Origin of the sequence: Nocardia brasiliensis, from assembly GCF_011801125.1 — a bacterium.
Lineage (GTDB): Bacteria > Actinomycetota > Actinomycetes > Mycobacteriales > Mycobacteriaceae > Nocardia > Nocardia brasiliensis_C.
Genome location: NZ_CP046171.1, coordinates 7,782,073 through 7,839,743 on the forward strand (window position 1 = coordinate 7,782,073; position 57,671 = coordinate 7,839,743).

53 protein-coding genes (2 of these 53 only partly in view) are annotated in these 57,671 nt (G+C 67.3%); 39 read left to right on the forward strand and 14 right to left on the reverse strand.

Annotated features, from left to right (window positions below; genetic code table 11):
* Positions 1–629 carry the 3' portion of a DUF475 domain-containing protein gene (locus tag F5X71_RS35720; RefSeq protein WP_167465948.1) on the forward strand. 472 nt of this gene lie to the left of the window's left edge, so the window shows 629 of its 1,101 coding nt (coding positions 473–1,101); the start codon falls outside the window, past its left edge; it ends in the stop codon at positions 627–629.
* Between the two features lie 46 nt (positions 630–675).
* Entirely contained in the window at positions 676–1,296 is a 621-nt protein-coding gene (locus F5X71_RS35725; protein WP_167465949.1) for a TerD family protein, read from the forward strand.
* Between the two features lie 7 nt (positions 1,297–1,303).
* Here the strand turns inward: F5X71_RS35725 and F5X71_RS35730 are convergent, their stop codons facing one another.
* Complete coding sequence (locus F5X71_RS35730; protein ID WP_238815632.1) at positions 1,304–2,203, reverse strand: DMT family transporter; 900 nt, start codon at positions 2,201–2,203, stop codon at positions 1,304–1,306.
* Between the two features lie 83 nt (positions 2,204–2,286).
* Here F5X71_RS35730 and F5X71_RS35735 point away from each other — a divergent pair, with 83 nt between their 5' ends.
* Positions 2,287–2,817 (forward strand): CGNR zinc finger domain-containing protein, encoded by a 531-nt coding sequence (locus tag F5X71_RS35735; RefSeq protein WP_167465950.1) that lies wholly within the window; start codon positions 2,287–2,289, stop codon positions 2,815–2,817.
* A 61-nt stretch (positions 2,818–2,878) separates the two neighbouring features.
* Here the strand turns inward: F5X71_RS35735 and F5X71_RS35740 are convergent, their stop codons facing one another.
* Together F5X71_RS35740 and F5X71_RS35745 are read right to left on the reverse strand one after the other, a co-directional pair.
* On the reverse strand, positions 2,879–6,277 hold the full coding sequence (locus tag F5X71_RS35740; RefSeq protein ID WP_167465951.1) for a BTAD domain-containing putative transcriptional regulator: 3,399 nt from the start codon (positions 6,275–6,277) through the stop codon (positions 2,879–2,881).
* A gap of 211 nt (positions 6,278–6,488) precedes the next feature.
* On the reverse strand, positions 6,489–7,886 hold the full coding sequence (locus tag F5X71_RS35745) for a glycosyltransferase family 87 protein (RefSeq protein ID WP_167465952.1): 1,398 nt from the start codon (positions 7,884–7,886) through the stop codon (positions 6,489–6,491).
* A 170-nt stretch (positions 7,887–8,056) separates the two neighbouring features.
* Between F5X71_RS35745 and rpsF the strand changes: the two genes are divergently transcribed.
* From rpsF to F5X71_RS35795, 10 genes are all read left to right on the forward strand, one after another.
* Positions 8,057–8,344, forward strand: coding sequence for a 30S ribosomal protein S6 (gene rpsF, locus F5X71_RS35750; protein ID WP_014989072.1), 288 nt, complete (start codon positions 8,057–8,059; stop codon positions 8,342–8,344).
* A gap of 89 nt (positions 8,345–8,433) precedes the next feature.
* Complete coding sequence (locus tag F5X71_RS35755) at positions 8,434–8,979, forward strand: single-stranded DNA-binding protein (protein ID WP_014989073.1); 546 nt, start codon at positions 8,434–8,436, stop codon at positions 8,977–8,979.
* 57 nt (positions 8,980–9,036) lie between these two features.
* Positions 9,037–9,288 (forward strand): 30S ribosomal protein S18, encoded by a 252-nt coding sequence (gene rpsR, locus F5X71_RS35760; protein ID WP_014989074.1) that lies wholly within the window; start codon positions 9,037–9,039, stop codon positions 9,286–9,288.
* Positions 9,289–9,305: 17 nt separating this feature from the next.
* A complete protein-coding gene (gene rplI, locus F5X71_RS35765) occupies positions 9,306–9,758 on the forward strand; it encodes a 50S ribosomal protein L9 (RefSeq protein ID WP_167465953.1) in 453 nt (150 codons plus the stop codon).
* 645 nt (positions 9,759–10,403) lie between these two features.
* Positions 10,404–13,499: a replicative DNA helicase gene (locus F5X71_RS35770; RefSeq protein ID WP_167465954.1), complete on the forward strand. Its 3,096-nt coding sequence runs from the start codon at positions 10,404–10,406 to the stop codon at positions 13,497–13,499.
* A 149-nt stretch (positions 13,500–13,648) separates the two neighbouring features.
* Positions 13,649–14,410, forward strand: a complete 762-nt coding sequence (locus F5X71_RS35775; protein WP_238815633.1) for a TnsA-like heteromeric transposase endonuclease subunit — start codon at positions 13,649–13,651, stop codon at positions 14,408–14,410.
* Positions 14,410–16,581, forward strand: a complete 2,172-nt coding sequence (locus tag F5X71_RS35780; RefSeq protein WP_167465955.1) for a Mu transposase C-terminal domain-containing protein — start codon at positions 14,410–14,412, stop codon at positions 16,579–16,581. The genes F5X71_RS35775 and F5X71_RS35780 overlap by 1 nt, the downstream gene beginning before the upstream one ends.
* Positions 16,578–17,702, forward strand: coding sequence for an ATP-binding protein (locus F5X71_RS35785; RefSeq protein WP_167465956.1), 1,125 nt, complete (start codon positions 16,578–16,580; stop codon positions 17,700–17,702). Before F5X71_RS35780 ends, F5X71_RS35785 begins: the two co-directional genes overlap by 4 nt.
* Positions 17,699–20,317 carry a TniQ family protein gene (locus F5X71_RS35790; RefSeq protein ID WP_167465957.1) on the forward strand — a complete coding sequence of 873 codons (2,619 nt, stop codon included), beginning with the start codon at positions 17,699–17,701 and terminating at the stop codon, positions 20,315–20,317. The genes F5X71_RS35785 and F5X71_RS35790 overlap by 4 nt, the downstream gene beginning before the upstream one ends.
* Positions 20,318–20,474: 157 nt before the next feature.
* Positions 20,475–21,353 (forward strand): transglutaminase-like domain-containing protein, encoded by an 879-nt coding sequence (locus F5X71_RS35795; protein ID WP_167465958.1) that lies wholly within the window; start codon positions 20,475–20,477, stop codon positions 21,351–21,353.
* Positions 21,354–21,662: 309 nt separating this feature from the next.
* On the opposite strand, the gene F5X71_RS35800 is transcribed toward F5X71_RS35795, so the two are convergent.
* The 3 genes from F5X71_RS35800 to F5X71_RS35810 all read right to left on the reverse strand — a co-directional run bounded on the left by F5X71_RS35800 (position 21,663) and on the right by F5X71_RS35810 (position 23,898).
* Positions 21,663–22,892 carry an RNA polymerase sigma factor gene (locus tag F5X71_RS35800; protein WP_342803755.1) on the reverse strand — a complete coding sequence of 410 codons (1,230 nt, stop codon included), beginning with the start codon at positions 22,890–22,892 and terminating at the stop codon, positions 21,663–21,665.
* Positions 22,893–22,900: 8 nt separating this feature from the next.
* The gene (locus tag F5X71_RS35805) at positions 22,901–23,293 is read right to left on the reverse strand and encodes a YciI family protein (protein ID WP_167465960.1); all 393 of its coding nucleotides are present in this window, start codon (positions 23,291–23,293) and stop codon (positions 22,901–22,903) included.
* Between the two features lie 194 nt (positions 23,294–23,487).
* Entirely contained in the window at positions 23,488–23,898 is a 411-nt protein-coding gene (locus tag F5X71_RS35810) for a RidA family protein (RefSeq protein ID WP_167465961.1), read from the reverse strand.
* Between the two features lie 78 nt (positions 23,899–23,976).
* Between F5X71_RS35810 and F5X71_RS35815 the strand changes: the two genes are divergently transcribed.
* The 7 genes from F5X71_RS35815 (at position 23,977) to F5X71_RS35845 (ending at position 29,509) form a co-directional block, all read left to right on the forward strand.
* Positions 23,977–24,363: a winged helix-turn-helix transcriptional regulator gene (locus tag F5X71_RS35815; RefSeq protein WP_167465962.1), complete on the forward strand. Its 387-nt coding sequence runs from the start codon at positions 23,977–23,979 to the stop codon at positions 24,361–24,363.
* A 147-nt stretch (positions 24,364–24,510) separates the two neighbouring features.
* A complete protein-coding gene (locus F5X71_RS35820) occupies positions 24,511–25,185 on the forward strand; it encodes a DUF3558 domain-containing protein (protein ID WP_238816085.1) in 675 nt (224 codons plus the stop codon).
* Positions 25,186–25,273: 88 nt separating this feature from the next.
* The gene (locus tag F5X71_RS35825; RefSeq protein WP_167465964.1) at positions 25,274–26,536 is read left to right on the forward strand and encodes a hypothetical protein; all 1,263 of its coding nucleotides are present in this window, start codon (positions 25,274–25,276) and stop codon (positions 26,534–26,536) included.
* Positions 26,533–27,018 carry a hypothetical protein gene (locus tag F5X71_RS35830; protein WP_167465965.1) on the forward strand — a complete coding sequence of 162 codons (486 nt, stop codon included), beginning with the start codon at positions 26,533–26,535 and terminating at the stop codon, positions 27,016–27,018. The genes F5X71_RS35825 and F5X71_RS35830 overlap by 4 nt, the downstream gene beginning before the upstream one ends.
* Positions 27,019–27,098: 80 nt before the next feature.
* The gene (locus tag F5X71_RS35835) at positions 27,099–27,629 is read left to right on the forward strand and encodes a hypothetical protein (RefSeq protein ID WP_167465966.1); all 531 of its coding nucleotides are present in this window, start codon (positions 27,099–27,101) and stop codon (positions 27,627–27,629) included.
* A 92-nt stretch (positions 27,630–27,721) separates the two neighbouring features.
* Complete coding sequence (locus F5X71_RS35840) at positions 27,722–29,065, forward strand: family 1 glycosylhydrolase (RefSeq protein WP_167465967.1); 1,344 nt, start codon at positions 27,722–27,724, stop codon at positions 29,063–29,065.
* Positions 29,066–29,161: 96 nt separating this feature from the next.
* On the forward strand, positions 29,162–29,509 hold the full coding sequence (locus F5X71_RS35845) for a DUF1330 domain-containing protein (protein WP_167465968.1): 348 nt from the start codon (positions 29,162–29,164) through the stop codon (positions 29,507–29,509).
* 71 nt (positions 29,510–29,580) lie between these two features.
* Here the strand turns inward: F5X71_RS35845 and F5X71_RS35850 are convergent, their stop codons facing one another.
* Complete coding sequence (locus tag F5X71_RS35850; protein WP_167465969.1) at positions 29,581–30,567, reverse strand: SCO2521 family protein; 987 nt, start codon at positions 30,565–30,567, stop codon at positions 29,581–29,583.
* A gap of 1 nt (position 30,568) precedes the next feature.
* Complete coding sequence (locus tag F5X71_RS35855; protein WP_167465970.1) at positions 30,569–31,597, reverse strand: SCO2522 family protein; 1,029 nt, start codon at positions 31,595–31,597, stop codon at positions 30,569–30,571.
* Positions 31,598–32,123: 526 nt separating this feature from the next.
* On the opposite strand from F5X71_RS35855, the gene F5X71_RS35860 reads away from it, so the two are divergent.
* From F5X71_RS35860 to F5X71_RS35890, 7 genes are all read left to right on the forward strand, one after another.
* A complete protein-coding gene (locus tag F5X71_RS35860) occupies positions 32,124–32,426 on the forward strand; it encodes an FAD-dependent monooxygenase (protein ID WP_203218244.1) in 303 nt (100 codons plus the stop codon).
* A gap of 359 nt (positions 32,427–32,785) precedes the next feature.
* Positions 32,786–34,459 (forward strand): cutinase family protein, encoded by a 1,674-nt coding sequence (locus tag F5X71_RS35865; RefSeq protein WP_167465971.1) that lies wholly within the window; start codon positions 32,786–32,788, stop codon positions 34,457–34,459.
* 151 nt (positions 34,460–34,610) lie between these two features.
* Complete coding sequence (locus F5X71_RS35870; protein ID WP_203218245.1) at positions 34,611–35,342, forward strand: arginase family protein; 732 nt, start codon at positions 34,611–34,613, stop codon at positions 35,340–35,342.
* 193 nt (positions 35,343–35,535) lie between these two features.
* Positions 35,536–36,492, forward strand: a complete 957-nt coding sequence (locus F5X71_RS35875; RefSeq protein ID WP_167465972.1) for a DMT family transporter — start codon at positions 35,536–35,538, stop codon at positions 36,490–36,492.
* The gene (locus F5X71_RS35880) at positions 36,489–37,145 is read left to right on the forward strand and encodes a class I SAM-dependent methyltransferase (RefSeq protein WP_203218246.1); all 657 of its coding nucleotides are present in this window, start codon (positions 36,489–36,491) and stop codon (positions 37,143–37,145) included. The genes F5X71_RS35875 and F5X71_RS35880 overlap by 4 nt, the downstream gene beginning before the upstream one ends.
* Positions 37,146–37,274: 129 nt before the next feature.
* Positions 37,275–38,630, forward strand: coding sequence for a WS/DGAT/MGAT family O-acyltransferase (locus F5X71_RS35885; RefSeq protein WP_167465973.1), 1,356 nt, complete (start codon positions 37,275–37,277; stop codon positions 38,628–38,630).
* A gap of 223 nt (positions 38,631–38,853) precedes the next feature.
* Positions 38,854–39,972, forward strand: a complete 1,119-nt coding sequence (locus tag F5X71_RS35890; protein WP_167465974.1) for an NAD(P)H-dependent flavin oxidoreductase — start codon at positions 38,854–38,856, stop codon at positions 39,970–39,972.
* Here F5X71_RS35890 and F5X71_RS35895 read toward each other — a convergent pair whose 3' ends face one another.
* Positions 39,973–40,944, reverse strand: a complete 972-nt coding sequence (locus tag F5X71_RS35895; protein ID WP_167465975.1) for a DUF5996 family protein — start codon at positions 40,942–40,944, stop codon at positions 39,973–39,975.
* Positions 40,945–41,137: 193 nt separating this feature from the next.
* Between F5X71_RS35895 and F5X71_RS35900 the strand changes: the two genes are divergently transcribed.
* Together F5X71_RS35900 and F5X71_RS35905 are read left to right on the forward strand one after the other, a co-directional pair.
* Complete coding sequence (locus F5X71_RS35900) at positions 41,138–41,734, forward strand: SRPBCC family protein (RefSeq protein WP_167465976.1); 597 nt, start codon at positions 41,138–41,140, stop codon at positions 41,732–41,734.
* Positions 41,735–41,752: 18 nt separating this feature from the next.
* The gene (locus tag F5X71_RS35905; protein WP_167465977.1) at positions 41,753–41,926 is read left to right on the forward strand and encodes a hypothetical protein; all 174 of its coding nucleotides are present in this window, start codon (positions 41,753–41,755) and stop codon (positions 41,924–41,926) included.
* Positions 41,927–42,432: 506 nt separating this feature from the next.
* Here the strand turns inward: F5X71_RS35905 and F5X71_RS35910 are convergent.
* Both F5X71_RS35910 and F5X71_RS35915 read right to left on the reverse strand, forming a co-directional pair.
* The gene (locus tag F5X71_RS35910; RefSeq protein ID WP_167465978.1) at positions 42,433–43,770 is read right to left on the reverse strand and encodes an ABC1 kinase family protein; all 1,338 of its coding nucleotides are present in this window, start codon (positions 43,768–43,770) and stop codon (positions 42,433–42,435) included.
* A 77-nt stretch (positions 43,771–43,847) separates the two neighbouring features.
* On the reverse strand, positions 43,848–44,624 hold the full coding sequence (locus tag F5X71_RS35915) for a GntR family transcriptional regulator (protein ID WP_167465979.1): 777 nt from the start codon (positions 44,622–44,624) through the stop codon (positions 43,848–43,850).
* Positions 44,625–44,859: 235 nt separating this feature from the next.
* On the opposite strand from F5X71_RS35915, the gene F5X71_RS35920 reads away from it, so the two are divergent.
* From F5X71_RS35920 to F5X71_RS35935, 4 genes are all read left to right on the forward strand, one after another.
* Positions 44,860–46,218: an ABC1 kinase family protein gene (locus F5X71_RS35920; RefSeq protein WP_203218247.1), complete on the forward strand. Its 1,359-nt coding sequence runs from the start codon at positions 44,860–44,862 to the stop codon at positions 46,216–46,218.
* 116 nt (positions 46,219–46,334) lie between these two features.
* The gene (locus F5X71_RS35925) at positions 46,335–46,745 is read left to right on the forward strand and encodes a hypothetical protein (RefSeq protein WP_167465980.1); all 411 of its coding nucleotides are present in this window, start codon (positions 46,335–46,337) and stop codon (positions 46,743–46,745) included.
* Between the two features lie 157 nt (positions 46,746–46,902).
* A complete protein-coding gene (locus tag F5X71_RS35930; RefSeq protein ID WP_238815634.1) occupies positions 46,903–47,700 on the forward strand; it encodes a 2OG-Fe(II) oxygenase family protein in 798 nt (265 codons plus the stop codon).
* Entirely contained in the window at positions 47,687–48,463 is a 777-nt protein-coding gene (locus tag F5X71_RS35935) for an SDR family NAD(P)-dependent oxidoreductase (protein ID WP_238815635.1), read from the forward strand. The genes F5X71_RS35930 and F5X71_RS35935 overlap by 14 nt, the downstream gene beginning before the upstream one ends.
* 17 nt (positions 48,464–48,480) lie before the next feature.
* On the opposite strand, the gene F5X71_RS35940 is transcribed toward F5X71_RS35935, so the two are convergent.
* Complete coding sequence (locus F5X71_RS35940) at positions 48,481–49,329, reverse strand: SDR family NAD(P)-dependent oxidoreductase (protein ID WP_167465982.1); 849 nt, start codon at positions 49,327–49,329, stop codon at positions 48,481–48,483.
* Positions 49,305–50,249, reverse strand: a complete 945-nt coding sequence (locus F5X71_RS35945; protein WP_167465983.1) for a polysaccharide deacetylase family protein — start codon at positions 50,247–50,249, stop codon at positions 49,305–49,307. Before F5X71_RS35945 ends, F5X71_RS35940 begins: the two co-directional genes overlap by 25 nt.
* A 279-nt stretch (positions 50,250–50,528) precedes the next feature.
* Here F5X71_RS35945 and F5X71_RS35950 point away from each other — a divergent pair, with 279 nt between their 5' ends.
* Positions 50,529–52,901 (forward strand): lysylphosphatidylglycerol synthase transmembrane domain-containing protein, encoded by a 2,373-nt coding sequence (locus F5X71_RS35950; protein ID WP_167465984.1) that lies wholly within the window; start codon positions 50,529–50,531, stop codon positions 52,899–52,901.
* Positions 52,902–52,919: 18 nt separating this feature from the next.
* Here F5X71_RS35950 and F5X71_RS35955 read toward each other — a convergent pair whose 3' ends face one another.
* The gene (locus F5X71_RS35955; protein WP_167465985.1) at positions 52,920–53,897 is read right to left on the reverse strand and encodes an NAD(P)H-dependent flavin oxidoreductase; all 978 of its coding nucleotides are present in this window, start codon (positions 53,895–53,897) and stop codon (positions 52,920–52,922) included.
* 339 nt (positions 53,898–54,236) lie between these two features.
* Here F5X71_RS35955 and fadD5 point away from each other — a divergent pair, with 339 nt between their 5' ends.
* The 5 genes from fadD5 to F5X71_RS35980 form a co-directional block, all read left to right on the forward strand.
* Positions 54,237–55,850 carry a fatty-acid--CoA ligase FadD5 gene (gene fadD5 / locus F5X71_RS35960; RefSeq protein ID WP_238815636.1) on the forward strand — a complete coding sequence of 538 codons (1,614 nt, stop codon included), beginning with the start codon at positions 54,237–54,239 and terminating at the stop codon, positions 55,848–55,850.
* 29 nt (positions 55,851–55,879) lie between these two features.
* The gene (locus F5X71_RS35965; protein ID WP_167465986.1) at positions 55,880–56,485 is read left to right on the forward strand and encodes a cysteine hydrolase; all 606 of its coding nucleotides are present in this window, start codon (positions 55,880–55,882) and stop codon (positions 56,483–56,485) included.
* Between the two features lie 102 nt (positions 56,486–56,587).
* Complete coding sequence (locus F5X71_RS35970) at positions 56,588–57,052, forward strand: hypothetical protein (protein WP_167465987.1); 465 nt, start codon at positions 56,588–56,590, stop codon at positions 57,050–57,052.
* A 194-nt stretch (positions 57,053–57,246) separates the two neighbouring features.
* The gene (locus F5X71_RS35975; RefSeq protein WP_238815637.1) at positions 57,247–57,471 is read left to right on the forward strand and encodes an acyl carrier protein; all 225 of its coding nucleotides are present in this window, start codon (positions 57,247–57,249) and stop codon (positions 57,469–57,471) included.
* Positions 57,468–57,671, forward strand: partial view of a KR domain-containing protein gene (locus F5X71_RS35980; RefSeq protein ID WP_167465989.1) — the beginning only. 4,005 nt of this gene lie beyond the right edge of the window; 204 of the gene's 4,209 nt are visible here — the first part of the coding sequence; its start codon is at positions 57,468–57,470; its stop codon lies off the right edge, out of view. Before F5X71_RS35975 ends, F5X71_RS35980 begins: the two co-directional genes overlap by 4 nt.

Consider the following 57,671-nt stretch of genomic DNA (forward strand, 5'->3'; position numbering starts at 1 on the left):
TGGAGCGCCCGCTCGCCAAGCTCGGCAAGCTCGACATGCTCTCGGTGGTCGTCGCCAGTATCGGCCTCATCCTCACCGCGGAACTGATCACCCCCGACGACGACCGCTCCACCGTGCTGCTCGCCGGCCTGCTCGGCATGGTCACCTACATCGTGGTGGACGGGCTCGGCTCGATGTTCCACACCGAGGAGCACACCGGCGACGGCCCGTCCGAGCTGGCCAAGGCCACCGGTAAGGCCGGGTTCTTCCTGTTCCTCTACCTCGAGGTGCTCGACGCGTCGTTCTCCTTCGACGGCGTGATCGGCGCGTTCGCCATCACCTCCGACCCGATCATCATCGCGCTCGGCCTCGGCCTGATCGGCGCCATGTTCGTCCGCTCGATCACCGTCTACCTGGTGCGCAAGGGCACGCTGGCGGAGTACGTCTACCTGGAGCACGGTGCGCACTGGGCGATCGGCGCGCTGGCGATCATCCTGTTCATCTCGATCGGCGTGCACGTCAACGAGCTGATCACCGGCATGGTCGGTATCGCGTTCATCGGCGCCGCTTTCATCAGCAGCGTGCTGCGCAACCGGCGCGAGAACGACGAAGAACTCGACAGCGAACGCGAGCCGACCCCGGTAGGCTGATTTTCGGCAGCCAGCCGAAGACTCGTGCGGCAGAGGGGATCGCGCCATGGCGACCGACAGCAACGGCGGAGTGAACCTGTCCAAGGTGACCCTGTCCAAGGCCACGCCCAGCATCAACCTCACCAAACCCGGTGAGCAGCAAGGCGCCATGCGGGTGAACCTGAACTGGTCCGCGGGCGCCAAGGGCTTCTTCCGCCGGTCCAAGCCGGTCGACCTCGACCTCGGCTGCCTCTACGAGCTGGCCAACGGCACCAAGGGCGTCGTGCAGGCGATCGGCAACAACTTCGGCTCGCTCGACGCCGAGCCCTACATCCGCCTCGACGGTGACGACCGCAGCGGCACCGTGTCGGGCGGTGAGAACATGCACATCAATCTCGCTCGGCCCGAACTGTTCCGGCGCATCCTGATCTTCGCGTTCATCTACGAGGGCGTGCCGAACTGGGCGGCCGCCGACGGCGTGGTCACCCTGTACCCCACCGCGGGCCCGCAGATCGAGGTCCGGCTCGACTCTCCCGTCGACGGCGCCCGCTCATGCGCGATCGCGCTGCTGCAGAACCAGGGCAACGGAATCACCGTGCATCGCGAGGTGCACTACATCAACGGCGCCCAGCAGCAGATCGACGAGGCCTACCGCTGGGGCATGAACTGGCACCGAGCCCGCAAGTAGCGTCGGCTCAACGCACCGCGGGCACGAGGCGCGGCGGACGCGCCCGCGCCGCGGCCGGATTGCGCGAGGCAAGCAGCAGGCCGAGCAACCCGACGCCGAGACCGGCAAAGGTCAACGGCCGCACCGGTTGATCGATCAGGACCCAGGCCACGCCCGCGGTCACCGCGGGCGTGGCGAAGAACAGCCGGCCGACCCTGGTGGCGTCCCAGTACCGCAGCATCGCGTTCAACAGCAGAAACGCGGCCATCGAATTGACGAGCACCATCCAGGTCAGTGCCCCCGCGAACCGGGGTACGTCCCACACCTCGAGCTGTCCGCTCAGCAAGGCGAGCACGCCGGCGACCGGGGCGCTCACGAGCACGTGTACCGCCGTCGACGCCCGCGGGTCGACATCAGGGACGAACCGCTTCTGATACACCGTGCCCATGCTCAGGCCGAGCAGGCCGAGCACACACAGCAGCAGGCCGAGCAGGGAGAAGCTCGTCTGGTCGAACACCGCCAGCCCGACCCCGATCCCGCCGATGCCGAAGCCCAACCACTGTCGCGCCGAGACACTTTCGCCGAGCACGCCCGCGAACAGGGCGATGACCACCGGATTCAATCCCTGCACCAGCGCGATCACCGCGGCGGGCACGTGCTCGTGCATCGCGATGTAGAACGAGCCGAACTGCACCACCTGCATGAGCAATCCGGCCACCGCGACATGGCGCAGGCGACGACCGCGCGGCCAAGTGGCATGGACCGCAACGGCATAGGCGGCGAGCAGCAGGCCCGCGACGGCGAAGCGGGCGAACAACACCGTCATCGGCGGTGCCGCGCCGACCCCCACGATCCCGGCGATGAAGGCGCTGCTCCACAGCACGACGAACACCGGTTGCACGGCCACCGACATGAACCGACCCTGCATGCGCCCTCCCGAGCTAACCACCTTAAGTGGTTACTACGGTGACAGTCCGTCAACTAACCTGTCAAGCCGGTTACTATGAGAGGATGTTCACCTTCGTCAGCGGCAACCTCGCCCTGGACCTCGCTGGCACTGTCAAGGCCCGCGACACCACCTGCGACGACCTCCTGCGGACACCGGGCGACCTCGCCGACTGGCTCCGCGCCGCGGCCCTGCTCGACCGCGTCGCCGAGTGCGACGCGGCCACCTTCGAGCGCGCAATACGGTTGCGCGAAGCCGCCTACCGGTTGGCCGTCGCCACAGCGCGCGGCGAGGCACTACCCGACACGGACCGCAGGCTCGTCAACGAGATCGCCAAAGGTGAACTCCCCCTGCTCACCCTGCGTCCCGACGGCACGCTGCGCCGCTCCGGTCCGCCCGCCACCGCGCTCACCGCGGTCGCCCGCGCCGCGATCGAACTACTCGGCGGCCCGGCCACGGTCAAGGAGTGCGGCCGCGACGCGTGCACCCGCCTGTATGTGGACACCTCACGCGGCGGCACCCGACGCTGGTGCGATATGACCATCTGCGGCAACCGCGTCAAGAGCGCGTCCTTCCGCGCCCGGCACACCCCGTGACCACGCGCCCGAAACGGATCACGGTTCGGTAGCGAGAACTGGCCGCCGGTGAGCAGCAGACTTACGCTGCCAGGGCCGCTATCGCCGCGAGATACCTTGTCGCGCCCATTCTTTCGGACAGCTCACGCGCTTCGGCGCGCAGCTCGGCGGCGGCCTCCGGTCGCACCGCGGCGAGTTCCAGCAGGGCCGGAACCAATTCGACCGGCGACGCGTAACGACGCAGCTGCTCGACCGCCTGGCGCAGCAGGTCCACGTCGACACCGCCCGGCGCCGCCGCGGCGCGCGCACGCAGCGCCCGCCCGAGCGTCCCCGGGGTGTCCCACCGTTGCGCCAGTTCGAATTCCGCGGCCGCCAGCTCGGCGGCCCGTGCCCGTTCACCGAGTCGCACCAGTTCGAATGCCGCGGAACTGCGCCACGGAATATGCGCCGGGTTGCTGATGCCGACCGCGCCGACCCGACGCCCGCAATCCAGATAGTGCGCCACCGCCTGCCGCGAATCCCCTTGCGCCGCACACAGCATGCCCATGACATGGACGACGACCGTCCACTCCCAGGTTTCCGGATCGGCCTGCTGCGCCACGCTGTCGAGCCGACGCCGCGCCTCGGCGAGCCGGCCGAGCCCCAGCAGGGCATGCGCGTACTGGGCGACCAAAGCCACCGGCGGCCGGATGGTCTCGTCGTCCAGCACCCCGACCGTCGGCGCGAGCAGGCGCAACGTCTGGCGGTACTCGCCGCCGCGCAACAAGACCTCCGAGTGCAGGATCAGGCGATAGACGTCGATGGTGCCGAAGTGGTGGTCCCGCGCCTGCACGCTGAGCTGCTTCGCCAGCGCCAGATCGCCCGACCACATCGACAGGTGCGCGAGCAACCCGACCAGCTGCCGCGGCAACGCCGCCCAGCCGCGGGCCGCATCGGCCGCGGCGGGAAACCGGGCGAGCGTCTCGCGCGCGGAGCACCGGACGCTGAAGGCATCGTCCCAGGTGAGCACGGCGGTGCCGATCTGGTCGGCCTGCGCCGCGCGCAGTCCCGCGACGTATCCGCGCCAGCTCGCGGCGGTCAACCCCGCCACCGCCCAGGCGGCGGCACGAATATCGCTTGCCGCCACAGGGTTTCGCTGCTCAGTTTCGGCGAGCACGGTATCGAGCAAGGTCATCGCGGCCGCCGCCTGCCACCGGGTCGACATGGTCCAGGTGAGCGGGATGAGCGCGGTCGGCGCGACACCGCGGGCGCGCTGGCTGTCCAGCGCCTGCTCCAGATGCGCACGTGCCGCCGCCGGATTGGTCCACAATTCCACCTGACCCAGGCGCACCAGGACGTCGTCGCGTTCGGCGGGCGCGGTGATGCGCAACGCGGACGTCAACTGCCGGATCGCCTCCGAGATCAGGCCCTGCCGCAGGCATTCCGCCGCCGCATCGAGCAGCACCACCGTCCAGCGCGCGTACTGCGTGCCGACCAGATCGTGCAGGATGGCGGCCACCTGCCTGGCCGAATACCCGGCGCTGCGCGCCTGCTCGGCCGCGGCGATCCGGAACCGGTCGGCGTCCTCGCGGCGACACAGCCAGCGAATCGTATTGCCGGTCAAAGGATGCCGGAACGCCGGCGGCGTCACCGACGCCAGTATTCCTGTGGTGGCCAGCAATTCACAACGAAGCCGTACCTCACTCTCCGGTTCGGCGCACGCGGCGGCGAGGATCTCGATGGTCGGCCCGACCTCCTGCAACACGGCGAGCGCGCGCAGCATGACCACCCCGCGCGGCGCGTACCGGCCGAGCAGTCGACCGATCGAGCGCGAATAGCAGCCGTCGGGCAGAAAGGGCGGGACTCGTTCCAGATCGCGCAGGGCGAGCAGGTCCGCGATCAGCGCGCCCGCCAGCAGCGGTATGCCCGCCGTGGCCCGCTGGATCTCGGCGGCCAGTCCAGGCGGACATGGCCGCCCGGCACGCTGCTCATACAGTCCCTCGAGCGCGGTGTCGCTCAACCCGCTCAACCGCAGCACCGCGACCGCGTGCGGTTCCAGCTGCTCGTGCAGCGCGAAGACCGCGGGCTCCCAGGCCCGTTCGTCCAGCGCGAGGATCAGCAGCACCGGCAGGCGACGCAGGCGGGGCGCCGCCGCGGCCAGCACCCGCGCGGAACGCTCGTCCATCAGGTCCGCACCGTCCACCGTGCGCACCTGCGGTCCGGACAGGCTCGCGCACAACAGTTCTGCCGCGTGCTCGTCGGTCACGGTGGGCTCGACCACGGTCCCGGCCAGTTCGGCGATCAGCCCGAGGGGCGGGGCGACATCCCACGGCCGCGTCAGCTCGATCCGCCGCACCCCGTCGTGACGCCGCGCCACCTCGTCGAGCAACCGCGACTTGCCGAACCCGGGCAGTCCCGAAATCACCAGCAGCCCACCGCTACCCGCCGCGGCCCGCTCGATCCAGGCGGCGATCTGCGTCAATTCGCGTGCGCGTTCGAACACCTCGGGCACCGCCGGATCGATCACGGGGCGCGTGCGCGCCACACCGATCGCCTCGACGGTCGGCGTGACGGCCGTACTCTCCGCCACCACCGGCGATTCCGGCGCCGCGCCTGGTCGCGCCCGATCCTCGGTCGGCTGAGCCGACGCCTCGGGCGGCCGCCCGACAGCCGTCGATGGTCGGGCTTCGACATCGTTCACGTCTGTTTCGAATGCCCCTGCGCCGGAAAGGATCTGCTCGTGCAGTCGCCGTAGTTCCGGTCCGGGTTCGACGCCGAGCTGGTCTACCAGCATGGCGCGGGTCTCCCGGTAGAGCTCCAGCGCTTGGGATTGACTGCCGCGGCCGTACAGCGCCCGCATCAATACCGCACGGGGTCGCTCGCGCAACGGATGTTCGGCGGTGAGCACCCGCAAACGGTCGATCACCTCGTCGGAACGGCCAAGAGCCACAACGACATCCAGACTGTCCTCGACCACCGTGAGCCGTCGCTCGGCGAGCGCCAGGCGCTGACGCTGCGCGAAGGGGCCGGGCAGGCCGGCCAGTGCCTCGCCGGAATAGAGCGCGAGCGCGCGCGTGTAGCGGTCCTCGGCGCGCGCCAGGTCGCCCGCGTCGCGGGCCCGGGTGGCCTCGCCGACCAGTCTGTCGAAGACACCGAGATCGAGCTGTTCGTCCTCGATCCGCAGCTGATATCCGCCGTGGCCGGACAGCAGCACGGTCGGCGGGGTGCGCGGCGGGCGATCGGGCTCGAGCACTCGCCGTAGCGCCGACACATAGGTCTGGATCACTCCGACACCGCTGGCCGGCGGCGCACCGTCGTACAGCGCCGCGAGCAGACTCTCCGCCGAAACCCACTGCCCGCGCCGCAGCGCGAGCACGCTCAGCACCGCGCGCCGCTGGGGCGGGCCGAGCGGCAGGACCTCGTCACCTCGGCGTGCTTCGACGCCGTTGAGCAGCGTCAACACGACGGGTGGCGGGTATGCGCCCGTGTCCGCCTGGTCCATCCGTTCACCACCGTCTCACGCCGCGACCAACCCGGACAGAGTATGCGGACCGGAGCCTTTTCACTCGGTGCCCGTCCACCGGTGCGCGACGCCGCGGTATCGGCCGGAGATCAGGCAGGCACCGCCTCGAGCTGGACATTCGGCAAGGAGCATGCGGTCAGCGGGGCTGCCACGCACCGGGACAGCCGGTGACGCAGATCGCCGCGAAATCTCAGGCCGGGATCAACTCACCGGGCGCGAACCGTGGCACCGGCGGTTGGGCAGGACGGAAGCCACGCGGCACCGTGCGCAGGAAAAGGAAGAACAACGCGATCAGCAGCACGGCCCGACCCCAGACGCCGAACTGGACGACCTTCTCCATCGTCTCGTAGGGACGACCGGAACCCAGCGCGTAGAAGTAACGGAAGACACCGACACCGATGGCCGCGTCGGCCACCAGGTACGCCCCGATCAACGACCACGGCACCTCCAGCAGCACCAGGAACGGCACCAGCCACAGCGTGTACTGCGGCGAATGCACCTTGTGCAGCAACAGGAACGCGCACAGCATCGCCCCGCTCACCTCGACCCACGGGAACACGCCCCGCCCGAGATAGCGCTTCCAGCCGAGCCACATCGCCAGCGCGAACGCGGCGAGCACCAGCGTCGGCGAGGCGAACGAGACGATCTCCTGGAACAGCGCCTCGCTCGTGGCGTCGTGCTCGAACAACGGCCGAACACCCCAGTACCAAATGGAATTCGTGGTGATGTCGGCCTGACGCAACTGCTGGAAGGTGATCGAGGCCCGCCAGCCCTCGTACCCGGCAACCGCGAACGGCAGATTCACCACCACCACCGTGCCGATGGCCGCTGCGGCCGTCGCCAGCGCGCCGGTGACATCGAGGCCGCGCGTCCGCGCTCCCGGCTCGGCCTGGGCACGTTCGACCCCGCCGGTCAGGACATAGGCCATCAGCGGCAGCACGAAGATGCCCGGGTACAGCTTGAGGCAGAAGCCGAGCCCGAGCAGGATCGCGGCCAGAATTCCCCTGGTACGCAACGAATATCGGGTCAGCGTCGCCATCACGTAGACGGCGGCGACCGCGGTGCAGACCACCGGGAGCTCCCAGTTGTGGAAGCCGTAGAGCACCAGCGGCGGCCCCACGGCCCACAGCAGCGCCGCCCGCCCGGCGAGGCGGGCCAGCATCCACGCGGTCAGCAACGCGAACGGGGCGAGCAGCAGCGCCGTATGCCGCAGGAACTCGGCGTCGTTGTGCGCGTCGAGCGCGCCGAGCCAGATCAGCGTGCCGCTGAGCACCGGGTATTCCACCGCACCGCCCACCAGCGCGCCGTCGTCGGTGATACCGCCGTTGATATAAGGAAAGACGTGCTCGTTGATGTCACGACCGAGCCAGAGGAACTGGATGTCGGAATAGCAGACCGCGGAGTCCTTGCTGGTCTCGAAGACCGCGCTGCGGCCGTCCGCCTCGAACGGCGCCCCGGCGCAGCGCGCCTTGTTCGCGTACGCGAGCGCGAGGGTGAGTCCGCACAGCACGAGCACGACCGCCGCCAACACCGCGCGCCTGCTCCCGCGGCGCGCGATCAGATCGCTGACGGCGAGTCCGGTCGGCATGAGCACCACCCTAAGTGGAGAGGTACCGCTGTGCCCGCGTTCCCTCGTCGACGAGATCGATTTCAGTGGTCAGGGGCGGTTCATGTAGCCTTGTCGGGTTGCTGACGCAACGACCCTCCTGCCACGGAGAGCCCGTGGCCGTTTCCTAGTCCACAGGAGGTGATTGGTCCGTGCGTCATTACGAAGTGATGGTTATCCTCGATCCCAGTCTGGACGAGCGCACCGTTGGTCCGTCTCTCGAGACGATGCTCAACGTGGTTCGTACCGAGGGCGGCAAGGTCGACAAGGTCGACATCTGGGGCCGCCGCAGGCTGGCCTACGAGATCGCCAAGCAGGCCGAAGGCATCTACGCGGTGGTCGATCTGACCGCAGAGCCGGCGACCGTGAGCGAACTCGACCGCCAGCTCGGCCTGAACGAGTCGGTGCTGCGCACCAAGGTCCTGCGCCACGACAAGTAGGCCCGCAACCCTCGATCGCGTCGGAGCCTGTCTCTAGGCTCTAGCGCAACAGCGAGACGCGGACTGCGTACCCGAGCAGGAGGAACCACATGGCAGGCGACACGGTCATCACCGTCATCGGCAACTTGACGGCCGACCCAGAGCTTCGATTCACGCCCGCGGGAGCGGCGGTGGCCAACTTCACCGTCGCGTCGACACCCCGCGTGTTCGACCGTAATTCGAACGAATGGAAAGACGGCGAAGCGCTCTTCCTGCGCTGCAACATCTGGCGCGAAGCTGCCGAGAATGTCGCCGAAAGCCTGACCCGCGGTTCCCGAGTGATCGTCAGCGGACGACTCAAGCAGCGCTCCTACGAAACCCGCGAGGGTGAGAAGCGCACGGTCGTCGAGCTCGAGGTCGACGAGGTCGGTCCCTCGCTGCGCTACGCCACCGCGAAGGTCAACAAGACCAGTCGCGGCGGCGGTGGCGGCGGCTTCGGCGGCGGCAGTGGCTCCGGCGGCGGAGGCAACTTCGCGCCGGCCAACTCGGGTGGTGGCGGTGGTCGTTCCGGCGGTGCCGAGGACGATCCCTGGGGCAGTGCGCCCGCGGCAGGCTCCTTCGGGGGCGGCCGCATGGATGACGAACCGCCGTTCTGACAACGGCTTTCATAGGTCCACCCCGCGTGGACCATCACTGATAACGGAGTAAAGACCATGCCTAAAGCGCCCGCGCGCGAAAAGGTGCTCAAGAAGAAGGCTTGCGCGTTCTGCAAGGAAGCCAAGTCCGGAATCGTCAACATCGACTACAAGGACACGGCGCTGCTGCGTAAGTACGTCAGCGATCGCGGCAAGATCCGCGCCCGTCGCGTCACCGGCAACTGCGTGCAGCACCAGCGTGATATCGCGGTTGCCGTCAAGAACTCGCGTGAGGTCGCCCTGCTGCCTTACGTGTCGACGGCTCGCTGAGTAAGGGAGGCACGCAAATGAAGTTGATTCTGACTGCAGACGTGGACAACCTCGGTGCGCCCGGCGACACCGTTGAGGTCAAGGACGGCTACGGCCGCAATTTCCTGCTGCCGCGCGGCCTGGCCATCGTGGCCAGCCGGGGTGCCGAGAAGCAGGTCGCGGGCATCCGCCGGGCACAGGACGCCCGCCGCGTGCGCGACCTCGATCACGCCAACGAGCTGAAGCAGGCCATCGAGGGCCTGGAGTCGGTCTCGCTGTCGGTGAAGACGGCGGGCACCGGCAAGCTGTTCGGCTCGGTGACCCAGGCCGACGTCGCCGCGGCCATCAAGGCGGCCGGCGGCCCCGTGGTCGACAAGCGCAGCATCGAGCTGCCGAAGTCGCACATCAAGACGGTCGGCAAGCACGGCGTCGTGGTGCACCTGCACCCCGACGTGGTGGCCAAGTTCGACCTGCAGGTCGCTGCCAGCTGATCGCATCACGCCTCGAAGACCACTCCCGTGTTCGGCACGGGGGTGGTCTTCGGTCGTGCGATGTCGACCACTTCTTCGCGGTAGCTGATCAATAGCTCCGCGCGCAGCCCTGCCATGCGGAACATTCTCGGCAAATCATCGCTGGTCATCGCGGTGCCGAACGCCGCCCTGTGGATGGATTCGGAAACCGACCGGTGGCAATGTGACTCAGCTCATATCCGCCTATCGGGCCGTTACCTCAACACGCCCGGCCGTTCAACTTCGCCGACACGCCGCGACTTTGTTCATCCACACGTGGATAGCGCGGCAAATCCCTATCTATCTGCGGATTTCTCTGCGTTGACCTGGGTTTTCCCCAAGTTGTCCACAGGGGGTGCACAACGTTGGGTGAACAGTCCCCAACTTATCCACAACTGTGTGCACAATGGCGTTTGGTGAGACTCCCCAGGTCGCTTAGGTTCGTCGCTACGACGTGCACGAACACCCCGAACATCCGGTATCGCGACGGTAGCTGGATCTCCGGTCAGCCACGACCGACCGGTGCCCGCGAGCGGCTGCCAGTGCGGACAGCGTGTCGGAGTCGGAAAGTTGGAACCACACCAATAGCGTGAAGCCCGCTGGGTAGAGAGAGGACAGTCGAGTCTCATGGCAGTCGTCGATGACCGTGGACACGCGGACTTCCCGCCCGAGCCGCCCGGCGAGGACTTCGGCAGGCAGCCACCGCACGACATGGCGGCCGAGCAGTCCGTGCTCGGCGGCATGCTGCTGAGCAAGGACGCCATCGCCGACGTCATCGAGGTCATGCGGCCCGGCGACTTCTACCGTCCCGCGCATCAAGCCATCTACGACACCATCCTCGACCTGTACGGTCGCGGCGAACCCGCCGACCCGGTCACCGTCGCGGCCGGCCTGGACCGCCGCGGCGAACTCAAGCGCATCGGCGGCCCGCCCTACCTGGTCACGCTCACCCAGACCGTGCCGACCGCCGCCAACGCCAGCTACTACGCCGAGATCGTCGCCGAGAAGGCCATCCTGCGCCGCCTCGTCGAAGCGGGCACCCGCATCGTCCAATACGGCTACGCCGGCGCCGACGGTCAAGACATCGCCGAGGTCGTCGACCGCGCCCAGGCCGAGGTCTACGAGGTCACCGAACGCCGCACCACCGAGGACTTCCTCCCGCTCGAGGAACTGCTGCAACCCACGATGGACGAAATCGACTCCATCGCCAGCCGCGGCGGCATCTCGCTCGGCGTCCCCACCGGCTTCACCGAACTCGACGAGATCACCAACGGCCTGCACCCCGGCCAAATGATCATCGTCGCCGCCCGCCCCGGTGTAGGTAAGGCCCTCGCGCTCGACACCCCACTCCCGACCCCCACCGGCTGGACCACCATGGGCGCGGTCCGAGTCGGCGACGAACTGCTCGACGCCGCCGGACGCCCCACCCGCGTACTCGCCGCCACCGACGTCCTCACCGACCGCCCGTGCTACGAGGTCGAATTCTGCGACGGCACCGTCATCGTCGCCGACGAGGAGCACCAGTGGCTCACCGTGGCCCGCTCGCACGGCCCGCGGCCCGCGGTACGAACGACCGGCGACATCGTCCACAGCGTGCGCACCGCCGACGACGACGTGAACCACGCCGTGCCGGACACCGCGCGTGCCGAGGCCCGCTACATCGTGGACGTCCGCAAGATCGACACCGTCCCGGTTCGGTGCGTCGAGGTCGACAACAAAGACCATCTCTACCTCGCCGGGCAGACCATGGTGCCGACGCACAACTCGACCCTCGGTATGGACTTCATGCGGAGTTGCTCGATCAAGCATGGGTTGCCGAGCGTCATTTTCTCGCTGGAGATGAGTCGCACCGAGATCGTGATGCGTCTGCTGTCGGCGGAGGCGAAGATCAAGCTCGGTGATATGCGCGCGGGGCGGATGAGCGACGACGACTGGACCAAGCTCGCGCGGCGGATGAGCGAGATCAGTGAGGCGCCGCTGTTCGTCGACGACTCACCGAACCTCACCATGATGGAGATCCGGGCCAAGGCGCGTCGGCTCAAACAGCGCCACGACCTGAAACTCGTTGTGGTGGACTACCTGCAGCTGATGACCTCCGGTAAAAAGGTCGAATCCCGCCAGCAGGAAGTCTCGGACTTCTCGCGAAACCTGAAGCTGCTCGCCAAAGAACTCGAAGTCCCCGTGGTCGCGATCAGTCAGCTGAACCGCGGCCCCGAACAGCGCACCGACAAACGCCCCATGGTGTCCGACCTTCGCGAGTCGGGTTGCTTGCCCGCGTCCACCCGTATTCTGCGCGCGGACAACGGCAGTGAGAGCACGCTCGGGGAGCTGCTGGCCAGCGGTGAGCAGCCACTGGTGTGGTCACTGGACGAGCGGATGCGCATGGTGGCGCGTCCGATGGTGAAGGTCTTCCCGAGCGGACGCAAGGAAGTGTTCCGGTTGCGGCTCGCCTCCGGACGCGTTGTCGAGGCCACCGGCAACCATCCCTTCCTGACCGTCGACGGCTGGATCGCCCTGGAGAAGCTCGCCGTCGGCGACCGTCTCGCCTCGCCACGCCAGGTACCGGAGCCGGTGCACACCACGCGGTTGCCGGACGCCGAGGTCGTCCTGCTGGCGCACATGATCGGTGACGGTTCCTGCGTCAAGCGCCAACCCCTGCGCTACGCGAGCATCGACGAAGCGAACCTCGAAGCAGTCACCGAGGCCGCCACGCACTTCGGTGTCACCGCCGCACGCGACGACCACCCGGCCGCACGAGCGACCACCCTGCGTCTGCGCGCGCCGTACCGACTCACCCACGGCAAGCGCAACCCCATCGCGGCATGGCTCGACGAGCTCGGCCTCTTCGGGCTGCGCAGCTACGAGAAGTTCATCCCCAAGCCGATTTTCGAGCTGCCCAACGATCAGGTGGCATTGTTCCTGCGCCACCTGTGGGCCACCGACGGCTCGGTGCGCTGGGACGAAACCGACAGGCAAGCACGGGTCTACTACGCGTCGACCAGCCGGCGCCTGATCGACGACCTCGCACAGCTGCTGCTTCGCGTCGGCGTGCACGGCCGGATCAAGCTGGTCCGCAAGACCGGCTATCGGGACTGCTGGCAGCTGAGCATCGACGGCTCCGAGAACCAGACCGTCTTCCTGCGCGATGTCGGCGTGCACGGCATGCGCGGGCAGGCCGCGGACGCGGCGCTGGCCGAACTGGCTCCGCTGACGCGCAATACCAATGTCGACACCGTCCCCAAGGAAGTCTGGAACCAAGTCCGTAGCCTGCTGGCCACCGAACAGATGACCCATCGAGACTTCTCGGCCGCGATGGGTTCGCGGTTCTGCGGATCCACGATGTGGAAGCGCTCCCCGAGCCGCTCGCGCCTGGCCCGGGTCGCCGCCGTCCTCGACGACGCCGATATCGACATGCTGGCCACCAATGACGTCTTCTGGGACCAGATCGTCGAAATCACCGCCCTCGGCGAGCAGGACGTCTACGACGGCACCGTACCCGGCACACATAACTTTGTGGCCCAAGGCATTTCGGTCCACAACAGCCTCGAACAGGACGCCGACATGGTCATCCTGCTGCACCGCCCCGACGCCTTCGAACGCGACGACCCGCGTGGCGGCGAAGCCGACCTCATTCTCGGCAAACACCGAAACGGCCCCACCGCCACCATCACCGTCGCCCACCAACTGCACCTCAGCCGCTTCGTAGACATGGCCCGCGGCTGATGTCATTTGTAGGGTCTCAAAAATCGTGGCGGAATCTCAAAAGGTTTGGCGGTGCCGTGGCGGATCCGCCACTTTTTTGAGATTCCGCCCTCTGCTGACCGGCTCGTGCATGATCGTCGCCAGTTGCCGTCCACAGCAGGAGGATTCGGTTGGCGAGTCCGGCGATACCGAGAGGAAGCAGGGCTCGACGATCGGTCACTGCCGATGCCGTCGAGGTCGCGTTCCGCTGCGCTGCCGATCAATCCGAGAAGATCGTGCAACTTCCGGCGGCCAGCGCCGAGGTTTTGAGTGCGGCATCGCCGTGGCGGACTTTCCGTTGGCACCATGGTCAAAAGCATTATTCGGGGACGTACTGGTCAGCTACTCAACGTGGGCATGTCATCTACGAGTCTCGGTTGGAACTGGCGCGGCTGCTGTTCGCGGACTTTGACCGATCCGTGCGCAGAGTCGTGGCTCAGCCCTTCCTGCTGAGGGTAGAGATCGGCGGCAAGCTGCGGCGCCACATCCCAGACTTCCTGTTGCTCACCGACTCCGGACCTCTCGTGGTCGACGTGAAGCCAGCTGACCGACTGCAGAATCCGAAGGTCGCCTTCACCTTCGAATGGACTGAGGAGGTCCTTACTGCGCGAGGTTGGCGCTACGAGGTGTTCTCCGAGCCGGATGCTGTTGAGCTGGAGAATGTTCGTTTCTTGGCAGGCTACCGCCGTGATTGGTTGTTCGATCCCGATATCTTGCGAGGGCTGCGGAGCTTGGTGACGACTCCGGTGACCATCGGCGATGTTCTCAGCTCGACCACGGAGGTCCCAGTATCAACGGCTCGTGCGGCGCTGATGCATTTGTTATGGAGGCAGGAGTTCGTCGTGAATATGTCCTCTCGATTGAGGTCGACCAGTCTCCTGTGGGTTGCGTAATGGCCAGAGCCGCAACACGTTTCGGGGTTGGAACGCGTCTGATCTACGACGGCGAGGCCGTTGAGATCATCGAAATCATCGCCACATCGGCCGGTAACGAGGTCGTCCTCCGATCTGAATCGGCTGATCGGGCGGTGCGCCGGGTCGCGGTCCGAGAGCTGCTCACATCCGATGCTGTCCGAGTTATCCCAGCTGAGGTCGGCCCAGCAGCCACGGACCAAGATGCCTCTGCAAGCGTCATTTTGGCCACCCTGAGCGAGGCGGAACGTCGTCGGTTGCTCGACCGTGCCGATCATGTTCGCGAGGTTCTCACCGGTTTCAAGTCCGGTTCCGCCGAGCTCGGCACCGCAAATGAGCCGCGGCCAGAGTATGACCCGGCATTGCCCCTGGCTTCCCGTTATGCGGCGAAAGCCGCCGAGATGAAGGTCGGCGTCCGGACATTGGAGCGATGGGCCGGTGATTACCGGAAGATCGGGGAAGCCGGGCTGTTGGAGAACAAGCCGAAAGGGCGAAACGCCTTCAGCAGCAACGACTCCCGCTGGGTCGAGATCGCCAGGGAAGTAATGGCTGAGCACACTGACCAGTCGAGGCCGTCACGGACGATGGTGATCGAACGAACCAACGCCCGGGTTATCGCTCGGTTCGGTCCAGATGTGGTGAAGCCACCGTCGCGCGCGACGGCGTTCCGGGTGTTGGAAGAGTTGGAGCGGCAGAATCCGCTGTTCCGGTTGAGCACGAAGCGGAACCGGGATATAGCGGATCGTCCGGGTGGGGTTTACGGGAAGCTGCGGCCGACGCGTCCAGGTGAGTATCTGCTGATGGACACCACGCGTTTGGATGTGTTCGCGTTGGACCCGGTGACGCTGCGCTGGATGCAGGCCGAGTTGACGGTCGCGATGGATTGGTACACCCGCTGCATCTGCGGGGTCCGGATCACCCCGGTGTCGACGAAGTCGGTGGATGCAGCGGCGACGCTCTATCAGTCCTTCAGGCCACGCGCAGCAGGCAAAGACTGGCCCCGCTACGCGGTTTGGCCTGAGCACGGCATTCCGCGGTCGGTGCTCGTTGACGTCGATGCCGTTGACGGTCCGCTTACCGGCGCTGCTAATCCGGCGGTGGTGCCGGAGACGATCGTGATCGATCACGGCAAGATCTACATCTCGGAGCATTTGACGAGTGTGTGTCAGCGGATGGGGATTTCGATCCAGCCCGCCAGGCTGCGCACGGGCCGGGACAAAGGCCCGGTCGAGCGGTTCTTCCGCACCTTGAGGGAGGATCTGCTGCAGGCTCTGCCCGGTTACAAGGGACCCGATGTTCATTCGCGCGGACTCGATCCGGAGTCCGAGGCCTTCTTCTACCTGGATGAGTTGGAAGCGATCATCCGCGAGTGGATCGCGGTGGTCTATCACCATCGCCCGCATGACAGCCTGGTCGACCCGCACGCCCTCACCTTGCGGATGTCGCCGGCGACGATGTTCGAGCACGGCATGGCCCGCGCCGGCTACATCGAAGTGCCCAGAGATCCAGACCTCGCCTACGAATTCCTGAAGGTCGAATGGCGCTCCATCCAGCACTACGGCATCGAGCTCGGCGGGCGCCGCTACAACGGGCCGGTCTTGGACGGCTTGCGCGGTGAAACCAGCCACTACACCGGGAAAGCCAAGGGCCGTTGGCCGATTCACTACGACCCCGACGACATCACTCGCACCTACTTCCGCCATTCGGAGAGCAACGAGTGGCACCCGTTGCGCTGGGAACACGCCCCGGCGGCGGACATGCCGTTCAGTGAGGAAGCGCTGACCTTCGCGCGCCGGCTAGCCGCATCGAAATACACCTACCCCGATGATCGGCTCGCTGTCGCGGATCTGCTCGAGCGCTGGAACCTGGGCCTGGGATCGTCGGTGGTCGAACGACGGATGGCGCTGAGATTGTCCCGCGAGGCGACCTTCATCGACAACGCCGCCGAGGACTCGGTCAACACTCTGCCTTCGGTGGCGAAGGTCTTGGAGATCACCGCCGACAGCGTCGAGCCCGGCCCGACGACGTCCGAGCCGGAGCCGCAACAAGACGACCGCGAGGTCGGTGACGACGATCTGGACGACGAGTTCGGCGACGAGACAGAGGATTTCGATGAGGACGACTTCTACGCCGACGCTTTGGAGGACGTGTGACCGCACCAGCTGATACTCCTGCTGAGGCTCGGCTGGACAACCTCACATTGGCACGCAAGGAAGGCTGGAGCCGGTTCGTCAACATCCCGGCCCGGGTTCCACCGGAACCGTTGAGCCGCAAGGACCTCGCTGGGTTGGGCGATGAGGCGTTCGAGGCTTACAACCGGCGGCGCCGGGAGTGGCATGCCAACCTCGGGCCGATCAAGACGCCGCAGCTGACCGAGCTGCATGAAGACCTCTGGGATATCGTCGACAGCAACCTTCACGACGGAGACAAAGCCAAGGGCGCTGTCGCTATCGATGCCTTCCCGGGTCTGGGCAAAACCACGTCGGTGCTGGCGTTCGCCAAGGAGTTCCACCGGCGCGAAATCCGGGCCGACGGACCGAAAACCCTTGACGGGCACGAGCGTTGGCCAGTCTGCCGAGTTGGATTGACCGGCAACACCGGGATGCTCGACTTTAACCGGGCGATGCTGTCGTTCTTCGCGCATCCTGGAGTGTCACGCGGGAACGCCGCACAGTTCGCGCATCGGGCCTTGGATTGTGTTCTGGCCTGCGAGACCCGCGTCCTTATAGTCGATGACCTGCATTTTCTTCGCTGGCGCAACACCTCCGGGATCGAGATCAGCAACCACTTCAAATACGTCGCCAACGAGTTCCCCGTCACGCTCATCTTCGTCGGTGTCGGTTTGGCCGCCCGCGGCCTGTTCTCCGAGGGGTCTTCCTACGAGGACGCGGTAATCGCCCAAACCGGCCGCCGCACGACCCGCCTGGACACACGCCCGTTCACCATCGACACCGCTGCTGGCCGCCGGGAATGGCGGCAGTTGCTGCTTGCCCTGGAACAGCGAATTGTGTTGGCAGATAAGCACCCTGGCATGGTCGCCGATGAGCTGTCCGACTATTTGTTCGCCCGCTCCACCGGACACATCGGATCGCTGATGACCCTGATCAACCGCGGCTGCCAGCGCGCGGTCCGCACCGGCGTCGAACGTCTCGATCGGGACCTGCTGGATCAAGTGAAGAACGACGCCGCCTCGGAAAAGGCCCGCCTGGAATTGGAGGCCGCGTTCGAGTCCGGCAGGCTCACCACCCGGCCTCACGCGCGCAAGGCCGGATGAGCCAGATCCGGACGCTGCCCATCCGGGTTGCACCGATACCCGGTGAAGCGCTCGATTCGTGGTTGGAGGCGCTGGCGGCACGCAGCTACACCACCTGGGCCGACCTGCTTACCTCGATCGGACTGATCCCAGCCGAAGGCCCACGCACCAACGGCTGGATTGCCCAATTGCGCCCTGATGAAGCCGCAGCCGTCTCCCACGCCACCGGCATAGAAGTCTCCGACCTGCACGCCATGACCCTAGCCCGCTTCGACCGCGCCGCCCTGCGGATCAGGGCCGCCACCCGGACGGTCGACCGAACGTTTCCTTGGGGCCGCGGTCGCGGCTCCCGATATTGCCCGGACTGCTTGGCCGACAGCGGAGGAAGCTGGCAGCTGACATGGCGGCTGGGCTGGTCTTTCGCCTGCCTGCATCACGCCTGTCTACTCGCTGATGAGTGCCCTGGCTGCGGCAAAAGGCAACGGCTGCGCCCGTTCTCCGGCGAGGTGGTCCCTCGACCCGGATCCTGCGCCAATCCAGGCGACGGCGTCTCGGGTCTGTCACCAACCCGATGCGGAGCCGACCTGACCACCGCCGAGGTCGCCAGATTTCCCGCCGATCACCCAGTCCTCACAGCGCAGCAGAACATCTACGACATCATCGACTCCAGCACAACAGAATTCGGTATCTACACCACCAATCCGCAACCAGCGATCACGGCGCTCGCCGATATCAGAGCCGTCGCCGGCCGCATCCTGGCCTACGCCACCGCCGAAGACCTTTCCCGCATCCTTTCCTCGGATCTGCTTGCCGCACACCGCAACATCCCGGTCTCCCAACTCGGCCAGGCGACCGCACGCCGGCCCACTCCGAAACCAGGACTGGCAGCACCCGCTCATGCCGCCACCGCTGCGGTCGGTGTTACCGCCGCGCTGACCGTGATCGCCGCGCCGGATATCGCCACAGGCGGAGAAGCGCTGCGCTGGTTGGTTACCAAGACTCGCGACGGTGGCAGAGCTGTCCGAGCAAGCAATATCGGCTGGGGCCAACAGATCAGCCCGACACTTTCCGCGGTCCAACTCGCGGCCCTGGCCCCCCTGTTCAAACCCGTCGATCAACTGCGCCACCGAACCCCGATGACGATTCCCCGACACCCGAGGCCAAGAGCGACACGCATCGACCATCTCGTCCGCCGAGTTCCGACGATGCTCTGGCCCACATGGTCACTACGGCTGGCAGTGCCGGGCACTCACCAACGCATCCTTCGCCCCGTCGCTTCGGCCACACTACTGCTCGTCGGAACCCGCCTTCACCGAGCCGACGCGGTGACCCTGCTCAACAGCCCGATCGCCGCGAGCACGGTCTCACGGGTGTTGCAGCTGATGACAAACCATGGAGCGCAGAGCATCCTGCTGGCGCTGATCCGGATGGCAGACCACCTCGCCGACAACGACATCACCATCGACTATCAGCGGCGCCGACTCCTCGACTACACCGCCCTGCTCCCCGATAAGACCTGGCGGCAGATATGCCGAGCCACAGGCACCGCTGGCCCCTTCTCGAGCCGCGCACGAGTCGCGCGAAGCTTCCTATTCGAACGAATCAGCGGCCTACCTTCCGGTGACGCACCAGAGGCATTGGATGACAACGAGTTCCGCACGAAGACCGCGGACTTCCCGAAACACCTCACCCCCGAACTGGCTGCGGCGTTGCATCACCATGCCGCTGAATTCCTTGCCGACCATCACATCTACGACGAGCCCGTCACTTGGCAGCCGCCGACAGACCTACTCGATGACCTCCCGTTGCCCAGTCTCGACCCCGCCGCCGTCGATATCGGAGAACTGCATCGGCTGATTCGCCGAGAGGATCACTCACCCGGCGCGGCAGCCAATGCCCTGGGCACCACACTCGACATCATCCGGCACCTGCTGGAAGAGCGGCCTGCCCCGACGCGGCCGCCCACCACCGCGGACCAAGCCAGAGCTCACGGCCACGCCTACATGACGGCCAGAAATCAGCTTCCGCGCGATGTGCTCATCGATCTCTATCAACGTCAGCGGATCAGTTTGCGCGACATAGCCGAGCGTGTCGGAGTCAGCCGGCCGACCCTCGCGAGCCTGGCCCGTGACTACGAGATCCCACTGCGCGAACCACATCCGCACGCCAAGATCCACATCGACCGCGACTGGCTCTACGACCGATACGTCAACCAGCGCAGAACACTGTCCGAACTCGCCCGCGAAACCGGCATGAGCACCGCCAACATGGCCCGCTGGGCCAAACGCTACGACATCCTGATGCGGCCAAGAGGCGGGCCCAGCCACTCCGCGAACCTCGACGCGAACACCATGGCAGCGACAGCACCGCTCAACCTGCAGCCAGCACTCACCACGATCGGAGGCTGGGAACGGTTGCGCCGCTTCGCCGCCGCAACTCGCTACCCCACACTCACTGCCGCCGCGAAAGGCCTCGGCATCAACCAAATCACCCTCACCAGCCAGGTCAACCGGCTCGAACGAGAACTCGGTGGCCCATTGCTCAACCGCGCCGAACGCAACCACCCCATGACCCTCACACCACTCGGCGAGGAAATCCTGGCAGCGATCAACGTTGCTGCTGACCAACGACCTTGAATCAGAACGGGACACGTCGGTGGTTGATGTTCGCCAGTCATGTTGCGGTACAGCATGATTCGGGCGACTACCGCAACAAGTGCTCTGCGATCGGCACCTGTTGACGGCGTGGAGATACGTTCCGCTGCGGACGACCGGGAAGGTTACGATTGTCTGCATGGCTGCTGTGATCGACTACACCGTCGCCGGACCGATGACCAGCCTGCACAGCGTCGATCCGACGGCGTTAGAGCAGATTCCAACCGACATCGTCGACATCTGCCGTCTTGCACCCAGTCTGGTCGTTCAGCCTCACGACGCCCAAACCCTCGGCTTGTCGGCAGAGCGGTTCTCGGAGAATCAGATTCGTCCAGCCGCTGAACTGGTCGATGCCCTTCTGGCGCTGAATCCGGCCCCGTTGACCATCCGGAGAGAGCCGGGCCAACGCGTGATCGGCACCTGCCGTCACTTCGCGGTGATCAGCTGCGCATTGCTGCGTTACCGGGGGATCGAGTCCCGCGTCCGCTGCGGGTTCGCCACCTACTTCCAGCAGGGACAGGGCCTCGACCACTGGATCACCGAGTATTGGCATGACGCTGAACGCCGATGGGTGCGCATCGATGCCGAGATCCTCGACCAGTCGATCCTGGCACACCCGGAAAACCTTCGGAACGGTGAGTTCCTCAGCGGCGCTGAAGCATGGATAGCCTTCCGAGAGGGGAGCATCGACGCTGCTACGTTCGGCGTTCACGGGACCGCTAACTGGGGACCGGCCGAGATCCGCGGCAACGCGATCAAGGATCTCGCCGCGCTGAACAAGGTCGAGATGCTTCCGTGGGACGAGTGGGGGCGAATGACCGCGTCATATAACGGCGAGACCGGCCCGGACTACGACGAGCTCCTCGACACCATCGCCGCGACCTGCACCGGCGACGATCTTGCCGCGATCGCCGAACTCTACGCCCACGACGAACTTCGAGTGCCTCCCGAACTCATCAGCTCAAGACACGTACCCGGACAAGAACCCGCACCCGCCGAAGAAATGCCATCGAACTGAGACAACAGACTCTCGCCACAACGTGAGACAAACCGGAAACGACCAGGTCAATCGAGTGGCAAATGCCACGGATTTTGAGACCCTACACATAAAGTTTTGGCCACTCGATGGTCACTCGGCCAGAGTTTTGTGCCCTTTCTTGCTGATGTATGAGCGTCGCCGGTTGCCGCTGGCGACAGGAGGCACCGGGCGACGAGGGCGTTCAGTGCCGTGGGATCAGTGATCGAAGCTCATCGACGCATCGAATCGGGTCGCACCACAGGCAAACTCGTGCTCCGCGTCGGCGATCGCTGACTATTCCCGCCGAGGTCAGTTCGGGGTGAGGCGACGCATCCTGGCGTTGAGGTAGCGCTGCTCGGGCAGGCTCGCGGTGAGTTGGGCGGCCTGACGGTAGCTGTCGAGCGCGCCCGGCCGGTCGCCGGCCATCTCCAGTAGATGGGCGCGAACGGCGTGGGTTCGGTGGTGTCGGCGCATCACCGGATCGTCGAGCAGCGGCTCGACCAGGGCCAACCCGTCCTCTGGCCGCAGCGCCATCCCGACCGCGACCGCGCGGTTGAGCGTCACGATCGGGCTCGGTGCCACCCTGGCAAGCATGGCGTAGAGCAGGCTGATCTGCCGCCAATCGGTGCTTTCCCAGGTGGTGGCCTCCGCGTGCACGGCGGCGATCGCCGCGTGCAGCTGGAATCTGCCGACATGTCCGTGCGGCAATACCCGCTCGAGGATGCGTACCCCTTCGGCGATCAGCTGGTGGTCCCACCGTGCCCGGTCCTGTTCGGCCAGCGGCACCAGATCGCCGTTGTCGGTTCGCGCGGTGGCGCGGGCGTAAGTGAGCAGCATCAGCGCCAGGACGCCTGCGGCTTCGTCGTGGTCCGGTATCACCGCGTGCAGCAGGCGGGTGAGCCGAATGGCTTCCTCGGCTGGACTCGCATCCACCAAAGTTCCACCGGCAGAACGGGTATGGCCCTCGGTGAACATCAGATGGCAGACGTCGAGCACCGCTGCGATGCGCGCGGGCAGCTCCGCCTCGGTCGGGAGGCCGAACACCGCGCCCGCCGCCCGCAGCGTGGACCGTGCCCTGGTCAGGCGTTGCGTCATCGTGCGCTCGGGCACCAGGTACGCGGCGGCGATCTGGGCGGTGCTCAGCCCGGCGACCGCGTGCAGAGTCAACGCGACCTGCGAGGAACGGCTCAGGCTCGGGTGGCAGCACAGCAGAAGCAGCCGCAACGTGTCGTCGTCTTCAGCAGCGGGTGCGTCATCGGCCGCCGGCGCGAGGTGCGCGTCGCCGGGCTGCGCGCCTGCCACCGCCTCCTCGCGTTCCGCTCGGGCGCGGTCGGCCCGCGTCCGATCGATCAGGCGTCGCGAGGCGACCCGGATCAGCCAGCCGCGCGGATTGTCGGGCACGCCGTCGCGATCCCATTGCCGCGCTGCCGCTTCGGCCGCCTCCTGCGCCGCGTCCTCGCAGTCACCGAGGTCACCGTGCCTGCGCAGCAGGGCGGCGAGCACATGCGGGGACTCGCGCCGCCACACGTGCTCCACCACCCCCGCACTCACTGGTCGTCGCCGCCCGGCCCCATGGTGGGCCGCAGTTCGACCGTCTCGCCCGGCCCGGCGAACCGAGCGGCGATCTCCTCGGCGCGAGCCCGGCTCTCCACATCGATCAGGAAGAACCCGGCCAGATGCTCCTTGGCCTCCGCATACGGACCGTCGGTGACCAGCGGCTTCGCATCATCCCACCGGTACAGCCGAGACGACTCGGGCGCCCCGAGCGCCTCGCCCGATATCAGTTCCCCCTTCTCGTGCAGCTCGCCGAGCAGCTTCTCGAACTCGGCGTTCACCCGGTCCCGTTCCTCCTGTGACATGTCCTGGTATTCCGGCAGGTAGTCGGAGGTCGGATGCCCCCACGGCCGCGGGTTGGAGTGAATCATGATCACGTACTTCATTCTCGGCTCCTTGCCTCATGGTGCGGACACGCTCCGGACGCATCCTCACCTGAGACGTCGGTGCTCGGCGCGGCATGTCGACATTCTCTGCCGCTGGATCTTCTGGCGACAGGAACTCCACCTCTGCTATACGTCGCCGAAGGCCAAGCGGGGCGACGAATCGAAGGCCGCCAATCCGTGGCTCCGCGCGACGGTCAGTCGAGGACGGCGAAGGCTTCTACTTCGACGAGGACGTCGGGCTCGAAAAGGTAGTCGACACCGATCGCGGAGAGCGGCGGCAGCGGCTGCGGGATGCCGAGTTCCGTTGCGACACTCTCGATTCCGGCGACGAAGTCGGCGTATTTGTCGGGGGTCCAATTCGTGACGAAGAACCGCAGGCGCACCACGTCGGCGAAGGTGGCCCCGGCTCCGGCGAGGCCGCGGGCGGTATTGCGCAGAGCGTGTGCGACCTGGCCGGTGAGATCGCCTGTCGCGACCGGTTTGCCGTCGGCGTCGCGCGCGATCTGGCCGGCGACATGCACCTGACGGGTGCCCGTGCTGATCGAAACATGGTGGTACGGAACAGGAGTGAACATGCCTTCGGGAGTAAGGAGCTGGACTGTCATCGGGTTCCTTCGCAGTGTCGGGGTAGGTATCCGATGTCTACCTGGTGTTCGAAGGAAACTTCAACGAGACTAAGTTTCATGCCGGATACCGCGCCGCCGAACTCGGGTAGCCCGCAGCTCACCGAGCAGCACCGTGAGCTGCTCGATCAGGTGCTCGACAAGTGGTCGCTGCAGATCCTCGACGCACTCTGCGAACGGGGATCGCTGCGCTTCAACGAGTTGCGCCGAGCCATCCCCGTCGTCACGCAGAAGTCGCTCACCGCCGCCCTGCGCCGCCTCGAACGCAACGGAATGATCGAACGCGTCATCACGAGCACCCGGCCGATCGCCGTCGAATACCGCCTCACCCCTCTCGGCAGGTCACTCCAAGACCTGATCGACGCCCTCCTGCACTGGGCCACAACCACATTGCCCGACGTCGAAAACGCCCGCGCCCGCTTCGACAACCACACCGAAGCCGAATAATCCCTCCGCACGGTGCAACCCGGCCTTGCGGTGGCCCAACCGAGATGCCACTCCAGAAGTTTGCGAGTAGCGGTTTTAAACCTCGAAATCTGTAGTTGGCAGTTGGGTGGCAGTGGGGGAGCGGGGTGGCAGGCGGGTTTGACCGAGGTGGGGCGGCATCGTAGGGTCGGTGATCGCCGAGGGGTTGCTGACCCGGGGAGGGCTTCGATGATGAGGAAGAGCTTCGCTGCCGGTTTTCTGGTGGTGGGTGTTGCCGCGCTGTCGGCATGCGGGGGCAATTCGGATGAACACGCGGGGCACACCGTGACGTCCACGGCGGCGCCGGTGTCCGTGCAGGTGAGTCTGCCGCCCGCGCCGACCCAGACCGGGACGAAGCAGGTGCGGTTCGATCCATGCGCGCGGGTGGGCGACGAACTGGTGGCACGGACCGGGTTCGACCCGGCGACTCGGGAACGGGCGGTGAGCGAGGGCGTGTCCTCGTTGTTCACCGAAATCGGCTGCCAATTCTGGCGCGAGGCGCTCGTAGACGGCGAGAAGTTCCCCACCGGAGCGCTGACCGTGACGTCGACCGACTTGACGCTCGACGACATCCGACAGAACCCGAGCTACAGCATCTTCAGCTCCGACCCGATCGCAGGCCGCGAGGCCGTGCTGTATCGGACTCCGCAGAGCGCTGGTTCCTGCACAGCGGCGATCAAGTCGGCCGACGGGATGTTCCGGGTCGGCCTGCTCGTGCATCCCGGCCCGGTGGACGTACCGCCACCGTGCGATCAGATTCGTCAGTTCGCGGAAATCTTCAGCGAATCGCTCGGTACGAGCTAGGCGGGTTCCCGTCCCGAAGCGGCCGGTCGGCGGGGAGTCACCGGATTCGTCCACCCCTCGGGGAGAACAGAGTTAGGGCATTACAGGTATGGCCGAGACATTCGCGGCAAATCCCAGCGAGATTGCCGGTCTGAGCAATCTTGTCACCTCGATCGCCGGGGACGCGCTGCTGGCGTCCAGCTTCGTGGCCAAGGAGGGCAGGGCGGCCGATTGGCTGCACGGGCCGATCATCGACACGCTCACGACCTATATCGACGACGTAGCCGAATGGATGTCGCGGCGCCACGCGGTACTCGGGAACACCACACTGGGCACCGGCACCGAACTCAACAAGGCCGCCTGGATGTACCACAACCAGGATCAGAAGACCTATGCCGAGCTCAACGCGCACACGGAATCCAATATCCCCTCCGATGACAGCATCGAAAAAGCCGGTGTGACCGCGCAATACGTCGGCGCTGCGACCTACTCGAAGCCGGAATCCGTCAAATACGAGGCACCGGTGGCGAACAAGGAAGAGCTCGCCGGTCTCATCGCCGATGTCTTCCCCGTGCTCGGCAGCGTGAACGAGTCCATCAAGAGCATCACTCGCGCGGCGGGCACCGAATACGATCCGCTGGTGACCTGCTTGCAGCCCATCCCGGGCAACTGGTCCGAAATCCGTAGGCTTGGCGAGGTTTACAAGGCCGCAGGAAACGGGCTGGAGGCATGCGGCAAGAACCTCGAAGCCGGCGTGAAACGGATCGATGGCAGCACTGACGGCAAGCCCAATTGGGACGGTAAGGCCTCGGTGGCCTTCAGTGACTGGGCGTCCAAGCAGATCGCGGCAATGAAATGGGAGGGCCCGGTCGGGCGGATCGTCAGCGATTGCGCGGGCAGGGTTTCCGATGAGATCAAGAACGGCATCCGGCGGATCCTGAACGGGCTGTGGGGAATGCTCAACAAGTATGTCGACTTCGACGACATCAAGGGCGCACTCAAGTCGGTTGCCAACATCTTGTCTGCGGCCGTGCCAGGCCTCGGCGCTGCTCGAATCGCCAAGCTGGCCTATGACATCGGCGTGATCGTCAGCACCGCATTCGATGTGGTGAAGCAGATCAGCGAACTCGTCGATACCTTCAAGCGGCTCCTCGAGATCATCAAGGACCCGATAGGCCAGCTGAAGGAGAACGCGAAACAGAAGCTGGACGAGGCCATCGCGCCGGTCAGCAAGAAGATCGATGACGCGACCCGTGCGGCGACTCTGGCCAAGGACATCGAGCAGATCTCGCACTACGGCGATTTCACCAACCGCCCCACCGAGGCATATGACTCCGGGTCCGGTGCCGCACCATGGGAGAACGCATCATGACGCGACCGCAGTGGGACAGCATGCGCGAACCCGATCTCGATCCCGAGGTGGAGGCGATGGCGCGGAAAGTCATGGCAGCGGTGGACAACCTGCGCACCGCGACCATCCGCCTGTCCGATATCGACATCGATCAGCTCTTCGACGGTGCGACGGAGGTGACCGAGGAGTTCATCTCGATGGTCGCCGGCATGGATACCGCATCACCAGCGCTCAAGGCCTATGCCGAACGCGTGGCCAGCGGCGAATGCCGTTGGAGCGAGATCGAGACCCGCGCGCATCCCATGCCACCTGAAGTCGCCGAGATGAAGGACTCGCCACAGTTCACCTGGAAGTGGACACCGGAAGCGTCGCAAGTTCCCGCCGCGCCAACGGAGCTCCCGTGGTCGCCTACCCGCCGCCCGCGTCCGAGCGACAATGTGGTCGGTCCCAGCGACTGGCCGGACGACTTCGAGGAGTACCCCGAGGAAAGGCCTTGGCGCTGAACGGCAGCGGACTGTGCTGGAACGTTCGATGGTGCCGTTAGAGTCGGCGGCGCACTGCCCGCACGGTCGAGGAGTTTGAAGTGGGTCGGTCCGACAGGCTGCTAGGCCCGATGTCGCTGGTGTGGACGCTGGGTGTCGCCGTCGCGACCGTAGCGTTCATCGGGGGTGCGCTGAACCTGGGTGCCGCGATAGTCCGGTGGACCGATTCGCAGCTCGCCATGGCGTTGTATCTTCCGGTGAGCACGTTCGCGGGCATCGGTGCCTGGATGCTCGTCCTGTCCGCGGCATGGCGGTTGCGCCGCAGCTACCTGCGGCGGGCGGGAACCGAGGTCCCGGCGGTAGTCGTCAAGTCCGAATTTCGGCGCAAATACCGTTCGGGCACGCTCAATTACGATCTGTGGCGGCTGAAGGTCGAAGCGCGGTTCGCCCACCCGGAGTTCGGCCGGGATCTCGTCGTCCGGAAAGAGTTCCTCTATCCACAGTTTCGCGAGACCAAGGCACGTGCGTTGGCCGAGCGGCTCAGCGTCGACTCCTCGGTACCGCTGCTGGTCCGAAAGAACGCCGCGCTGTTCGACATACCCAAACGTCCCACCTGGACCGACATCTGGTGAGCGAAGAATCCGCCACGCCCGAACAACCCGCATCTGCCGGGGGATTCACGTGATCCGGCTGAGCTCGGTGCACATCCAGTTACCCTGAGGTGATGCGATTCCCGGTTCGTAGGTATGTCCTGGCCGTACTCGCTGCCGCCGCGTCGACGACGCTGGCATGGTCGAATGTCGCGGCGGCACCGCCGATCCAGCCGGTCGCGGCTCCGTTGGGCGGTGATTTCCTCTGGGGCGTGGCCAGTTCGGGGTTCCAGTCCGAAGGGCATGCGCCCGACAGCAATTGGACCCGCTACCTCCCGAATCACCCGGACTACGACGCACTGCACGACTCGGTGGACTTCTATGACCGCTACGCGTCCGACATCGATGCGGCGGCTGCCCTCGGTGTGCGGGTGTTCCGGATCGGGATCGAATGGGCTCGACTGCAGCCCGCGCCCGGCGTGTGGGACGAGGGCGCGTTCCGGTTCTACGACGGTGTGCTCGCGAAGATCACGCAGGCGGGGATGCGGCCGATGATCACCCTCGATCACTGGGTGTACCCGGGGTGGGCGGTGGACCGCGGCGGGTGGCGCAATCCGGGCATGGTGGGTGACTGGCTGGCCAACATGCGCACGGTGGTGGATCGCTATGCCGGCCGTGATCCGCTGTGGGTCACGGTGAACGAGCCGGCGGCCTACATCTCGCACGAGGTGCGCAGAGGCAAGGCCGATCCCGGCGAGATGCTGGACCGGCTCGCCCAGGCGCACAACGCCATCTACGACCACATCCACCAGGTGCAACCCGGCGCTCGAGTCACCAGCAATGTCGGCTATGTCGCTGGGGCGGAGACGGAGGTCAACGGCGCGTTCATCGATCGCGTCGCGGCCCGGCTCGACTATGTCGGCGTCGACTACTACTTCGGCTTCGATCCGGTGCAGTCGGTGCTGGGCTCGGCGACCAGGGCGCTCGGCTCGGCCGTGCCGAACCCGCCGGGCATGAACATCTGGGATCTGCCGCTGCGCACCGAGGGCATCTACTATGCGCTGCGCCACTATTCGCAACGCTTCCCCGGCAAGCCGCTCTACATCGTGGAGAACGGCATGCCGACCGAGAACGGCCGTCCCCGAGCCGACGGGTATTCGCGCAGCGATCACCTGCGCGACACGGTCTATTGGATTCAGCGCGCCAAGGCCGACGGCATGAACGTCATGGGCTACAACTACTGGAGCATCACCGACAATTACGAATGGGGCAGTTACACACCGCGATTCGGGCTCTACACGGTCGATGTGCGCACCGACCCCTTGCTCACCCGTCGACCCACCGACGCGGTCGGCGTCTACACCCAGCTCGTCGCCGCGGGTGGCGTGCCCGGCGACTACCGGCCGACGCGCGCACCGGCGCTCTGCATTCTGGTCGATCCGCCCGCCAGCTGCCTGACTCCCGTCGCGGCTCCGTAACCGTTTGGGCCGCACGATGATTACCCCGGAGGTAATCGACCCGCATCCCTCCCGATGCCACGGTAGGTACCGTACCGATCGAAAACGGAGGATGCCATGCCCGCCTACGCCATCGCACATCTGCGTAATCCCGCGCCGCACACGGATATCGCGGAGTACATCGAGCGGCTGCCCGAGACCCTCGCACCGCATGGCGGACGCTATCTCGTGCACATGAAGGAGCACGAGGTGAAGGAGGGGAGCTGGCCGGGCGCGGTGGTGATACTCGGATTTCCCGGCCTCGCCGAGGCGCGGGCCTGGTGGGATTCGCCCGCGTACCAGGAGATCGCACCGCTGCGTTCGCGGCATATCGACGGCGACATCATCATCGTGGAGGGCGTCGCCGACGACTACACCTCGACCGCGGCCGCGCAGGCGATGCGGGCGAGTCTGGCCGACGCCTGAGCCCGTCACCGCGGTGGCGGCAGGTTGGCGATCTGAATCGGCTCGGGCGCCCTGGTTCTCCCCGTGAGCCGTCACCCGTCGTGGCCGATGATCTTCGAATGGCGCAGGGCTCGCAGCGTCGCGGAGGTCATGCGGTCGCGCAATTGCCCGACCCGCGCGCTCCACTGTCTGGTGAAACCGGGATCGTCCTCCAGACCCGCCCACAGCGGCCGCAGCCGCGCGGCGGTGTGCGCGCCCGGCATCCACAGCGGCACCAGCTGATCCAGCAACAGCGCGAGTTGCTCAAGCGCGGGCTCGGTCTCGTGGCCGGTCGGTCCACCGCGATCGGCCACCTGACCGATGGTGGTGAGCAACCAGTCGTGCATCGCGAGATCCTCGCAGAACCGCTGTGCGACAGCGACATCCCGGGCGCTCACGGTCAGCCGTACCGAGCGCGATGTCGCTCCCGCCAGATGAAAGGCGAAGTGAGGCTGCTGATCCGGCGCCGTGGACACCTCGACCGACCACCGCAATCGGGTGGCGCCCGCGCGAAAGGGCGGCTTCTGGTCCAGGCGCGGATCGACGCCGGTGAAGGCGGACATGCGCTGGCTGATCGAGGTCAGGTCGAGTTGGTCGGCACCGCGCGAGTGCAGGTGGCCGTCCGCGATTCGCGCCGCCGGCTCGGCGCCGAGCGCGCTCACCGCGTCGACGGTGCCCGGCCTGCTCAGGTAGTACGACCACGGTTGGCGGTCCCGCGCCCGCGTCACCATGGTGTGCGACGAGCCCTGCAGCACCCGCCCTCCGGTTACCACCGTGCGCGAGGCGACGGTGCCTATGACGTGAATGTGCCTGCCCGACACTGGAATCAGGTCGCAGTCGACCCCTTCGAACCGATTCGGGGAGACTACAAGCGGCATCGGCCTCGCGCGTGCGGTCACCGCGATACCCCGGCGCACGGCACTCAGCAGTTCGATGCCCGCCGTCGTGTCCAGCACGGTGCGCGACGGCAGCAGACAGGTGTGGATCTCACCCAGCACGACCAGCGGAGGGCCGTCGGAGCACGCCGGGCCCTCGCTCACCTCACGCTCCTGTCGCGCGGGCGCGCGTGCCGACCTCGTCGACGAACAGGTGCGACAACCGGCCGGTGACCTCGCGCGGAATCGTGATCCGCTCGCCTGCGGCACGTTCGACGGCCTGCGCCAGCACCTCCTGGTCGATAACGATGTGGTCCAGGATGGTCTGCGCCGCGTGCTCGATCTTGACGTACTCGCGCGGCAGGATGGACAGCGCGCAGTATGCCTCGAACGGTGCCGCCTGCGGATTCAATTCGACCACCGAGGGTAGCTCCGACCAGCGCCGCGGCCACGGCCCGCCGTGCGACTGCGGCTCGACCACGACCTTGCCCTCGTAACGCACCATGCCCAGGCGCAGCAGTTGCCAGATCGCGGCCAGGAACGGGCACGACCACCGGGTGTGCTCCTCGCCGTCCTTGTCGATCTGGCTGTTCCACAGCTCGATGTCCAGGAAGATGGTGTGCTCGCGGGAGACGAACTCCTCGGGCCTGCGGTATTGCGCCACCTGCGTGGCCTGCCCCGAATCGTGTTCGCAGGAGCGGCGTCCGTTGCACAGCCAGCCGGATTCGACATCCGGTGGCCGCCGCCCCGTCGTCTGTTTCAACGGTTCGGCGACGACCCAGGACGCGACCATCTCGGCCAGCTCGATCTGCTGTCCGGTCATGCGGCCGTTGACATACAGCGGCGTTTCCCAGCAACCCGCTTCGCGCGCAAGGTAGTCGATGCGCAACTCGCATTCCTCGGCGATGCCGAGCACCCTGGGCAGGATCTCGTCGGGTTTCGTGTGCGCGCCGAAATAGTCGTCGATCAGGAAACACGTACTCACGCGGGCGGATTCGCCGTATTCGGCTCTGGCGTCGGCGGTGTACAGGTCGACCAGCCTGGCCACCTTGCGGAATTGGCTGCGAATCTTGTCCTCGCCGTTCACCAGGCTCTTCATGGCGAAGTGCCCGGTCTCGATGGACAGATGCGCGAAGTTGACCCCGGCCACCTGGGCCTGCTCGATAGCCTCGCTGTAGACGGTGACACCGTTCATCGTCAGTAGAACCTCTCCCAGGCCGCGTCGTCGACCTCGACCACGCCCGAGCTCAACCCGCACTCGAACATCAGCGCGGGACTTCACTGATCGAGTTCGAGCCATCCCGCCCACTCCACCGCCGAGTATCGTCTCGGTAGCAGGCCGCCGACCGCGAGCGCCATGGGTTCAGAATCTGCCGCCGTGGCTGGATTCTCATGGATCGCAGCCTTTCCCACTCGGACAACGGTGTTCGAGGTCAGCTGATGATCTGACCATTCTCATTGTCGAGGACTGCGCTGAAGCCGTAAACCCGGAAATCGCATCCGGCATGCGAGCGTCCGACCATGCCTGCGCCACAGTGGACCACATCCTTGTGGATCGGCGGCCGCGCGAGTACACCGCACGCGGGCAGCGCCAGGTTCGGTCGATGCTCACCCCTGGCCGCGAGACCGGCACCACGGGCTGATCATTTCCAGACCGATCAGGAGGGACCGAACTGGACCGACCACGATGCGACGCGGGCGCGACGCCCCCGGTGGTCGGCGTGCTCAGCTCGCAGGATCGCCTGGAACCTACGCTGCTCGCCGCGGCGAGCACGCCGGTGCGCTTCGAGGTCGAGGCCGTAGCTCTGGCCGAAGGCGCCGACGGCGTCGTGGCGTTGCTGATCGATCGGGGCAGCCGTGCGCGTACCCGGGTTCGGGCGGATTACGTGCTCGGTGCCGATGGTGCGAATTCCGCTGTCCGGCAAGCCCTCTGCATCGGCACCACCGGCCCCCGGCCTGCTCCGCCGTGCGACCTCGGTCGTCTTCGACGCCGACCTGCCGCGATTACCCGCGCGCACGGTTGACGCGCACCCCGAAATCCGGCCGGCCGAATTCCGGCCGCCCGAGTGAAGCCACACCTGAACTATCCCCCGTATTTCGAGAAATGGCTCCGCGTCGGCCGCCCGGATACCTCACTTATAGGGGCCTGGATTCGATCACGAACCGGACCAGAAAACATGCCTACCAGCTATAAGACCAGCTAGACCTACTCGACAGCGGTTGTCCGTCAAGGCGAATTGCGACCGACGTGTCCGATTCCACACCGCCCGCGACCATTCCGGCCAGTAACACTCGAGAGCCCGGTCACGACGTTCTCGGTGACGCATGGCCCGCGGGGGGGCCTTGTCCGTCACCTTGTCGGTAATTGATTGGGGATAAGGACATGGCTTTTCGCGAGTTCTTCGCGCGACATCGGATCGCCTCGGCGGTCGCGGCGCCCGCGGTGCTCGGCGTGGCGGCGGCGGTGGCCGCCACGTTCGCACTGACGTCGTCACCACAGACCAGGGATACTCAGCTCACCACGTCGGTGACCGAGTGCCGTGACATGGTGACGATCTCGGTGGCCGGACGCAACGACACTCCGGTGGCGGGGACCACGCGACTACTCCTCGACGCGGAGGGCAAGGAACTGCCCGCCGCGATGGCGGGCGACCACAACAGCGAATGGGTCGACCCGGTGGTCAACGCGCCGAACGGGCAGGTCGATCCCGGCTCGTACGCCGCGGTCTACATCGCCTATCCGGCGAACATGGCCACCTACGAGGACGCGGTCAACGCCGGTGCCGCCAACACCGAGCAGGTGATGCGGGAGATCTCGAAGGCCTGCCCGGACACCAAGTTCTCGATCGTCGGCTACAGCGAGGGCGCCGATGTCGTGCGCCGCGTCGCGCAGAAGATCGGTCACCAGGAGGCGGGCCAGGACGGCACGTACGGGATCGTCGATCCCGACGATGTGCTCGGTGTCGTGATCCTCGCGGACGCGGGACGCGGCGCGGGCGACGGCCCCTTCCCCGGCGCCAAGGATCCGTTCGCCAATCCCGACGGCTTCGACCAGAAGTATCAGAACGGCAAGAACCCCGTGCCGGGCCAAGGCGCGTTGCCCGGCACCAGTGGCGATTTCGGCAAGCTGAACGGCAAGATCGCCTCGTTCTGCTCCGACGGCGACCTGACCTGCGCCGCGCCGGAGAACATTTCGCTGCTGCAACTGGTGGTCAACGTGGGCAGGCAGATCAATGTCGACGCCCTGGAGCGTGACGGACTGACCCCGGCCACCGGGCAGGACGTCGCGGTGGTGCTCGGCAGGATCGCGATGACCGCGTTCGCCGATATCGCCGCCAACCCGAACTGGATGAAGAGCGACGAGACCTTCCTGCAGGTGCTGTTGAAGGTCTCCGATCCGGCGTACAAGCCGGGCCAGCCGTCGACCACACCGGTCAAGGCCGACGCGATCGCGGCCGACGACATGTCGCCGCTGGCCTACCTGCCGCAGAAGATCCTGAACGAGATCGTCGGGCTGATCGTGACGAACCAGAACACGATTCCGGTGGTGCTGAGCGATCCGTACAAGCTCACCCTCGGCCCCGACCACACCGGCCATCACTTCGACTACTGGAAAGACGCCGACCCGGCCAACGGCAAGCCGCTGACCTCCGCCGAGTACGCGGCGGCGTGGATCACCCACCTGGCCAAGCAGGCGCAGGAGGGCAAGCAGATCGACAAGAACGCCAAGCCGGAGCAGGCCGACGTGGAGGCGGTGTACAAGGCGGCCGCGGCCACCTCGACCAGCAAGTCCGCGCCGACCAGCAGCACGACCACGGCGCCGACCAGCAGCAGCGCCGCGCCCACGGTCAGCACGTCGCCCACGACGACGGCGCCGACCACGACCCCGTCGCCGTCGGTGACCCCGACCACCACGGTCGCACCGCAGGCGACGACGACCACGGCGGCGCCGTCGGAGATCGCCGCGCCGATCACCACCTCGCCGAGCGGATCGGCAACCAGCACAACATCATCGGCCCCGACCACCACGACCGGCACCGCGGCACCGGCCAACTGAGTTCGGCACACCCCGCTGGGGCAGGCGAACGACGCCACCGGAGTACCGGTGGCGTCGTTCGTATTTTCCTGAAAAATATTGCCCTGCAATGGAATCCATAGCGAAGAAAACTCGGATGCGGGTGCGTCCGGTTCGGCATAGGGTCACTGCCATGCGGTTGCTTGTGCCCTATCACCTCGATGAACGGCTGCCGGAACTGGACGTGCCGATCGACCCGGACGCGGTGCTCACGACACAGCTGCCCGAGCACGCGAGCCCCTGGGAACGGATGGCCGTGCTGTACGAGGAGGTGGCCCAGCGGGTAGCGCGGTCGGCGCTGCTGGGGGAGCGGCCGGTGGTGGCGTCCGGGGATTGCACGACCGCGCTCGGGGTGGTCACCGGCTTGCAGCGCGCGGGGATCGACCCGGCGATCGTCTGGTTCGACGCCCACGGCGACGTGCAGACGTTGGAAACCTCGGCCTCGGGGTATCTGGGCGGCTTCCCGCTGCGGCTGCTCGTGGGGTATCGGCGCGAGTTGCTTGCGGATCGAATCGGCCTGCGCGACATCGCCGAAGAGCGGATCCTGCTGGTGGACGGGCGCGACCTGGACCCGCCGGAGGCCGAGTACCTGCGCACCGCGCGGATCCGGCAGCGGCCGGTGCACGATCTCGTCGAGCTGCCCGACGGTCCGCTCTACCTGCACCTCGACTGTGATGTCGTGGACCCGGGCGAGCTGCCCGGCCTGCTCTATCCGACACCGGGCGGGCCGAGCCTGCGCGCGGTCTCGGGTGCGCTGCGCGGCATTCTCGGCACCGGGCGGGTCGCCGCCTTCGGCATCGCATGCACGTGGCACGCGGGACAGGGCGCCGCCGAGCACGCGCGGACGCTGGTCGACGCGGTCTGAGCCGGACGGCCCGAGGCGACCGAAAAACGCCGATGCCCCGAAATTTCGGGGCAAGTGGCCTGGTCGTCGCATCGCGAAGTGGATCTGTCGGATGATCCGATCCCCTGTATAAGCTCCCGTTGATCGAAAGCGAGTGGAGCATGCCAGTACTTCTAACCTGCCACAGTGCGCCGTGCCGACCGGTGGTCGTTCGATGACACAGCGCGGGTGGGCATTGTTCCTCGCGATGGGCGTGATCTGGGGCGTGCCGTACGCGATGATCCGAATCGCGGTGGCGGACTTCGACCCCGTGGTGGTCGCGTTCGGCCGGACCGCGATCGGCGCGCTGGTCCTTTTGCCGATCGCGTGCTACACCAAGGCACTCGTGCCCGTCTTACGCCGGTGGCGGCCGCTGCTGCTGTACACGGTGGTGGAGATCGTCGGACCGTGGCTGTTCATCGGGTTCGCGGAGACCACGTTGAACAGTTCGACCGTCGGCCTGCTGATCGCCGCGGTCCCGTTGATCGCGGTGGTGATCGTGACCAAGCTCGGCCACGACCGCTTCGACCGGCGCCGGGTCACCGGGCTGCTGGTGGGCTTCGCGGGCGTGACGGCACTGGTCGGCCTCGACATCGACCTGTCCGATCCGGCCGCCATCGGCGCGATCGCCCTGACCACCGTCGGTTACGCCCTCGGCCCGATCGTGATCAACCGCTCGCTGTCCGACCTGCCCCCGCTCGGCGTGGTGACGGCCTCGCTGCTCATCGCCGCCGTGGTGTACGCGCCGTTCGCGGTATTGCGCAGGCCGGCCAGCTATCCCGCCGATGCCACCGTCTCGGTGCTCGGTCTCGCGCTGGTGTGTACCGCCGCGGCGTTCCTGCTGTTCTTCGCGTTGATCTCGGAGGTCGGACCGGCGCGCGCGACGGTGATCACCTACATCAACCCCGCGGTCGCCATCGTGCTCGGCGTGAGCGCGCTCGGCGAACCGCTCACCGCGGGCATGGCGATCGGCTTCCCGTTGGTGATCCTCGGGTCGATCCTCGGCACCGCACGCAGCCGTGCGGTCCGCGAGGACGCGCTGACCTGCTCGCCCGCCGCCCCCGAGGCCGCGGCGCAATTGCCCGAGCGACAACCGCCGGACCAGCAGCCGGACCTGTCGGTGCGCGGGTGAATGATGGTGCGGTGGTCGATCATCCGCACGCTCCCGACGTAGCCGTCACCCGCGCCTCCTACGACGAGATGGCCGAGCTCTACACCGCATTCGCCAAGGGACATCTCGAGGCCAAGCCGTTCGATCGCGCGATGCTCGGCATCTTCGCCGAGCTCGTGCGCGGCCGGGTGGCCGATATCGGTTGCGGGCCGGGACGTTTGACCAAGCACCTGGCCGGGCTCGGCGTCGATGTGCTCGGCATCGATCTGTCCCCCGAGATGATCCGCATCGCCCGGCGGCAGTATCCGCGACTGTCCTTCGAGGTCGGTTCGATGGAGCGGCTGGCGCTCGCCGACGGCTCGCTCGGCGGCGTCCTCGCCTGGTATTCGCTCATCCATCTGCCGCCCGAGCGCATGCCCGATGTGTTGCGCGAATTCCATCGGGTACTCGCACCAGAAGGACACGCGCTGTTGGCTTTCCAGGCACTCGACGGAGCCGAGCCGGTGTCGGCGTTCGACCACAAGGTGGCTCGCGCCTACCGCTGGTCACCCGAGCGATTGGCCGAGCTGCTGCACGAGGCGGGCTTCGCGGTCCGCGCCCGGCTCCACCGGCAACCTGACCCGGATGAACGCTTCCCCGAGGGCTGCCTGTTCGCCGTCAAGCTTGCGCAATAGGCGCACAGAGCCCCGCGGGGCCAGGTATTTTGGTGATGTCGCGCAGGATTCATGGCTGCGCGCGGCCCACCCGACAATGTGGTCGATTCGCTTGCAACCCACACCACTGTCGTCAGGGGGCGACCAACCATGGAACTCATCGCACCGGTCGATGCCGTCTTCCTCCTCGCCGAATCCCGCGAACACCCGATGCACGTCGGCTCGCTCCAGCTCTTCGAGACACCCGAGGACGCGGGCCCCGACTTCACCCGGCTCACCTACGAGAAGTTGTTGGCGGCCAAGGAGATCGACTCGACCTTCCGCAAACACCCGGCCACCCTGTTCGGCGCACCACAGCTGGTGTGGAGCCGCGCGGCGGAGGTCGAGCTGGAGTATCACCTGCGCAGGCTCGCACTACCGCGCCCCGGCCGGGTCGACCAGCTGGTCGAGCTCGCGTCCGGGCTGCACAGCACCCTGCTCGACCGGCATCGCCCGCTCTGGGAGATCTACCTGATCGAGGGCCTGGCCGACGGCCGCTTCGCGGTGTATTCGAAGATGCACCACGCGTTGATCGACGGTGTCTCCGCACAGCGCGTACTCCAGCGCACACTGACCAGCGACCCGGCCGAGACGCAGGCCCGGGTGCCGTGGAATCTGCCGAAACGACCGCGCCGTGCGCACCCCGAGGCAGCGGGCGGCCTGCGTGGCGCGGCCCGAAACCTGTTGTCCGCCGCGGGAACCGGGGCGGCCATGGCGCGGGTGGCGCGCCAGGTGCTGGTGCGCCAGCAACTGACGTTGCCGTTCGAGGCGCCGCGCACCATGTTCAACGTGCCGATCGGCGGCGCCCGGCGCACCGCCGTGCGATCGGTGTCGCTGGAGCGGATCAAGCAGGTGAAGAAGGCCACCGGCTCGACCGTCAACGACGTGGTGCTGACCATGTCCTCGGGCGCGCTGCGCTCCTACCTCGCCGAGCGAAACGCGTTGCCGGACAAGCCGTTGATCGCGATGGTGCCGATGTCGCTGCGCGCGGCCGACGACACCGAGACCAACGGCGTGAAGGTAGGCGCGGTGCTGTGCAACCTCGCCACCGATATCGCCGACCCACTGCAGCGGCTGCAGATGGTGAGCGAGTCGATGCGCAAGAGCAAGGAGGTCTACGGCGGGCTGTCCAGCGCGCAGACGATGGCGCTGTCCGCGCTGATGCTCAGCCCGCTCGCGCTCACCCTGCTCCCCGGTCTCATCCCGCTCACCACGCCCGCGTTCAACATCGTCATCTCGAACGTTCCCGGTCAGCGCGAGCCGATGTACTGGAACGGTGCTCGCCTGGATGCCACCTACCCGATGTCGATCCCGTTCGACGGCCAGGCCGTCAACATCACCCTGACCACCACCGCGGACAACCTGGACTTCGGCGTTGTCGGCTGCCGTCGCTCCGTGCCGGAGCTCCCGCGCCTGCTCGACCATCTGGAGAACGCACTGACCGAGCTGGAGGAACTCGCCGTCTGAAAGACCTATCCCGAGCAAAACTAGAACGTGTTACTGTCAGATGATGGTGCACCGACGAGTCGAGGAAGCCGCGGCCGCGACATGGCGATATCCGCGGCTCGCGGCGGAATCGACGAGCGGGGCCCAGCGAAGGACCGGCACCGTCCGCGGCCAATCATGTAACTCGTTCTAGGACAGCTGTGCGTCGTCGGCGACGACGCGCGACGAGGGAGACCAGCACGCCATGCGTACCGAAATCTGCGAGCGGCTCGGGATCGAATTCCCGATCTTCGCGTTCACCCATTGCCGCGACGTGGCGGCCGCGGTCAGCAATGCCGGCGGGCTCGGCGTGCTCGGTGCGGTCGGCTTCACCGCCGAGGAACTGGAGGTCGAGCTGGCCTGGCTCGACGAGCACGTGCACGGCGTGTACGGCGTCGATCTGGTCATCCCGAGCAAATACGAGGGCAAGGGCATCGACGGCCTCACCCCCGAGGAGCTCGAGGCCAAGCTCGCCGAGCTGGTGCCCAACGGCCATCGCGACTTCGCCGAGAAGATCCTGGCCGACCACGGCGTGCCGCAGTTGCCCGACGGCGAACGGCACAACCAGCTGCTCGGCTGGACCGCGACCACCGCGGCGCCGCAGGTGGCGGTGATCCTGCGGCATCCGAAGGCCAAGCTGGTCGCCAACGCGCTCGGCACGCCGCCCGACGACGTGATCAAGCAGGTGCAGGACTCGGGCCGGCTGATCGGGGCGCTCTGCGGCTCGGTGAAGCACGCGCTCAACCACAAGAACGCGGGCCTGGACTTCGTGGTCTGCCAGGGCACCGAGGGCGGCGGGCACTGCGGCGAGATCTCGTCACTGGTGTTGTGGCCGCAGGTGATCGATGCCGTCGGCGATCTGCCGGTGCTGGCCGCGGGCGGGATCGGCAACGGCCGTCAGGTCGCGGCCGCCATGGCGATGGGCGCCGCGGGCGCCTGGACCGGCTCGCTCTGGCTCACCGTCGAGGAGGCCAACGTGCCGCCCGCGCAGATGCAGACCTACATCGACGCCACCAGCCACGACACCGTGCGGTCCCGGTCGTGGACCGGCAAGCCGTGCCGCATGCTGCGCAACGACTGGACCGACGCCTGGGAACAGGCCGACACCCCCGACCCGCTGCCCATGCCGCTGCAGATGATGGTGGCGCTGGACGGCGTCAAGCGCGGGCACCGGTACCCGGAGGCCGCGAAGGACGTGAACTTCAATCCGGTCGGCCAGGTGGTCGGCATGATGAAGCGGGTGGAGCGCTCCGCCGACGTGGTCGGCCGGCTGATCGAGGAGTACGTCGAGGCGTGCGACCGCCTCAACAAACTCAACGGCTGATCACCGCGGCCATTCCGGCCAGCCCTTCTCGCGCAGCACCGGGTCGGTGATGCCGCCCCAGCAGGTGAGCTGGTCGGCGTCCCACCCGGCCAGTTCCGCACCGTTGGCGTAGACCGACTGAAAGAACTCGAGGGCGGCACCGACCGGATCGGCGCTCGCGCGGGCTTCCTCGTAGGCGTAGTAGGCCGAGTGGCCCGCGCCGGAGGTGACCCAGCGGGCGCCGTTCGGGGTCAGCGGCCGCTCGGCCAGCCCCGCGGGTTCGGGCGCGGTGTAGCTGTAGAAGGTCGGCTCGGGAACCTTGTCGTCGCCGAACCAGAACCCGGAGCTGATCACCTCGCGGGAATACGCCTCGCGGGTCACCGAATCCACCGAGTCGGGCAATTCGACATGGCGCGGCGAGAACCGCTGCACGGCGATGTCGAAGGTGTGCCAGAACAGCTGCACCGGGCTGATCTTGCCCGAGTAGGTGGCGCTGAACTCCTCCAGCACCCGGCCCACCTGGCTCTGCACCCGGAACGCGTGGGCGACCTTGTCGGGGTCGTAGTGGCGGTGCTCGTCGTCGTCCTCGAACGGCCGTCGCGCGTCCGGCAGGTCGAACGGGTACGGGTTGGCCATGATGAAGTCCACGTCCAGGTCGCGCAGGCCGTTGCACACCGCGCCGTAGAAGGTGGCAACAGACTGGTCGACCAGATCGATCTCGGCCTCGGCGCCCTGATCCGTCGCGATCCGCAGCACGTGGTCGAAGAAGTCGAACGAGCAGGTGAACACCGGCCCGGAGCGCGCGGACCCGAGTGGGACGGTGGTCCAGCCGCGCGCGGTGAGCCGATAGGTCATATGCCACCAGTGGTTGCGCCGGATGCCCTTGGCCAGCGCCACTTTGCCGACGATCTGGGCGAACCGGTGCAGGGTCTCCTTGGTCGGCCGCCAGGATTCCAGCGGGATCGCGGGCAGCGGCTCGAATGCGACGGTCATGAGAAAAACGGTACGCCAGTACGAGTAACTATCGGCGGCTTCGATACCGGCCGAGCCGGTCCGGCCACCACACCAAGGCCCTCAACTGTCTGAGACAATGTACACTTCCTCGGGCGCGCTCGACACCGCAGCGTGCACGGGATCGCGCCTGGCGGCCTGCCCGCGTCGCCAGCACAGCACTGGGAGTGACCGGATGACAAAGCTTCTGACCATCGCCGCCATCTTGCTCGCCGTCGGCGCGCTCGCCGGACTCGTCGCGCTGTTCGTGTCCCGCCGATGGGCCAAGGCATTGCTCGCAGGCGGCGGCACACCGATCAAGCCGGTGCCCGCAAAAGCGCTGCGCGGCTTCGTCGATGACAAGGCCGCCTTCGTCGTCACCGCGACGCAGACTTTCGCCGCGCCACGGGAACGGGTGTGGGCGGCACTGGACACCAACGGCCTGTTCTCCTGGCTGCCGCTGATCAACGGCATGCGCTATCGCGACGAAAACCGCGGCGTCGGCACCACCCGGATCTTCGACGGTCTGCTGGTCGCGGGGGAGGAGCAGGTGATCGCCAGGGAGGAAGGCCATAGGCTCGCGTTGACCGCGACCAAGTCCTCGGTACCGTTTGTCATGAAGTCGATCACCGAGGAATACGAACTCGACGGAAACGGTTCCGGTGACACGACTCTCACGTGGACGCTCGCGGTGCAGCCGCGCTTCGGCGCGCTGTTGCCGCTGCAACTCTTCGTTCCGCTGGCCCGGCCGGTGGCACGCTGGAGCCTGCGTGGACTAAGCACTCGGATCTGATTCTTCCGGAGGTTCGGCATGTACCCGTGCGCCAATCGTCGCTGTGCCGATGCGGCACACCCATCGATCGAATGCCCGAACCTGGTGCGCGCGGACGCCCCCTCCGGCCGAAACCTGTTGATCCTGGCGGTACTTGCGGCGTTGATCGTGGCGGCACTGGTGCTCGCCGCGGTCACCGTCGGCAATCGCTGAGCCCGGCGACCGACTGTCCACGCGCCGACGCACGAATAACGGTGCACGCCCGGTGCTCGACACTGTCTGAGCCGCAGAGATCCGCAGTGGTCGCCGCGTCGGTGCCGCCGTACCGCGGCTGCTGCCGCCGTCTCGCGGCCGTGTGCGCCGAGTGCGCAGCTCGGCATATCCACCGTGCCATCAATATGTCTCGCGCACGCGAGCCGCGCTCGCAACGGCCATCGTCGCACCCACCTGGGCGGTGGCAGCGCGAAGCACGGCATATCCAGTGGGATGAAAGCCGTTGGCCACCAATCATTCGAGTCGCGCCTGGTCGTTGACACGGCGCGAAACATGCTGCGGGCATCAATGAATGCGGAACCGACCCCAGCGTGAAACCCACCCGCGACCAGCGCGGCTCGACGCACCGCGTCGCGGAGTTGCTCTTTTGTCTGAGACAAAATACGCGAAGGCCGGGGGAACCGTCGCCGGACGCCGAAAAAGTGGGTACCCCCGGACGGATCCGGTCAGGCCGCCGCGCCGTCCGCGGCGAAACCGGGTAGCCACCGCGCGACCAGTTCCAGAAACGGCCCCTCGGCATCGAGTTGCGCGCAGACCCCCACCACGCCGGCGAAGACCCGACCGAGCATGGCGAGTTCGGGGATCTCGGTGGGCGCCTTCACGGCTCGGGTGTTGGTCAGCGAGACGTTTTTCATGTCGAGGGCACGGGCGGTGTGCCCCTGCAACAGTTCCCGGCTGATGTGCACACTGTCGCCGTTGATCTGAGCGACGATCGGCGCGACCAACCGTTCGATCGGGCCGAGCTCGAGCTCGTGGCCGGGGCGCACGAATCCGTTGTCCCGCATGAGTACCACCAGCTGGTCGTAGTCCTGCCGCACCGCGCAGCGAGCCAGCTCGCCGATCACCGCGGGAATGCCCGTGGGCAGCGCGACGGCCGCGCCGAAATCGATGACGCCGAGGCGGCCGTCGTCGAGCAGCTGGAAGTTGCCGGGGTGCGGATCGCAGTGCAGGTAGCCGACCCGCACGGGTGCGGAGAGGGAGAACTCGACCAGCAGCGCGCCGGCGCGATCGCGCTGCGCCTTGCTGCCGTCGGCGATGATCCGGGACAGCGGGGTAGCCTGCAGCCACTCGGAGACAAGCACTTTCGGGGCGCTCGCGATCACCCGCGGCACCTGGAAGTCCGGATCGTCGGCGAACACCTTGGCGAAGCGGCGCTGATGGTCCGCCTCGATCCGGTAGTCGAGCTCGTCGGCGGTGCGGTCGATGAACTCCGCGATCAACGCCTTGGTGTCCGCGCCCGGCATCACGAGACCGAAAGCGCCGGAGAACATCTGGAGCATCTTGAGGTCCGACAGCAGCGCGGCGTCCGCGCCCGGGTACTGGACCTTGACCGCGACCGTGCGCCCGTCGCCCCACACCGCGCGGTGCACCTGCCCGATGCTGGCCGCCGCGACCGGCTGGTCGTCGAAGCTGGTGAAGCGCTCCCGCCAGCGGGTGCCGAGCTGCTCGGCGAGCATGCGATGCACCGAGGCGGTCGGCATCGGCGGGGCTTGCGATTGCAGGCGGGTGAGCGCCTCGCGGTAGCGATCGGCGAAGCGGGGCGGGATGCTGGCCTCGGCCACGCTCAGCGCCTGGCCGAGCTTCATCGCCCCGCCCTTGAGCTCGCCGAGCACCGCGAAGACCTGATCGGCGGCCTTGTCGATGAGCTCCTCGTCCAGCTCACCACGGGATGCGCCGGTCATCATGGCGCGGCCGGTCGCGGTGACCCGGCGGGCCATGATGCTCATGGGCAGCCTGGCCAATTTCGCCGACCGTGCCAGCCCCGTACGCCGTTTGCCTGCCATGGATACCTCGCTTCGCTGCGTGATCTTCACCCTATTCTGTCTGAGACAGAGGGTCAATCACGGGAAACGAGGGGATTTCAGGCTGTCGCCGCGTGACCTTCGCCGGCTTCCGCGTCGGACACACCGACCAGTTCATCGAAGCGCAGCACCACGCGCTCGTGGTACATGCCGAACAGGTCCTCGAACAACGCGACCTGCGCGTCGGACGGTCCGGACCCCGAGTCCCACACGGCCGCGAGCGCCCGCCAGACCAGCACATGCAGATCCGGCGCGCCCGCGAAGAAGGCCTCGACCGCCTCGGGCACCTCGAGCACCATCTCGCCGATCGAGTTCAGGATCGCCCGCTGCATGGACAGCCCGAGCGCGGTGAGCAGCCTGCGCACCAGCGCGACCTCGATCGCGAGGATCTCGCGCAGATCCGGCGTGTCCTGGCGGGCCAGCGTCTCCAGCTTGTCGATCTCGGCCTTCAGCAGCGCCGGATCGATCTCCTGGGCGCTGCCGGTGTAGGCCAGCAGCGTGTCCATCACGATGCCGCGCTCGACCTCGACGATGTCGCGGAACATCTCGCTCGCGACATCGGGCATGGACACCGAAAAACGGAACAACTGCCGGTACACATCCACCCCGCCCACCTCGCGGACGTCGCGGATGGTGAAACCCTTGCCACGGCGCGCCTCGACGAAGCCGTTCGACTCCAGCCGCCCCAGCGTCAGTTGCGCGGTCGCCCGATTCATGTCGAATTCCTCGGCCACCTGCCGCACCGACGGCATGAGCTCCCCCGGCTGATACTCCCCCGCGGCAACCCGGCGTGCCAACTCATCGGCAACGTCCGCGACTACCGTCTGGGCTCCCATCGAAGTCACCTTTCGACTACGTTCGAATACGTCCCAGACAGTCTAAGGCCTACTGTGCCAGACTGCACGTATGCGACACTGGTCGGCGCACAGTGTGAGGTGAGTCATGGCAATCCGGCGCAGCGGCGACAGTTCTGACATGAGTTCCACGGAACGGCGTACACGCCTGTTCACAGCAAGGTCCGACGGTAAACCACCAGTTCGCACGGCTATTCGCAATGCCAAGCTCGCCGCATTGCCGGTAGCCTTCGCCGGTCGGCAGGCCGCGGGCGTCGGGCGGCGCGCCCTCGGCAGATCGGCCGAAGAAGTCAATCGAGACATCCAATTGCGTACCGCGCAACACATGTTCGAGGTGCTCGGGGAGCTCAAGGGCTGCGCCGCGAAACTCGGCCAGCTGCTCGCCATCTATGAACTTGCCCTGCCGCCGGAGATCGCCGAGCCGTATCGGATCGCACTGAGCCAGCTGCAGGATTCGGCGCCCGCGATGCTGCCGAAGACCGTGCACGCGGCCATCGCGGCGAGCATGGGCGAGAACTGGCGGTGGCACTTCCAGGAGTTCGACGATCGCCGCGCGGCCGCCGCCTCGCTCGGTCAGGTGCACCGCGCGGTCTGGCACGACGGCAGGCAGGTCGCGGTCAAGGTGATGTACCCCGGCGGCAGGCAGGCCGTGGAGGGCGACCTCGAGCAGCTGCGCCGGATCTCGCTGCTGGCCACCGTCTTTCTGCCCGGCGCCGACGTCAAGGCCGTCACCGAGGCGATCTGCGACTGCGTGCGCGAGGAACTCGACTACGCGGCCGAGGCCGAATATCAGCGCGCCTTCGCCGCCGCCTACGCCGACGACCCGGACTTCTCCGTGCCGCGGGTGGTCGCCCAGCGCGGCGACGTACTGATCACCGAGTGGATCGAAGGCACCCCGGTGACCAAGGTCGTGGCCACCGGCACCCAGGCCGAACGCGACCGAGTCGGCATGCTGATGTTGCGTTTCGTGACCTCCGGCTGGGGGCGCCACGGGCTGCTCTACGCCGACCCACACCCCGGCAATTTCCGGGTGCTGCCGGACGGCAGGCTCGGCGTCGTCGATTTCGGCGCCTGCTGCGCCTGGCCACCGGAGGGTTTCGAAGAACTCACCATCGACTACTTCAAGGCCTTCGCCAACGGCGGCCCAGGGGAGTTGGAGGCGGCGACCCGCCGCCACGGCTTCGTCGCCGCAGGCCGCAGCTTCGACAGCGAGGCGCTGTTCAAGGCGGTCGCGCCGTGCAGCGAACCGCTCAAGCACTCGACCTACCGCATGACCACACCATGGCTGCGCAAGCAGGTGCTGCGCACCACGAACCCGCGACTGAGCAACGTCGTGCGGGAAATGACCATGCCCGCCTATTTCACCCCGTTCGCCCGCTCGATGCTCACCCTCGTCGGAGTGTTGAGCCAGCTGGAGACCGAGGGCCCGTTCCGCGACGAGATTCTGCGCTGGTTGCCGATGCTCGCCGAGGCACTCGAGTCCATCGAGCCGCCCGATCCGAACCGGCCGGTGGATCTGGCCGCCGTACGCAAGCGCCGCGCCGAAGCGGAGGATCGCCAGATGTCGGTGGGCTGACCATCGCGTTCCGTGGTCCGCACCGTACTGGCCCTTGCGTCTGAGACAGTGTTAGTCTCGGTAGCGGCACTCGCCGAATCCATCCGCAGGCTGAGCGTCCGTACCCGAGGAGGAGCATGCGCACCAGGATTTTCGGCCGTCGCAACGCACGCAGGGCGCGCGCGGCGGGCACCGCCACACCGCGACCGGTCGTGCTCACCCCGCGGCCCCCGGACAGCGCGCGTGCGCGTGCCTTCGGGCTCGGTCTCGCGGGCACCGGTGCGGCCCACTTCACCGCGCCGCGCGCCTTCGACCCGCTGACCGCGCGGGCCTTCCCGCGCGCGACCCGGCGCTGGACCTATCGCAACGGTCTCACCGAGATGGTGCTCGGCCTGGCGATCACCTTCCGGCGCAGCAGGCCGATCGGGTCGGTCGGCTTCATCGCCTATCTGGCCTTCCTCGCCTCCAGGCTCGCCGGAGCACGGCCCGCCGCGCGGCTGACCGCGGTACCGCCGCGGCCAAGCGAACCCATGCCGGTCAGCGCGTAACCGCGCGCACGGTCGCGGCCTCCGGGACACGAGGGGTTGCCGGAAACCGGACCGTGCCGACACCCACCGCCCCTGCGCCGTACAAAACGAACACCCGGCGGCGGTGCCCGGAACCGGGCATATGATCGCCAGAGGTTCGTTCGGGAGGGAAGTGCTGGTGACTACGGAGTCGGTTTTGGCGGCGGCCCCCGCGGCGCCGCAGTGGTTCGCGGAACTGTTCGCCCATCGGCGCTGGATTCGCCGCACACAGCCGTTCCCGCACGTCTATGCCAGGGACGTGTTCGTGCCGGAGTTCTATCAGCGGCTCACCGAGGAGTTCGCGCGCGTCCGGCGCGACGAGGCGGATCGGTTCGGCCGGGTCGCCACCAACTACAGCGCGGACGGGCTCGGCCTCGCCGAACTGCGCGACGGCCCGTTCGGGGTGTTCACCTCCCGGGAGTGGCACGACCTGGTCGCCGGGGTCGCCGGCGTCACCACCGCGACCGGCGACGTCGAGGGCTCGGTGCATCACCACGCGCCGGGCGCGCCGTACGGCTGGCCGCACAACGACCTCAATCCCGCGTGGTTCCCCGGCGACCCGCCCGGCCCGTCCGAGGTGCGGCTGCCCGGCGACGGGGTCGATACCAAGACCGGCGCGCGTCCGTCGGGTGTGACCGCGCGGGCGAACGTGCGCGCGGTGGCCGTGCTGTACTACTTCGGCAACCCGGACTGGCAGCCCGGCGACGGCGGCGAGACCGCGCTGTATGACAACCTCGCCGAGGGCGAGACCATGCCGAACCTGACTTTGATTCCGCCACTGGACAATTCGCTGATCCTGTTCGAGGTCACCCCGCGTACCTGGCACACCTTCGCCGGCAACAACACCAGGGATCGCAGCAGCGTGGTCATGTGGGTGCACCGGCCCAAGGAAGACGCGGTGCAGCGTTGGGGAGGAGACAACATTGTCTACTGGTGACCGCAGGGTCTGTCTGCTCACGGGTGCCAGCGGCACGCTGGGCGAGATGTTCTGCCGCTCCTATTACACCCAGTACGACATCGTCGCGGTCTGCCACACCCGCACCCCGGCGGCGCCGTCGCAGCTGGAGTGGTTCGTCGATCCGCTGGAGCCGGAAAAGCCGCTGCCGGAAAACGACTCGCGCATCTTCGTGGTCCGCGCCGACCTCACCAAACCGGGCGAGGTCGAGCGGGTGGTCGAGCTCGCGCTGGCGCGCTACGGCAATGTGGATCTACTGGTCAACAATGCCGCCCACGTCCAACTGCAGCCGCGCGGCATCGTCGACGGCGAGGCGGCGCTCGAGCAGTTCGATCCGCACTTCACCCTGAATGTCGCTGTGCCGCTTCGGCTGTGCGCCCGGCTCGGGCAGCAGGCATGGATGCACGCGGGACCGCGAAACCGCGCGCGCAACCGCAACATCGTCAACGTGTCGAGCATCTCCGGTTCCGAGGTCTATCCCGGGCAGACGCTGTATTCCGCGTCGAAGGCGGCACTGAACCAGCTCACCCGCAATATCGCGGCCGAGTTCGCCGAGTTCGGCGTGCGCGCGAATGCCATTGCGCCGACGACCTTTCCGGCACTGGTACCGACCGAGCAGGTGGCACGGGCGATCGTCGAGCTCGACCAGAGCGCCACGCTCACCGGCGGTGTGTTCGGCGTCGGTCTCGGCACCGAGCCGGGCGAGGCGGAGCCGGGCCGCCACGCCAAGCTCACCGACGCCTAGACAGAACCTAGCCCTGCTCAGTTCGGCGCGACCCCGGTTACGCGCTCGGACAGCTCCCAGAGCCGCTGGGCGAGTGCGGGATCCACCGCCTGCTTGTTGCGCGGCCGTTCCAGCTTGAACCGGTGGTAATAGTCGCCGCTGGTGAATTCGGTGGTGGTGGCCAAGCGCTCCAACGGCTGCGCGCCCTGCTCCGACCGAATGAAGAACGGCCGCGACAGCGGCGAGCGGATCAGCGCACCGAGGCCGAACGGGGCGTTGTCGTAGACGTGGGTGGCAACCGCGCCGGGGTGGAACGCGGCGGTGCGCAGGCCGGTGCCCTCGGTGCGCCGCGCGAGTTCCCGGGTGAACAGCAGATTGGCCAGCTTGGACGCGGCGTAGGCGCCCATCTGGTTGAACGAGCCCGCGGTGGCGTTGACCGTATCGAGGTCGAGCCGGGCCATCCGGTAGGTCGTGCTGGAAGTGTTGATCACCCTGGCCGAGGACTGCACCAACCGGTCGAGCAGCAGGCTGGTCAACAGGAACGGTGCGAGATGGTTGACCTGGAAGGTGAGCTCGTTGCCGTCGACGGTCGCGGTCCGCTTCGGCCACGCGCCGCCGGCGTTGTTGGCCAGCACGTCGATCCGCGGGTACCGGTCGAGCAGCTGGTCGGCCAGTTTGCGCACCTCGTCGAGGCGGGCGAAGTCGGCGAGGAACGGCTCGGCGCCCGCCTCGCGCGCCACCTCGGCCGTGCGTTCCGGGGAACGTCCGACGACCGCGACGGTGGCGCCGCGGGCCGCCAGCCGGGCCGCCGCCGCGGCGCCGATCCCGGAGCTCGCGCCGGTCACCACGACGGTCCTGCCGGTTAGATCTTGGCCTGCTTCCACCATTGCTGCCTCCCTGGGCCTCGGTTGTCCGACTGATCGTCATCATCCTGGCGGAATTCGGCAATGGCCGCCGCGCTCGAATAGTGCGCGGCGATCTCGTCGCTGGTGGTCGTCCACACGCCGGGATGGTTGACCACGTACTCGAGCGCCTGGTCCAGATACTTGGTCCGGAAGGCCTGACCGATGACGAAGGGATGCAGCGCCAGCGCCAGCACCCGGCCGCTGTCGGCGGACTCGGCGTAGAGCTGATCGAGCTGGTCGGTGACGATCCGCACGAAGTCGGGGCCGCTGGTGCCCTTGGCCAGGAACAGCGAGTTGTCGTTCAGCTCAACGGTATAGGGGACGCTGAGCATGCCGGGGACATGCAAAGGATAGGGCTGATCGTCGTTGGTCCAGTCCAGCACGTAGTTCAGCCCGAGCTCCGCGAGCAGCGCCGGCGTGTGAAAGGTTTCGGTGAGCGCGGGCCCCATCCAGCCGCGCGGGCGGTGACCGGTGCCGCGTTCGATGGTCTCGACCACCTCGGTGAGGTAGGCACGCTCGGCATCGACGGTCAGCTCGGTCTGGAAGATCGAGTTGTTCTTACCGTGGGCCAGCCAGGCCCAGTCACGATCCAGGCCCGCCTGGATGAGCTGCGGATAGCGGTGCACCACATCGGAATTGAGCAGCGCACTGGCCCGGACCCGGTGCCGGTCGAGCGTCTCGGCGACCCGCCAGAAGCCCACCCGCGGCCCGTAGTCACGCCAGCCGTAGTTCAACGGATCCGGCGTCAGGTCGGCGGTGCCGGGAAAGATGCTGGTGGCGGGCCGATCCACCTGGTAGTGCTCGACATTGAGGCCGACGTAGAAGGCGACGCGCGCGCCGCCGGGCCACTGGATGGGCGCGCGGTCGACGATCGGGCTGTAGTCGTACAGGTCGTTGTCCATGCCGTCGATTGTCGAACCTGACACTAATGTCAGGTTCAACCCCGGCGAAGGTGACATCGGGCACAATCCGGGCGCTACGCCGCCCGCGAACGGTTTCGCCTGCCCGGACGACACCGCCCCGGTGTGTACATTTGCCCGGCGGACTCGGCAGCCGAAGGGCCGGGCGTTGCGGCAACTCGCCGGAAGGCACGGGCGCTCGGCGATGCCGTGATCCGCAGGCCCACGACGGTACGTTGAGGCACGGAGAGGCGGACGAGCCGCGGAGAGGCGGACCAGCACATGCGAGTGGACGGGCGGGAAATCCCGGTCACCGGCAACCTGCTACAGCCGATGGTCCGGCGGACCAGCGACATCATCCGGGTTGTGCTCGCGGCGCTGTGGGTGGCGATCGTCGTCGCGGCCTCGGTGATCACCCGCCCGGAATGGCTCGCGCTGGAACGCTCGGTCTCCAATATCGTCGGCTTCCTCAACCCCGACCAATCCAACCTGGTCTATCTCGTCTACGGCACGGCCATTCTGGCGCTGCCCTTCGCCATCCTGATCGAGTTGATCATCGGCAGGCAGTGGAAGCTGCTGGCCGGTTACGCCGCGGCGGGCCTGACCGCCGGGCTGCTGCTGTCGATCACCGGCACCGGCCTCTCGGCGCCGAAATGGCATCTGCAGGTGCCCGATCGGCTCGACACCTTCCTCTCCCAGTTCCTCGACGACCCGCGCTGGATCGCGATGCTCGCGGCCGTGCTGACGGTGTCGAGCCCGTGGTTGCCCAACCGCCCGCGCCGGTACCTGTGGTTCCTGCTGCTCGCGTTCGCGCCGATTCACCTGGTGGTCAGCACGGTCGTGCCGGCCCGCGCGATGTTCGGGCTCGCGGTCGGCTGGCTGGTCGGCGCGGTCATCGTGCTCGTGGTCGGCACACCGGCGCTGGAGGTGCCACTCGACGCCGCGGTGCGGGTGCTGGCCGGGCGCGGGCACACCGTCACCGGATTCACCGTGGTGCATCCGGCCGGGCGCGGCCCACTGGTGCTTGCCGCCGCGATCGACGGGCCCGAACGCGAACTCGTCGTCGAGATGTACGGCAAGAACCAGCGCAGCTTCGGCGCGCTGCGCCAACTCTGGCGCTGGCTCACCTTCCGGGCCAGCGAAACCGCGGCGATGCACGGCTCCATGCATCGCGCCGTCGAGCATCGCGCGCTGCTGGCGATCGCGGTCGACGAACTCGGATTGGCCAGCAGCACACCGGTCGCCGTCGCGGCCCTGGACCGCGGCTGGATGCTGCACGCGCACACCGTGCCCAAGGGCGAGCCGATCACCGAGCTGTCCGCCGAGCAGCTGCCCGGCGTGTGGAAGGGCCTCGACGCGCTGCACCGCGGCCAGATCGCGCACGGCGACCTGCGGCCGACCGAGATCCGAATCCAGGACGGCACCACCCTCTTCGGCGGATTCTCCAGCTCCGAATTCGGCGCATCGGCCAAACAGCAGCAGTCCGATATCGCCCAGCTGCTGGTGTCGACCACCGCGCTCTTCGGCAAGGAAGCCGCGGTACGCACCGCGCTGGACTCGCTCGGCAGGCAGTCGGTGCTCACGGCGGCGAGCAGGCTCACCAAGTCGGCGATGCCCGCCGGGCTGCGAAAGTCGGTGCCGGACTGGAAGGACGCGCTGTCGGCCGCGCGCGAGGAGGTGCGCAAGCAGACCGGACAGGACCGGATCGAGGCCGAGCAGATCACCAGGTTCACCCGCAATCAGATCATCCAGCTGGTGCTGTTGATCGGACTGGTGTACGTCGCTTATCCGTTCATCAGCGCGGTACCGACCTTCTTCACCCAGCTGAAGACCGCCAACTGGTGGTGGGCGCTGCTCGGGCTCGCCGTATCGTGCCTGACGTATGTCGGTGCGGCCGCGGCACTGTGGGCCTGTGCCTCGGGCGCGGTGAGCTTCCGGAACCTGGTGATCATGCAGATCGCCAACACCTTCGCCGCGACCACCACGCCGGCCAGGGTCGGCGGGCTCGCGCTCAGTGTGCGCTTTCTGACCAAGGGCGGAGTCGGCGCGGTGCGCGCCACCGCAGCGGTGGCGCTGCAGCAGGCGGTGCAGGTGATCACGCACGTGAGCCTGCTGGTGGTGTTCAGCATCGCGGCGGGCACGTCGGCGGACCTGTCGCACTTCGTACCGGACGCCACGGTGCTGTACCTGATCGCCGGTGTCGGCGTCGGCATCATCGGCACGTTCATGTTCGTGCCGCAATTGCGGCGCTGGCTGAACAATTCGGTGCGCCCGCAATTGCAGGAGGTGCTCGGCGAACTCGCCGAACTGGCGCGCGATCCCAAGCGCTTCTCGGTGATCATCCTCGGCTGTGCCGCGATCACGCTCGGCATGGCGGGCGCGCTGTGGGCCAGCGTGGAGGCCTTCGGCGGCGGCACCACCTTCGTCACCGTCACCATCGTCACGATGATCGGCGGCACCCTCGCCTCCGCCGCGCCGACCCCGGGCGGGGTCGGCGCGGTCGAGGCCGCGCTCATCGGCGGTCTCGGCACCTTCGATGTGCCGCTGGAGGTCGCGGTCCCGTCGGTCCTGCTCTACCGGGTGCTGACCTGCTGGCTGCCGGTGCTCTGCGGCTGGTTCACCATGCGCTGGATGACCGCGAAAGACATGCTCTGACGCCGCGGCGGCGAGAACTCAAGCGCGCACGACGGTCTCGGCGAGCCGGGCGGTGATCAGCCCTTCGGCCTCGGTGACGATCCGGGTGATGAGCTCGGCGCAGGTGGGGATGTCGTTGATCAGGCCCTGCACCTGTCCGGCACTCCAGATGCCCGCGTCCAGGTCGCCCTCTTCGAAGACCCGGCGACCGCGCGCGCCCGCGACCAGATCGCGGACGTCGTCGAACGTGCCGCCCGCCTTTTCGATCTCGACCACCTTGCGGCTGATCTCGTTGTCCGCGACGCGGGCGGTGTTGTGCATGGTGCGGAAGATCAGCTGGGTGTCGCGCTCGGTGTGCGCGACGATCTGTTCCTTGACCTTCTGGTGCACGGCGGATTCCTGGGTGCACAGGAAGCGGGTGCCCATGTTGATGCCGTCGGCGCCGAGCGCGAGCGCGGCGACGAGACCGCTGGCATCGGCGAAACCGCCCGAGGCGATCATCGGGATGTCGAGCACCCGGGCGGCGGCCGGGATCAGGATCAGACCGGGGACGTCGTCCTCACCGGGGTGGCCGGCGCATTCGAAACCGTCGATACTGACGCCGTCGACGCCGATCCGCTGCGCCTTGAGCGCGTGCCGCACGCTGGTGCACTTGTGCAGCACCTTGATGCCCGCGTCCTTGTAGTAGGGCAGGAAGGGCTCGGGGTTGCTGCCCGCGGTCTCGACGATCTTGACGCCGCTCTCCACGATCGCCTGCACGTACTCCGCGTACGGTGGCGGGTTGATCGACGGCAGGATGGTGACGTTCACGCCGAACGGCTTGTCGGTCAGCTCCCGGGTCCGCGCGATCTCGCGGCGCAGATCATCCGGGGTGGGCTGGGTGAGGGCGGTGATGAACCCGAGCCCGCCCGCGTTGGCGACGGCCGCGACGAGTTCGGCTCGGCCGACCCACATCATGCCGCCCTGCACGATCGGGTGTTCCACGCCGAAGGTCTCGGTGAACCTGGTCCGCAGCATTGCGCTCTCCTCTGGCTCGCGCGGGCGGTCCGGTTCGCCCGTACGCGACGATCGTGACACGAGAATCCACTCGTATTCAACTCCTAAGTGAGCCGTCATTCGCATTGGTGCACGTTAAAGAGGGCAGCCGGCCTCGGCCCCACATCGGCCTCTCATCAGGAAATATCCAGCTCAGTTGCACTTTCTGCGCCGTGGCGGCGCTTTCACCGGATTAACGGCGATTCATCAACAGAACCCTTGTCTGTGCGATAAGTTACTTGCTATTCTGCTGGCGTTCAGCCGTCGGCGCGGTCGGCCATCCCGGCGGGCGCGGCCGACGGTCCGAGAGGAGTTCGTGGCATGACCACCGGTGCGCATGGGGGATCGACGGCGGCGGAGTCGGCGGGGCCGGTGGGCACCGCGCTCGACGAGCCGCTCCGCTCGCGGCGCAATCACTGGAACAACCAGGTCGCCGGGCACGCGCGGATGCGACCCGACGCGGTCGCCCTGCGCTTCCGCGGTGTGGACACCACCTGGCGGCAGTTGCACGAGCGCTCGCTGAAGTTCGCCGACGCGCTCGCCCGCCGCGGGGTCGGCTTCGGCGACCGGGTGCTGATCCTGGCGTTGAACTATCCCGAGTACATCGAGGCGGTGTTCGGCATCAACGCGCTCGGCGCGATCGCCGTCCCGGTCAACTTCCGCCTCACCCCGCCCGAGGTCGCCTACATCGTCAGCGACAGCGGCGCGAAGGCGATCGTCACCGACACCCTGCTGCAACCGCTGGCCACCGCGGTACGCGACGGATCCGACACGCTGGAAACGTGTTTCGTGATCGGCGGCGCCAGCGCCGACGGCGTACTCGGGTTCGAGGACGTGCTCGCCGAGCAGGGGGCGCCGCACACCCCGCTCGACATCCCCGAGGACACTCCGGCGCTGATCATGTACACCTCGGGCACCACCGGCAGTCCCAAGGGCGCGATCCTGTCCTACGCGAACATGAACGCACAGGCGTTCACCGTCATCCGGGCGCTGGCGGCCACCCCGGATTCGATCGCCTTCTGCACCTCGCCGCTGTTCCACATCGCCGGACTCGGCAGTCTCTCGGCCAATTTCGTGCTCGGCGCGAAGACCGTGCTGCATCCGCTCGGCGCCTTCGACGCCACCGAATTCCTCGACGCCGTCGAACGCGAACAGGCGACCGGCGCGTTCTGCGTGCCTGCGCAGTGGCAGGCCATTTGTGCCGAACCCACTGTGCGCGAACGCAAGCTGGCGCTGGAGTCGCTCAGCTGGGGCGCCGCCCCCGCCTCGGACTCGGTGCTGCGGGCGATGGCGGACTGCTTCCCGAACGCGTTCAACGTCGCGGTGTTCGGGCAGACCGAGATGTCGCCCATCACCTGCGTGCTGGAGGGCAAGGACGCACTGCGCAAGCTCGGTTCGGTCGGCAAGCCCATCCCGACCATTCAGGCCCGCATCGTCGACGACGAGATGAACGACGTCGCGCCCGGCGAGATCGGCGAGATCGTCTATCGCGGACCGACACTCATGCAGGGCTACTGGAACAAGCCAGAGGCCACGGCCGAGGCGTTCGCCGGCGGCTGGTTCCACTCCGGCGACCTGGTCCGCCAGGACGAGGAGGGCTTCATCTGGGTGGTCGACCGCAAGAAGGACATGATCATCTCCGGCGGCGAGAACATCTACTGCGCCGAGGTGGAGAACGTGCTCTTCGGCCACCCCAAGATTCGCGAGGCCGCGGTGATCGGCCGGGCACACGAGAAGTGGGGCGAGGTGCCGGTCGCGGTCGTCGCGCTCGACAACCCCGACGACGAGCTCACCCTCGACGAGCTCACGGCGTTCCTCAACGAGAACCTCGCGCGCTACAAGCACCCCAAGGATCTGGTCGTCGTCGCGGAGCTGCCCCGCAACGCCAGCGGCAAAGTCGTGAAAGTGCAACTGCGCAAGGAATATTCATCCTGATTCCGGTGCGCTGAGGTACGGTCGTTCGGATGGCGATTCCTCGTATCCGTGCGGCCGTCCTCGCACTGCACTGGCAGGTGAACGTGATCGAGCCCGCGGGTTTCTTCGGGCCGATGCTCGCCGGACCGGTGGCCGCGAGCGGCGTCGTCGAGCGCGCCGTGCGATTCCACGAAGCGGCTGCCGCACAGGATATTCCGGTGCTGTTCACCCGTTTCACCATCCCCGTCGGCGAGGGGCAGCTGGTGCGCAACACCGGGTTCATGCGCTCGGTCGGTGCGGCGCAGACCGAATTCCGGCCGAATTCGCCTGGTAGCCAGATCATCCCGGAGATGGCGGGACAGCCGTCCGCGGTGTTCGACAATCAGAAGCTGTCCGGCCTGGCGGGCAGCACGCTGCCCCATTGGTGTGCCGCGCGCGGTATCGACACCCTGTTCCTCACCGGCGTCGCGACCAACCTGACCGTGGAGCAGACCGCACGGCACGCCACCGACCTGGGCTTCACCGTGCATCCCGTGGCCGACTGCGTTGCCGCGGCCGACCCCGCGGCGCACGAGGCGTCGCTGGCCGACCTCGAACTGACCACGGCGGGTACGCTCAGCGCGGCGCGGGTGCTGGCACTGCTCACGCGGCGCTGAATACCTGTGCGGCTCGGCACGATCAGGTTTACCGCCGCGCCCGCTCGGCAACCCAGCGGCTACGGAACCCGGTAGTCGCCCTCGGAGTCAGGAGCCAGCACTGTGAAACTCACCCACCTCGCGGTATGCGCCGCCGCCGCGCTCGCGGTCATCGGCGGATCCGCCGGATGCGGCAGCGACGACACCGACCATTCCGCCCACACCGGTTCGGCGACGACCGCGGCCGCCGCACCGGAGCACACCGCAACCCACACCACCCCGGCCGCCGCAACGACCAAGGCCGCCGACCCCAGCGCGACCGCGGCGCCGGGGGATACCGTCGAGGACGTGAACTGCGGGCCGGTCACCGACGCCGGCGGAGGCACCCGCACCGTCATCGCCGCGGGCACGCCGGTCGGCCGGGTCGGCTGCACCGAGGCCATCAACGTGGCGACCGAGTACGCGCAGACCGTCAGCAACACCGACGCACAGACCGTGCAGGGCTGGCAGTGCGCCGCCCAGCCCGACACCGTGACACCCTCGGCGTGCACCAAGGACGGCCTGCGCATCGAGTTGCGCGCCAACTGATCGCGGCCCGTCCGCGCGGGCCCGGCACCGCCCTCGATCCGGTCCGGAGCGAAGGTCGAGCAAAAGACCCTGTTCCGCAGTGCGATATCTCGGCATAATCGCGGGGGTACCCGGACGACCCGGCAGGAAGTCGTCGTAGCGGGGGGTCGAGCGGTATCGGAATGGATCGGAGCTCAATGGTGCACAGTCGGCGTGTGACGCTCACCTCCGCGGCGGTCACGGCGGTGGCCGAACTGCTCGGTGTGGACGCGACCACCGTCGCCACCGACGCACCGTTCGCCGACCTCGGCTTGAACTCCACCCAACTGGCCCGGCTGACGGCGCTTTTAGAGGACGCCGCGGGGGTCGAGGTCTCGCTCGCGACGATCTACGACCACCCGGACATCGATCGACTGGTCGAGTATCTCGCGCTGCGATGACGGCCGCGGGCGTATCGATCGTCGGCATCGGCTGCCGGATTTCCGGTACCACCAGCGCCGACGAATACTGGCGCACGCCGCGCGACCGGACACCGGTCAGCACCGATCCGGCCCCGTTCGACCACGCGTGGTTCGGCCTGTCCGAGCGCGAGCGCGCGAGCGTGGACCAGCCGCAGCGCCTGGCCATGACGGTGGCCGTA

Bases quoted from the DNA above. Each gene is read 5' to 3' on its own strand.
- F5X71_RS35725 (WP_167465949.1), top strand. From the start codon at position 676: ATGGCGACCGACAGCAACGGCGGAGTGAACCTGTCCAAGGTGACCCTG.
- F5X71_RS35730 (WP_238815632.1), bottom strand. From the start codon at position 2,203: ATGCAGGGTCGGTTCATGTCGGTGGCCGTGCAACCGGTGTTCGTCGTG.
- F5X71_RS35735 (WP_167465950.1), top strand. From the start codon at position 2,287: ATGTTCACCTTCGTCAGCGGCAACCTCGCCCTGGACCTCGCTGGCACT.
- F5X71_RS35740 (WP_167465951.1), bottom strand. From the start codon at position 6,277: ATGGACCAGGCGGACACGGGCGCATACCCGCCACCCGTCGTGTTGACG.
- F5X71_RS35745 (WP_167465952.1), bottom strand. From the start codon at position 7,886: ATGCCGACCGGACTCGCCGTCAGCGATCTGATCGCGCGCCGCGGGAGC.
- F5X71_RS35755 (WP_014989073.1), top strand. From the start codon at position 8,434: ATGGCAGGCGACACGGTCATCACCGTCATCGGCAACTTGACGGCCGAC.
- rpsR (WP_014989074.1), top strand. From the start codon at position 9,037: ATGCCTAAAGCGCCCGCGCGCGAAAAGGTGCTCAAGAAGAAGGCTTGC.
- rplI (WP_167465953.1), top strand. From the start codon at position 9,306: ATGAAGTTGATTCTGACTGCAGACGTGGACAACCTCGGTGCGCCCGGC.
- F5X71_RS35770 (WP_167465954.1), top strand. From the start codon at position 10,404: ATGGCAGTCGTCGATGACCGTGGACACGCGGACTTCCCGCCCGAGCCG.
- F5X71_RS35780 (WP_167465955.1), top strand. From the start codon at position 14,410: ATGGCCAGAGCCGCAACACGTTTCGGGGTTGGAACGCGTCTGATCTAC.
- F5X71_RS35790 (WP_167465957.1), top strand. From the start codon at position 17,699: ATGAGCCAGATCCGGACGCTGCCCATCCGGGTTGCACCGATACCCGGT.
- F5X71_RS35795 (WP_167465958.1), top strand. From the start codon at position 20,475: ATGGCTGCTGTGATCGACTACACCGTCGCCGGACCGATGACCAGCCTG.
- F5X71_RS35805 (WP_167465960.1), bottom strand. From the start codon at position 23,293: ATGAAGTACGTGATCATGATTCACTCCAACCCGCGGCCGTGGGGGCAT.
- F5X71_RS35810 (WP_167465961.1), bottom strand. From the start codon at position 23,898: ATGACAGTCCAGCTCCTTACTCCCGAAGGCATGTTCACTCCTGTTCCG.
- F5X71_RS35815 (WP_167465962.1), top strand. From the start codon at position 23,977: ATGCCGGATACCGCGCCGCCGAACTCGGGTAGCCCGCAGCTCACCGAG.
- F5X71_RS35825 (WP_167465964.1), top strand. From the start codon at position 25,274: ATGGCCGAGACATTCGCGGCAAATCCCAGCGAGATTGCCGGTCTGAGC.
- F5X71_RS35830 (WP_167465965.1), top strand. From the start codon at position 26,533: ATGACGCGACCGCAGTGGGACAGCATGCGCGAACCCGATCTCGATCCC.
- F5X71_RS35840 (WP_167465967.1), top strand. From the start codon at position 27,722: ATGCGATTCCCGGTTCGTAGGTATGTCCTGGCCGTACTCGCTGCCGCC.
- F5X71_RS35845 (WP_167465968.1), top strand. From the start codon at position 29,162: ATGCCCGCCTACGCCATCGCACATCTGCGTAATCCCGCGCCGCACACG.
- F5X71_RS35855 (WP_167465970.1), bottom strand. From the start codon at position 31,597: ATGAACGGTGTCACCGTCTACAGCGAGGCTATCGAGCAGGCCCAGGTG.
- F5X71_RS35865 (WP_167465971.1), top strand. From the start codon at position 32,786: ATGGCTTTTCGCGAGTTCTTCGCGCGACATCGGATCGCCTCGGCGGTC.
- F5X71_RS35870 (WP_203218245.1), top strand. From the start codon at position 34,611: ATGCGGTTGCTTGTGCCCTATCACCTCGATGAACGGCTGCCGGAACTG.
- F5X71_RS35875 (WP_167465972.1), top strand. From the start codon at position 35,536: ATGACACAGCGCGGGTGGGCATTGTTCCTCGCGATGGGCGTGATCTGG.
- F5X71_RS35885 (WP_167465973.1), top strand. From the start codon at position 37,275: ATGGAACTCATCGCACCGGTCGATGCCGTCTTCCTCCTCGCCGAATCC.
- F5X71_RS35890 (WP_167465974.1), top strand. From the start codon at position 38,854: ATGCGTACCGAAATCTGCGAGCGGCTCGGGATCGAATTCCCGATCTTC.
- F5X71_RS35895 (WP_167465975.1), bottom strand. From the start codon at position 40,944: ATGACCGTCGCATTCGAGCCGCTGCCCGCGATCCCGCTGGAATCCTGG.
- F5X71_RS35900 (WP_167465976.1), top strand. From the start codon at position 41,138: ATGACAAAGCTTCTGACCATCGCCGCCATCTTGCTCGCCGTCGGCGCG.
- F5X71_RS35905 (WP_167465977.1), top strand. From the start codon at position 41,753: ATGTACCCGTGCGCCAATCGTCGCTGTGCCGATGCGGCACACCCATCG.
- F5X71_RS35910 (WP_167465978.1), bottom strand. From the start codon at position 43,770: ATGGCAGGCAAACGGCGTACGGGGCTGGCACGGTCGGCGAAATTGGCC.
- F5X71_RS35915 (WP_167465979.1), bottom strand. From the start codon at position 44,624: ATGGGAGCCCAGACGGTAGTCGCGGACGTTGCCGATGAGTTGGCACGC.
- F5X71_RS35925 (WP_167465980.1), top strand. From the start codon at position 46,335: ATGCGCACCAGGATTTTCGGCCGTCGCAACGCACGCAGGGCGCGCGCG.
- F5X71_RS35940 (WP_167465982.1), bottom strand. From the start codon at position 49,329: ATGGTGGAAGCAGGCCAAGATCTAACCGGCAGGACCGTCGTGGTGACC.
- F5X71_RS35945 (WP_167465983.1), bottom strand. From the start codon at position 50,249: ATGGACAACGACCTGTACGACTACAGCCCGATCGTCGACCGCGCGCCC.
- F5X71_RS35950 (WP_167465984.1), top strand. From the start codon at position 50,529: ATGCGAGTGGACGGGCGGGAAATCCCGGTCACCGGCAACCTGCTACAG.
- F5X71_RS35955 (WP_167465985.1), bottom strand. From the start codon at position 53,897: ATGCTGCGGACCAGGTTCACCGAGACCTTCGGCGTGGAACACCCGATC.
- fadD5 (WP_238815636.1), top strand. From the start codon at position 54,237: ATGACCACCGGTGCGCATGGGGGATCGACGGCGGCGGAGTCGGCGGGG.
- F5X71_RS35965 (WP_167465986.1), top strand. From the start codon at position 55,880: ATGGCGATTCCTCGTATCCGTGCGGCCGTCCTCGCACTGCACTGGCAG.